Here is a 48,028-nt window from a genome sequence, read left to right as displayed (position 1 = left end):
TTCAGGACAAGACATTTGAGATCGACAACATAAAATATTGAATTAAAAAAAATGATACCAAAAAAGAAGCTGAATATTTATCCGAAAAACGAAACCAATGTTAAAGCACTAATTGACCATTATTTTGCCGAATTGGAATTGGATACTCAAAGTGCAATGGAATTCATAATGGTTGAAAAAAGTTCTCTTGAGCTGAATCAGATTGAATTTCTATGTCGCAAAATTAATGAAGCATTTATTATTGTTTTTCGACCGAATTTGAATGGAAAAATCGAATTAAAAAATCTCTTATCATATTCTGTGGACGCTTTAACTAAAAATAAAGCTGAATGGAATGGTAGTATGAATAGAGTAAGAATAACTCAGGAATTTTTGGATTTCGTAAAACAGACAGAAATTGACATTGATTATCTTGAAAGAAATAATTAAAAATAAAACGTTGCACAACAATGGCTATAAGTAATTGCTTGTTCTCGCCTACTTTGGAAATTCCTGCGGAATTTCCAACTTGGTGTGTACTTGCAAAGATATGTGCTAAACCACGCAACTACTCATAGCCGAGACCGTTAGGTCACATTCAGCTGAAGCTGACTTGTGTTGCTACGTGCTGCGCACTCTCTCCACACAAGTGAAATGTGACCTAACGACCTGCTAAACCAAATTGCTAAAGCACTTATTTATTTGAAACAGCTCCTGCTGACAGGCTCAAGCCTTTAACGTGTCATAACAGTAGCTAAAAGCAATTTGATCCGACTTCTCAAACTCCCGATGCAATAAAGTGGCTCACTTATAAAATTTTTCAAAAAAAAACCCATAAGCGAGATAGATAATGGCTATTGAGCTACCGCCCAACTTAACGCTTCATTATCATCCACTTTTTGTATCTTCGTTTTCAAAGCCGAACTGCGTTTAGCAGGTCGTTGCCAGTAATAAGAAAATGACACATAAATTCACACCTGCAGATTATTATTCAGCATCCTTATCTCGACAAAAAGATTTAAATCATTTGTTGAAAAATCCTAATTCTATAATATTTGCAAGTTATTGTGCTGGTGTTTCAATAGAATGTATGTTTAGAGCTTATATCGTAAAATACACATACGAATTTGACTCGAAACATAACCTCGAAAAGCTTTATCTAAAATCATTGATTTCACAAAAACTTAATGTTAATGAGAAACAAAAAATGACAATTATCGTAAAAAAAGCTAATCAAATTTGGAATAATAATTTAAGATATACATCCGAAAAAAGGATGAAAAGAATAATTGCTCATAAAAATGTAAAGAGTAAATTTACTGATGTAAATAAATATCTTTCAAATTATCAATCGGAAATATTCAAAGCAGTAGATTTTATAATAAAAACAGGAGAATCAAAATGGACTTAATAGATAGAATTACAAAAGTTTTTAATGATTATGAAGTATTACAATCACCTATAATTGAACTGTATTTTGATAATCAAAAAAATATTGTTGGACATGTAACTGACAATATTTTTAAAAACAAAAGCGATGAAGAATCACAAGCTTTAATTTGGGATGAATTAAAGAAAAATTTTGATGGTCAAGAATTATCAAAAATAATATCAATTTTTCACGAAACTCTTGAAGAAAGAGTTCAAAGAATTAATGGATATTTCTCGAAAAATGTAAAACATTCAAATTTTTGGGGACATTTAACACCTGACCAAACACGTTATTGGTTATTTATTGATGTTGCTAAATTTGAAAACACTTACAAATCTTTTTATCTAATTATTAATGAAAAAGAAGGTGTTAGTTCTGGACTAACCTTTGAATATCCTAAAGAAGTTATTGAATTTATGGAACTTGAGTTCAGTGAAATACACGACGAGCTATATCAAAATGTATTTGAAAATGCTGAAAATGATATTAAGCTTTTATTGATGAATAAATATGAGAAATTGACAGATCAAAAGCTTTATGGTAAGGCAAATAGATATTGGTATGTATTCGAAGATTTTAAATTAAATCCAGTTTCTAAAAGTCATTTAATTTTTAATTCCAAAGAAGTTAAAATTATAAGAAAAGGGCTTGAAAAAATTGATGATTTTGGAATTAAGAACACACTGAATAAAGCATTACAAACTTCGGAAATTTTCAATGAACTTAAAAAACCAATATAACTACTGGCAACACCGTATATAATTTATTGCTGGCTTATCGCCTACTTACGAAAGTCCTCACGGACTTTCTTGGTCAGTAATTATTTACTAAATTAGTTGCTTAAACCACGTAACAAACCATACAACAACGTAGTACTTAAGTTTGAAAAACAATTATGAATTATAATGAGCAATTAAGTACTCCAGAATGGAAAGTTAAGCGAGAGGAAATTATTTCAAGAGATAATTCTTGTTGCACTGAATGTGGAATTGAGAGAAATGAATTGTTAGGATTGTCAAGTAAATTTGGTGTAAATGATTATAACCAATTAAAAGCTAAAAAATTTTCTGTTGGTAAAACTGACAAGCCATCAAAAGGAATATTTATTATCAAAAACAACTTCATGAATATTTGCCATTTTATTGGCAAAGTAAAACAGGTTCCAGACATTACTGAATTAAATTATGCTTCACAATGGATAGAACCAAAAAATTCTTTTGAACCTTTAAAATCAAGATACATTTGTTTTGATAAGAGTACTCATATTAAAGAGATGTATGACTTGAATGTTCATCATAAATATTATAACTCAGGAAAAATGGCTTGGGAATATGACAATGAAGCTTTAACAACACTATGTGCAAGCTGTCATAAAGAAGAACATTTAAAAAACAAAATCCCTGTGTATAATGAAAAAGGTGAATTCCAGTATCATGCTGAAAATTGCGCTAAATGCTCAGGTTCAGGAGTGCTTTCAGAATATAACTACTATATGAACGGAATTTGTTTCCAATGTATAGGAACAGGTAGTATTAACTTATGGTAAAACCAATACACATCAAAATACTGTAGTAAAAAACACCTAACTTTTATTGATACTTAAAGCTTACGAACTTTCAAGAACGTCCTTAAATCAAATGCTTTCACACCAAATTCTTCTTTAGCTATTTCAAATTGTTCTTCTGTTATTTTATATTTTTCAAACAACTCCCAATAATGTTTAGGGTGGACTTCTGAAAATATTAGTGACTCTGAATAACCAAAACAATCAATAACCACAGAATTATCTAGAGCATGAAGAATTAAATTGTTTTGTTCCCAATTATCTACTTTTACATAATCCCCGTAATCCAGTTCATTCTCTTCATATTTTAAAATCCAATCTATTAGCTCTCCTTCATTTAATACATTTATTTCATCAAACTCTTTCATTGCTTGTGTTGCAAAGGGGTGTAATTTCACTAATTTTTGGATACAAGAGTTTTTACACGATAAATTAAAAAGAGGTTCCACAAACCTACTTCGCATTCTGTCGAGAATGTCTACATTATCATAAAGCTCCTTAACTTCGCTAGTCCATTTACAAAAAGTATCAATATCTGTAACATCATTTTTAAACTGTTTAAATTCTTTAAGCACATTATCAATTTCACCTTGCAAAGACAACTGTTTTTTGGTAGGCTGGTAATTTAATTTTTCATCCTCATAAAAATGTATTGAGATCTTACTCTTATCCTCAATCATTTCATCATTGTTGAAAATTGAACAGGCATATAAATCTCTTATTTCATTAACTTCTTCTTCAAAAATTAAATCGAGAGCCCGCTTATCCTCTGTAAGAAAGGTATAGCCTTCACAACCATTGTTGCAATCTCCCCCACAATGACCGTTAACAACCTTAGAAAATTTAGAATATCCAAAACCTTTAAGGTTGTTAAAAACTTCACCAAGCTTATTTACAAAAACCTCTTTAGACACATCCATATATGATTTATTGTCATCTAATATTAGAGATAACATATCGGTATTCATTTCGGTGATGTACTTTATGATGGCTTCTTTTTTTGTCATTTAAAAATTCTTTTACAATTGATTTAATTGATAAGACGAAAATAGGAATGACCTGTGCAGTAGAGTTGCATAATTTAAACATTAAGATATTCCATCATTTTTATCCACTGCATGAATAATAGAAATTACCTTTGCTTTTTTTTCCTCATCTTTAGATGCTCCAAAAACAACTTTATCAAAATTCATATTGAACTCAATTTCTGAAAAATGGAAGTAACTAATATGGAATGATTAAAATTACTTAATACCAAAGGTTGGAAAAATATTTAAATGATATTTTTTTATTGCATTTATTCTTCCATAATCATAAGTCTCTTTATCAGATAGGTCAACTTCATTGTCGCAGTTAGTACAAGTAAACAAATTAACTTCCCGTCTTTCAATATCAACAAATGGTTCTGCTACTAATTGGCTTGTTTTACTTTCATCTTTAATATCCGGAATGTTAAACCCGTTTTTTCTTAGGCTAATCAACGAATTTCTATACTTTTCAAAAGAAAAATTTCCTTGACACCAAATAAACCACCATTTATTCCCATTGGGTCTTTGACCACTATTTAAAATATTTGGATGAGTCGCTTTATGCTCAATAAACCAATTTAATTGTTGTTTATATAATGATGTGTTGATTTTATTACTTTTCATTTCGTCTCCACAAGAAGTACAACAAATTACGCCTCTATCTTTATGGCCTTCAGTGTGACAGCTGTAATCTAAACCATTCATTTCACGTCCTCTTTTGCGTGCTTTTAATTTTTCTGAACTACAACAAGAATGACAATTTTTACAAATATACCATCCACAGTCATCATCAAAACCTTCAGTTTTACATTTAACAGTATCTCTGCTATCAATTATATCATAGCATTGTCCATTCAAACAGTGTGATAAATAAATGTCTTTATGCTCATCTTGGCATTCAGAATTATTACAGTGAAACATTGAAACACCATAAAAAGCATAGCTTGACTTTCCTTTAGGTCTAAGAATAGTGTTACAAGACCTGCAAGTAAGGTGTTCAAGAAATCGATTAACTCTATTGATTACATTTAATAAAATCTCATACTGATGATTATCAAATGGTATTTCTAAAACCCTTAGAATATCTCCCAAGCTATAATCTTTCCAATCTTTTGAATTATGAGGTTTTCTGCAAACATCATAACATTGACTGTTTTCACACCACCAAAATTCTAAACCGGACTTCTTACATGCAATTGAGTTACTTGTTCCTTTAATAACAGATTTTCTACCATCGCAAAAAGTTGAAAATCTTGCTTTGTAATCTGTAGGTTTTGTTTTGTAAGTAATTAACTCTTCGCCATTTTCTATTTTAGAATCTTGCTCAATTGTTGTTCTACCATCACATTTATCAAAAAAGCCACTTATTACTAATAAGTCCTTAGGATTTTTAATTTGGTTTGCAACTAATTCAAATATTGTATTTCTTTGAGTTATTTCACCATTTTTTAAATCGGTAATCACTTTTAAAATAATACTTAACGTAAAATCTAAACCTACTCCATCAATTTCTTTTGCAAGTTCACTCGTTTCATAATCAATTGTTAAAATCCTATTTAAATCTTGTAGGTTTAAATCAATCTTATTTTCATCAATTAATTTGATGATTTTTTTTAAAAATATTTTCTGCAGTTCACTTGATAGTAATCCTGTATATAAGACAACGTCATCATAAATTATAGAATCTGTATAATCTTCAACAAATAGCAATAGCTTACAATAATCGCTTGATTTACTAAAAACTGTATTGATTAATTCAGATTTGAGTTCTTCAGACTCAACAAAATCAATAATAAAGGTTAATGAATCAATTGTTTTGTAATCATTAATTACGTTTTTATCAAAATAATAGGCTGCAATTAAATTTTTTAAGTCGCTATCTGATATTTTTTTAACGATATTTTTAGCTTCTACTTTAGATGACTGATAATTATCGTGATTTGAATTAAAACCAAGTTTCTCTAATTCTTGTAATTTTTTTAATACAATTTTAATTGAAAATTCATTAATTACTCCATTATACCATAAGATGAATTTTTGATCTTCACTTAGAAGGTCCTTATTTAAATCAATTTTGAACTCTTTACCTAATTTTAAAAAAATCTCTAACATATCAATATTGTCTTTATTCCCTTCCATAAGGAAATCATTGTACAATAATTCTAATACTAGTTTTTTATCTGGATCGGATAGTTTATGTAATAATTCCAATATCTTGGTCTTGGAATTTTGAGTAAGTTCAAATACATTTTTTAAAATAAAAGGTAAAGGGCACTCTTTTATTAAACCCTCATTCCAAAGGAAGTATTTTTGATTGTCACTTAACTGACTTGTATCTAGTTTTATTTCTAATTCATTACTTAGGTTAAATGAATAAGAAAGTTTGTCTAAATTGTCTTTTTCTATGAGAGAATTAAAATGTGATTGAAGAATGCTTAGTTGCTCAATAGGCGAAATTTTTCTTAACAATTCGTCTACGTTAGAATTTTGATTCTCAATAAGTTTTAGTAGATTAGTTTGTATTATTTCCTTTGGGTATTCTTGTAATATATTAGTTGCCCATAATCCAAACACTAAATTACTATTACAATTATTAATAATAAATTTTTCAAATTTTTGAGTTTCAATAATTGAATTTTTTTGGATAAACCTGTATAAGAAGGTGCTACTTTGAATTGATGCTTTAGTGTTTGTTACTAGATTTTCAATTATATCAATAAATTGATTTTTTTCTTGCTCTGTTACTTCTGTAAGGAAATTGATAGCTTTTGATAGGATATGCTCTAAAAATCTATCATTTTGTAATTCATATAAATTCAATAGTAAAAATTTAAGGTCATTTTCCATTAAAATTGGATATGCCTTATTTGCTCTTATCTTACTATCATATTCAACGGATTTTTTGTCAATTAATATAATTACTTTGTCACCCTCCTTAAGCAACATAGGGTCAGAACCTTTAAAATCATCCTTTCTAAAAAATATGTCCCCTAAATCATTATTTTCAACAAAACCATATTCGCCATTTTTAGCTTTGTTATAGTACCATTTTACGGTTGCAATTAACTTATAAGAATTATTTACAACATAACCATTTTTATAATCACGTATAACGGGTAAAAGAGGTCGTTCTTTTCGATTTCTCTTGATTACTACCTGAATTTCTGGAGTATGATAAACCGTTACTATTTTCTCCGCAAGTTCATCACTAATATCTTGACCTTTAGAAACAAATCTAGAGCCAACGTAGGGCTCATACATTATTATATCTCTAAAAGTCAACCCTAATTCGGTTAATATTTTTGACAATTTCATAATTCTTGTTCTTACAAATTTATTTTATAATTCTGTCAAAATGGTAAATCTGTATCCTCGTCACTCCCGAACGGAGGCATTGGAGGTATACTTGTTGTTGTTTTAGTAGTTGTTTTATTGATTTTCCAACCTTGAAATGTATTGAAATATTTAACTTTACCCTCTGGATTTAGCCATTCCTTACCTCTTATGTTTATGGAAACAGTAACCTCATCACCAATGTTGTAATTATTTAATAAGCTACATTTATCCTGCACAAATTCAACTAATAATATTTGTGGGTATTGATCTTTAGTGGTTATTACCAATTCCCGTTTTTGAAACTCGTTACTTCCAAAAGTTTGTGTTTCATTTATCTTTTTTATTTCACCTGTTATTTCCATAGTCATTTTTTATGGTACAAACTTAGAATGGATGTGTGCAACCAATTTGCATTCTAATAATTATTCAAGTCTGCCAGTTTAAAGCCCCTTATTTAGCTGTGTTGAGCATCGAATGTGTATTGTTATCTACTTCTAATTTCTCCAAGAATACTTAGAATTTTCATCAAATCTTCTTTTGTTGCAGAATTTTTTGTACCTCCATGGGCTATATCGTTTCTTAGCTTGTTCAATTTTCCGATTTTTTTTAGAAAAGCCTCATCTTTTTTGTATTTGATTTTAAATAAGCACGAAACTTTGTATATAGTTGTTGGTTTTCTTTGACTTTCCTGATTAAGTTTACCTGGGGAGAAGTAATCTCCATTTTGTTTATCCTTTACAAAAGTCATTAACCATTCGTGTTTTGCACTGTCTGTTTTATCAATTGTAGTCTCTCCTTCTAAACTGTCATTATAATCATCTATTATGTAAAGTTTGTTTGCAATATTTTCAATAGATTGAAACAAGGTTAAAAATCCAAAATCCAAATAGTTCTCCTTTATTTGTTCCCATGCTATATCTAAAGCAGTGTCCGATTCAGCAATAAAACGTCTATCTGTATTAGTGTTTTTACTTTGAGTGTTTTTCCATTCAGTAAATATTTCTCTTAAATAACTTCTTTCAAAGCATTTATCTACATTCTCTTTGAAATCTTTATAGTTTTGTTTAGAGATTGCATTTGAAAAATTATATTCTGGAGATTCTTTCATATAGTAGTCGTCTGCTCCGGCATCCAATAAAGCTTTTAAATTCCATACTTTATTTGAAGCAGTGAAAACAATAACCTGATTCCCTTTGTTAAGTGATTTAATTTTTTTCAAAACTTTCATTCCAGAGAAATCTTCTGTTTTTAAATTTTCATCTTCATCTAAGCCGTTTAATCTTAAATCCACAAGGTATAAATCAAACTTTTCTGATTCAATAATGCGTTTACTTGCTTCGGAAAATGATTCAAAATCTTTTACCTTTTCATTTATAACTACAAAGTCTTCGGCCGGAGAAGTTTTAAACACTTTTCTTAAAACAGTTCCCCAACCCTTTGAGGCTTCATCATCTATTAGTAAAATCCTTTTAGGCTTATTAATATTCCCTGAAATTTTAAAATTAAACTTTATAGGTTTTTTATTATCCTCTATAACATTTTGTAGAGAAGGCTTTAACTTATCAATATTATTAAATGCTGCTACATATTTAAAATAGAGTTTTTTCTTAAACTCAAGCTCGTCTGATAAGGCATTCGCATTAGACGCTTTATCCATTGCATAAGCTCCCCAAATATTTGCTAAAGAATGGCGACCAACAGTCTCATCAGGTTGAATGTGAATGACTTTCAAAAACTTAATTAAGTATTCTCTTTCATTTAAACCATTCAAATTTTCAATTTCCATTTTATTTGATTGCAAATCATATTCGGAAAAGAAAACTCCTTTTGTGACAAGTATTTGACTGTATATTTCCGTTTGAAGCATTATAGAGTTTAATGACAGTTTACTGATATACAAAATCGGAACAAGAGTTCCATTTCTAATATTTTCAATACTTAAACGAATATGATAGCCAATTTGAAGAGAAAGCAATGGGTTTTCACCAATTTCAACTACAACTTTATTTATTTCATTAACACGAAATAATTCTATAACCCAATTATGGATTTCAGCTTCATTAATTAAATTAGGGATTTCTATAAAAGTTCCGCCCAATTCTTCCATGAATTTATTATTCCCAAGAATGTATGTTCTTTCCATATTTAATATAACTTTCCGTTGCTTGATTTATTTTCTTTTTGAAATCCTGAATTTTCATCGGATTATCTTCTATCTCATTCAAAATTTCGTCAATATCATTTTTTGGAAAAGACAGTTCAACAAAGGATTTAAAACTATTTATGATTTTTGACAAATCTGATAATTTTAAATAATCTGAATTCTCTTTCAATTCATCAGAATTAAGTATTTCAATAGCAAGTTTTGATATTTCTTTACTTGCAAAATTCTTTCCCAAAGCAATTATCCTCAATTCAACGCTTCCTGTATTTTTATAGTGATCTAAAAAATCAAAAAGGCGTTCATAAAGTAAGTTCTTCTTAATAGAACTGATATAATTGAAGTTGCTTTCAAAATCAAATTCAGCCTCACCCATTGAATTACTAAATAACACTAGAGGAATTTGCTCACCCTCCTTAGATATCAATTCCTTTATTTTTAAAACATTAGTTTTTGAACCGGATAGGAAACCTTTATCCTTGTCATAATCTTCAGTTGTAGTATGTAAAAGAATACAGTCTGCTGTTTTTAAGAAATCCAAATGTGAAGTGTCGGAAAAGCTCTTTCCTATTTCAATTTTTTCTATTGATCTCAGATATCCGTCAAAATCACCATCTTCTACAAAATTGATATTGTAGCAGATAAATCGCTGATTATTTTGATTATCGTCTATTAAGTATATCATTTCTTATTTATAATAAAAGGTTAAGATATGTGTAAACCCTTTCGGCAACTCTTCAGTTTTACATTTGATAATTTCGTACTCTGGAGTTTCCTTTTCTTTTAATATATTAACTTTGGTGGGGTTATCATCAATCATCGTTTCAACAGACCAATGGCAGTACCCTTTAAGCTTTGCTATAATTTTCCCCATATTTCCCTTTCCTTGCCATTCTTTCAGATATAGCTCTAGCTCTTTGTCCGGAAAGGAATTATGATGTGTTATCACAACTTTTCTCAAATAATAACCTTCATCTGAAATAGACCTTTCGTATTTGATTGTAATTTTCTTTTTTTCTGGTGAATCCGAATGCTTTTTTATTTCTTCAAAAATAGTTTCGAAAGCTGTTTTTAAAAACCCTACATGGGAATAAAAGTCTGCTTTTGATAAATCTGTTTTTATTATTTCAAAATTTTCTATCTCATTTTCAAAGATACTTTCGAGAGTAGCATCAATTAATTTTTCTAGATTGGAAGACTCAATTCTTGTAATCCTTTTGAAGTCGTTTATGATTTTTTTGTATTCTTCATTGCGAATAGGATGTAAATGATTCTGCTTTGACCAGTCTCGTAATTCTTTTGTTGCCCAACCGATATTATTGGGCATAGATTTTTTATAATCTTTAGATATTGAAGTCCACTCTGTTTGCTTACTATCGAAAGCAAATTGTTTTACAATACGCCATAAACTTTGAGGGATGTTTAATTTTTTAGTTCCCTTGTTAAAAACCTTATGCGCATTAATAAGAAACGTATCAATATCAAACTCCGAGTTTTCATCATAATCGTGAGTAAGGTATTTAAGCCCATCACGTTGATTAAATAATGACATAAAGTCCGCAACATGTTTGGGGTTAGGCTCGGGTACATTTCCCTGTTTTCCAATGAGCTTGATCGGTGTATTTTGTTTATTTTTTAATTCACTCAAACCACTCTCAATTTCCTCAATACTCTTTATTAAATTGACATTTTCCTTTATCCCTTTTATTTCTTCTGAAATTCTTTTTAATTCTACATCAGAATTCACGAAATCACGGGCCACAAGATCGAACACCTTTTCGCGTTGTTGCGAGTTTATCGACTTGTCTTTCAATAAATTTTTTACAAAGTCAGATTTAGAAATCCCCATACTATTATAAATTAATAATCACTTTATAGTCCGACTGATCGAAATCGGTGTTTATTTGAATTCTTTTTTTACTATTTTTTTTGGAAACGTCAAAAGCAGCTATAGCATTTTCAATACCTTGATCCTCCCAGATTTGAAGTATCATATTAACCTCAGTATTCTCATTTAGCTTTTCAAACCGATTTTTCAGTTTAAGGTAAGTGCTGTCTTTAGCTCCTTTAACCATTTGGAGATAATTAAGCTTACCGTCTATTACATTTCTTAAACTAGGTTGCCCTGTTTTAACATGCCCTTTATCTTTAAAATAATCTTTTTTAAAAATCACCTCAGCTTTATAATAACCATATGTTTCCCAGTAATTTAACCACATTCTTAATTGCTTAATATATCGTTTTTTTACATTCACATTGTCGTTAACAACTAGTCCTGTTACTTCTTTACGCATACCATCTACCTGTAAACGGGTTTTACTTGCTTTAATGGTAAAACCTTGATCTAAAATAACACGTTCCAATTCTGTTAAGAAATCACTCTCTTTCTGAAATACGTTGTGCAAAGAACTAAATGTGATATCATCAGCATAACGGCTATATTTTAAGCCAAAGCGTTTAGCAACAGCTGTAAGTAAATAATCTAGTCGCTGACAAACAACGTTAGTTAATATTGGTGATGTAGGTGCTCCTTGAGGAAGTACATTTCTCGATACTTTGTGCCAAATTCCATTTTCATCTTTGCGCTCTACTATCATTTTTGTGCAGCAGATGTTTGAAATTATATTATTAATTTTTTGTCGCCCACCACCATTTCTAATCATGTTTACGTATTCAGTAACGGCATTTTCTTGATTCAAAAACATATGTTTAACACTATAGTAATTCTTATCAAAAACTTTTTTACCAATAACATATGCATTATTCTCTAATATGAATTCACGTGAAATAAACCTTTCTCCAATTAGATTATAGCCAATAAACAGTCCATTTTTAGATTTTTCAACAGTATGCAAATTACTGATCTTTAAGTCATCAGGTAAAACAAAATTATTTTTATGCAAGTTTAAATCGTTTAAATTAAAAGGTTTCAATTGCATACATTTCCATACTCTTGCTTGATCAACACTTTGAAAGAAGTCTTTTAAATCGATATTATAAACATATCGGTTACCGATATGAATTTTAGCATTATCGACTATAGATTTCTCTTTTACAAATCCCATAGCTGCTTTGTGAGGCACAAAAACACATTGTAAAATCAATGCCAATGTTTTTTGAATTGATTTCAAACCATTTACAGGTGCATGTATAGAACGATTCCCACCAGATTTCTTTTTTATTTTAAATTCTGTGTAACGAGTTTTACCCAGATTTGGATTAGCATAATAGGTAAGTTGTTTTAACTCAAATGGAACTGACTTTTCACCATAAAGTAGTGGTTTTACAGAGTTCATTAAACTAAGTAAATCCTCTTTAGTCTGCATGTTTTGAAAAGCAGTTCTAATTTCGTCTATATGTGTTTGTTCTAATTCCATGTTCTTATTAAAAATTCTAAGAAGCCTGCTTTTATATTCTTTGTTTAAAACTTATCTATATCTAGACTTATATCTCTATATATATCATATGTTATCTTTTAAAATAACCAAAAATACATTCATCCCGAATTACTTCGGGACACCAACCGATCTGAGACCTTTAACTAAAAAGAAATCCAGTTGGCACAAATCAATAATTTAAAGCAGGCTTTCAAAGAACTATGCAAATATGATTTGCTTCTATGCGGTGTATCTGCATAGATTTACTTTATTTCTGTTATTGTTTTAGTAGGTTTACTAACCATTCCCTTTATTTTCTGAGAATTTAATTCTTGAAGGCCACTTTCAAAAAACTTAATTGTAAAATTAACACAAGAAAAAACATAAGTCGCAGTCATTAAAATATCATCTTTATCATTCCCTAAATAGTCTCTTAATTCTGGATAAGAATACGTCTTACCAGTACTTGCTGTCAATTGTATATTAAACTTTAAAGGCCGAACATACCATGTGTCATTTACACTAAATTCTTTAACTTTTCTTGTTATTGAAGGATTTAGTAGAAAATAGAAAGAAGTACGATATACTTCAATTACCATGTTTTTTGAGTCTAGTCTGAATATGTTCTTTTTAGAATTTTGGTTCTTATTTGAATTCTCCTCTACTAGACATTCAGGGTAACAACTAACCATTAAACTTGTAAAAACTTCAAGAAAATATTTCTCACCACTCTCTTCCATTATTTTAGTTTTTATATTATCCATAATTGTTTTTAATTATTGCAAATATTACTTTCTCACATGCATTGTATCTGCATAGTTAATTTACATTATACATTAAGCCGCAAAACCTATACCTTGTTCAGCTAAACCATAAAAGTGTTGAAATACAATTTCTGTTTTTTCTGCAAAAATATTTCTATCGTAAGATTGTGGTAAATCTTTATTCAATATTTTTTTAATTTCTTGTCTAACCATTTCTTGAGTAGCTTTTTCTTTGTGCCATTCTTGAATTAAGATCTTGTTTTTAGCGTCAAACAAAACGACAAGCAAATCTGTAGCTGCAAGCTTCACATTCTTTTCCTCCTTTTTTGTAAGGTTTTCTTTTTTTAATAAATCGAAAAGCTCTTGCTGCTCTTCTGTCATACCGCTTTTAGCGGCTCTCTCTTGTTCTTCAGACATGTTTTCTGCCTGTTTCATCAGATCTTCGTAAGCTTCTTCAATAGACAAACTTCCAGAATTGTAATCTTCTATAATTTTTTCAAATCGCACTAGAAAAGATCCTCTGGTTTTATTTTGAGCCAACATCTGTTTCAATTTTACTTCCATTAACTCTCTTAAATCTGCAAACTGAATATTCTTATGCTTTTTTTCTGGAAACTCAGCTCTTAATCTTGAAAAATCAAGTTTACTAAGATCAATTTGTGTTGATGTATCAATAATATAGTCGTGAGTTTGGTCTTCTAAATCCCTTTTACCCAAAACACTTGTATCTAAAAGTTCGTCAAGTTTTTTCTTTGTTCTTTCTATAGCTTCGTCTTGATCTACATGCCTATCTACTACTTTACGTAAATATTCAAATACATCTCTTGCCTTTTTTATTAATGGGAAACCATAAATTTCTGGTTTAGCAGAATCATAAAGACCAACTATGGTGTTCACAAATAAGTCTAATTGTTTTTTATATTCATCCTTCTCTAAAATCAAATTTGCATATTCTTGAAACAATTCCACTTCTTTAAATCCTTTTTCTCCTAAATTTAAAATAGCATCAATATCTGCACCTAGTTCTTTGCAATAGACTTTAGCCTCTAAAATAGCTTGCTCTAAAAGTGCTAACAACTCTTCTTGTTCTTTTACTGGGAATTCGTCTTCATTATCGTTTTGATCTTTTCCTTTGGTTCCTTCTGCATAATCTGCTAATGCTTTTTTAAGGTTTCTAAAGACACCAAAGTAATCTACAACTAATCCATTCTTTTTGCCTTCAATAACCCTATTAGCTCTTGCAATGGCTTGCATTAATGTGTGATTTTGAAGCGGCTTATCTAAATACAATGTTGAAACTGCTGGTGCATCAAATCCTGTTAACCACATGGCAGTTACAAAAACCAAACGGTAAGGACTATTTGGATCTTTAAAAAAGTCTTCAATGTTGCGACCATCTTCATCAGGATAATCCATTAATTTTCTATGAGGTGAAATATTAAGCCCTTCTTTTTCGAAGATTTCTTTTTCTTCTTTATCAGAACCTTCTTGACTCACAACCGCAGACATTTTGGTTTCCTCCATAAAGGCAATTGCTCTTTTATGGCGTTCCTTTATCTCTACATCTTTTTCTCTTGCTATTTTTTTTCTTAAATCCTTTATTTCTTCTTTTTGCGCCAATTGTACAAACTCGTACATTCTAACTGCAGTAAATTTATCTATGCAAACCACCATGGCTTTCATTGGTTTGCGTTGTTTCTCATCATTTTCTACATCTAATCTGTAAGGATAATGTTGAACAATATGCTTCGCTATTTCTTGTAAACGATCTTCTCGTCTCACTACTTGAAGTAAAGTTGAATACTCTCTATCGAGTTGTTTCTTTTGTTCTTCTGTTAGATTTTCATTCTCTAAAATCGCTGCAGCATCGCCTACTAATTCTTCATTTACCTGCTCTACTCTGGGAACGCTCTTTTTATAGTATAATGGTACTGTTGCACCATCTTCTATACTTTGTGCAAAATTGTATTCAGACACATAAGGTCCAAACCAATCTTTTGTTAATTCACTGCGTAAAAGAGGTGTTCCTGTGAAGGCAATATATTGTGCGTTTGGTAATGCAATACGCATATTTTCACCATACCCTTTGTATTGTGTTCTATGTGCCTCATCCACGATAACAATCCAATTATCGCGATCCGTTAATTGTGGATAGGTTTTTCCTTTTTCTATTCCGAATTTATGAATGAGACTAAACACGAACGATCTATTAGAATGCAAATAATCTCTTAGCATGTTTCTACTACTTGGCCTGTAATAGTTTTCCTTTTGGTCTTTAGTTTCTATTATAACTTCTGTCTCCTGGAAATTTCGATAAATCTGGCTGTCCAAATCTGTTCTATCCGTAACGATTAAAAATGACCAATTACCTGTAACTTTGCGCTCTATCTTTTGAGAGAAGAAAATCATAGAGTATGATTTTCCTGATCCTTGTGTATGCCAAAACACACCTAATTTACCCTTCTTACCTTCTTTATCAATTAATGATTCTATCGCATTATTTACTCCAAGGTATTGATGATTTTTGGCAATAATTTTCACTTTGTTTTTATGGTACAACACAAAGTTTTCAAAATAATCTAGAAAGTTTTTTTTGTTACACAAACCTTCACCAAACAATTTTAAACTCAATCTATTATCTGTTAATTCACTTTCTTTTTCAACTTCTATTCGAGATTTTTGGGTATTAGAAATTGCCGTATCTTCTAATTTTACCCAAGAGAAGAAATGCTCCCAAGGTGCATTAAAGGAACCTACTCGTGTTTGTATGCCGTTAGATATACATACAAACATATTAAACCAGAATAACTGTGGAATATCTCTTTTATAGCGTCTCAAATTAGTATCGTATCCTCCTTTAACTTTTTCGGTAGCATTTTTTAGCTCAATCATTACTAAAGGCAGACCATTAACGTATAACATTAAATCTGGTCTTCTTGTAATATTTTCAATTTGTAAATACTCAATACTTAATTGAGAAACGACTAAGAAGTCGTTATTTTCTTCATCATCAAAATCTAAAACTTTTACATAGCCATTTTCTTCTCTTCCTTCTTGATTTTCGTAAGTTATTGGGACTCCATTTTTAATCAATTCATAAACTTCCTTATTTGCTATAACGGGTGTTAAACTTGCTCTGCTTTTTGATAACTCATCAATTGCAAACTCAATACAATGTTTCGGTAAATCATTGTTTAATCTTATTAATGCTTCTCTTAAATCATCTTTTAAAACAACATCCTTTAAACTATCTCTTCCTATGAGTTTTTTCTCCCATGCATCTTTGTGGTTATAACCAAGGATTAATTCAAAAAATTGAATATCGGCTTCTTCTATATGTGATTCGTTTAAAAATGCCATTTCTTAATTTATTTTAATTCTAGAAATCTTTTACAAAAATCTACCACTACTTCAATTTTATCTTTTTGCTTTGATTCTTTTAATACATGATAATCATCAATAATTTGTAAATCAAATTCTTTTATTAAATCTACCGAATGTTTATGCTTATTTAAATTATAAATATCATACTGACCATAATTAACGTAAATTCTTATGTTTTTGGGTAACCTTAAAAAACTCAATTCCTCTGAGTATCTACCATAATAAATATCAACTTTATTAGATTTAATACCATCTTTAATTAATCTTTGTTTTATCGTTATTAAATAAGGATTTAAGTGATAGGACGCTAAAGGTTGTACACCTGAATTACCAAGACTATTTATATTAAACCCTTCTTTATCTCCCCATGTAAATAAATTAAACCTATCAAGATTAGATGACGTTATCTCATTATAATTTATGAAGTAATATTCCCAGTTTTTTGTTTTCGACTTGCAACCCTCAATCATTTCGTGCAATTTCTCTGCAACAGTTTCTTTTTTTGAATTTACGTAGTCTTCTAAAAATAAATTAAGAACATTATTCACATTCTCTTTTTCATCTACATCTATTGGTGCTAAAATTCGGTTCCAATTATCTTTTTCCCCAAAGTATTTAATTAATCCTAACCTAGAGTAATCATGAGTGGTCACGGAAAAATCTCCAAATGTTAAAAGTGCCCTTACTAACAGAGAATTTTTAATACTTTTAAAACTCCATATTTCATAAAAAGCATCTACATATTTATTAATATTATTAGATTCTAAATTGAAACTATCTGTTATTGCCTGTGTATGTCTGTGTTCTCCTAATTTGATGATATTTGTACACGATCTTGGATTATTATTGATGATTTCTATTTTGCTTTGTTCTGAAATTATAGTTTCCTGTACAAAACCACTAAATTCATTCTCAAAAAAGACGCTAAATACATTTTTGATTTTGTTTGTATTGATTAACCTCACAAATTCAAAAATAAACTTAGAATACTCGAAGAAATTAGGTAAACGAAGATTTGATATAATTTCAATTCTTTTAGAAGTATTAACCTGTCTAACTCTTAATAGTAAGTTTCTTAAAATACGCGTAAAGTCTTTTAATTTTGAATTGGGGAAATCTATTTCTGCTTCTATACAAAAGTGTAACACACCGAATAAAAGAACTCTTTGTTGCACATTAAAAGCACTATTAGTAAAAGCTTTAAAAAACAAATCGGTATTCTTTGCTTCAAATAATTTCACTTTATCTTCCACATACATATCTGCACTAAAAAGTGCATTAAAAAATGCTTCAATATTTTTAATTTTAGATAATAAGTCTAAAGCATTAAATAGAAAATCTACATTTGATTTTACAGAATAAACCTGTTTTAATGACTCAAAATTTCTATTAAAATTATCGCTATCATTATCTTTATAATGAAGCATTTCTCCTATGTAATAAAAGAAATTTAAAAAATTATCATCTAATCCTGATGTAACTTTATCTCTGTAACTCCAGAATAAATCTGTCCATTTACCATCTACATTAAAAGCAAAATACTGTTGATAGGATATGTTACTGTTTTCATAGTCTTTAGTCTCGTTACAATAATCTGTTCCTTTATCATTTAAAAGCTGTGAAAAAATAGCTTTAAAATTTTCGAAAGGAGATAATGGTTTTCCTCTAGAATTCATTTTTATATATAGCTCATCTGTTAGCTTAAACTCATCAGATTTAATGTCTATATAATCAAATGTAATAATATTGTTTTCGGTTAGTTTTTGCCAAACATCCTCACAACTTGATAATTTAGTATGTATTGTATCTAACATATTTAGCATTGCCATAATGGTTGGATCATTTTTCCAAGACGACATAAACCAAGGTGCATTAACAATCTCTTCCTGTACAGTACCTTTTACATCGTTTATGGTAATAGGATTATTAACTAATTTTTCACAAAATCTTTTGGAAGATATTCTTGTTTCGTACGTAAAATTTAAAAGAGCATTGCTAATGTCTTCATTTTTAAATTCTATATTCAATACCTCTACTTGGCATGCAAAATACCAATGCATAAGCCATAACGTAGTTAAGCGTTGTTGACCATCTAATGGAATAAAATCTACTTTATCTTGACCGCTTTTAGTAGTGTAACCATAAATGAAATCTAAATTTAAAACTTCATTATTTTGGTCTATTATTTCTTTAAGTTTATCAATAAAATCGTTTCTAACATCTTCTTCAGTATTTCTACCTTGCGCATAATCTCTTTGTATTAATGGTATTTTAATAATACTTTCTTGCAATAATTTAAATAGTGTATACGACATAGCCTTAATCTTTATTCATTACAAAATAGTTATACGTTTGTTCAATGCTTTTTAAATAACCTTTTCGATCTTGTTCTGTCCAATAAGCATTGTTTTGTGGATAATCTGTAAATGCTTTTAAGAACACATTTCTAGACGAAATAGGTATGTAAAAACCATTTAGTTCTCTCTTTTTAATTTTTTCCCTTTTTACATCAAATACAGAATTGTTTAACTGACTATTTGTATTTACATCTATTAAACATAAATTTTCTAGCAAATGTTTATTTTTATCTGTTGCTCCAGAGATCTTATTTATTATTTGATGTACTTCAGTATATATCTCATCAAACTGCTCTTGCTCTAAATTGTCATTTTTAACCGCTTTTGTTATTTTTTTTAGAATAGACTTAAATTGATCGTCTCCTAAATTACCTAATGATTGCAAATGGTCTTTCAACCACGTCTTTTGATGCTCTGGGTTTGAAATAGTGTCTGAATTTTGTGCATGAATATGCTCTAAACTCCACTTTTCATTCTTCTTTGTTTTTTTGTATAAGTTAAAAGGAAATTTTGCTTTTTCTTTTTCAGAGTGTAATGTTGTAATCACATTATGTAAAAACAATATCTTCGTAATTAAAGGTTTATCGTTACTTTTCTCCTCTTCATTTTCATAACTTAAATCCTTTAATTTTACAGCTTTTTCTTCACCAGTTTTATCTTTTCTTTTTTTAGTTATCTCGATAACTTTTTTTATCTCATTTTCTAGATAAATATCAAATTCGTTTTTAGGTAAGGTTTTAGATTTTGCTATTAAAGCATCTATAATACTTGTTCCTTTAAGCTCTATAAGAAAACCTATATAATGGTATAGTTTTCTGTTAGTGTACCATTCTTTGTAATACTCAAAGTATTCAATAACCATTTCCCATATATGCTTAACAGCATCTATTCTACATATGTTTTCATTAGTAATTAAATCATCTAAATAGGCAGAAAGAATTAAAAAAGTAGCGTGCTTAAAATTTTTAGATTCAAAATAAGACTTCTCTTTTAAAATTTTATTTGCTATGGCATCAAAAATGAACTCGATATGTGTAGGTTTTGTGTTTTCGTTATTATTTAAAAAATACCAAAAACCTTCCTCTTGTAAAGTGTATTCTATAGTATCCCATTCTGTAGCTATTTCAAATAGCTTCATTTTATTCAACTTTAAATCTTCTAAAGGATATTTATCACTTTGTAGTAATAATGCTTTTATTAGTTCGGCATCTGTTAATGGTATTTTACCCACATTTAACCTAATAAAAACATCTATAGGATTGGTTGTTAATGGCACTTGGTACCAAATAAAACGTATATTTTTATTACCAACACCATTGGTATCTAACAAAACAGGAATCATTTTGCTTTTTGCTCCTGGTTGATTGTTAAACCAATCTTTTATGTAACTATAGCTTTTAGAGATGTGTTGAAAATCTATATTAGAATCATCTATACTGGTTGTAAATTCTTTGTCTTCTAAAAACTTTTCACTTTTAGGTCTTGTTTCGTAGTTTAGTGTAAATAGTTTTTGGTTATAACCATCTTCAATTCTTCTCTCTTCCAGAAAAACAAGTATTAAGTATAAAGTAGTTAAACGTTGTTGACCATCTAACACATTGTATTTATTGTCTTCAATTTCTTGCACAACAATAGGTTGTAAACAATAAAACTCTCCATTACTTGCGGTTTTTGTGAAATCCCAAATGTCGTTTAGTAATTCTGTTACTTCTTGTTTTTCCCAACGATACCCTCTTTGGTAATGTGGTATAATAAAATGCTTATTGAATAAATCTATAAAAGGTAAAGTATTACTCATTTGTTTTTAATATTTGGTTTCTGGCTCCGCAGCCATATTCATTTCCTCTATCTCCAAATCTTCTACAGATAGTTTACCACTTATTAAACGTGGTAATAATAAATCTCTGGTGTCTTGAAGGATTTGGTTTTTATTTTTCAATAATTCTATTTCATTAATCATTGGTTTAACTATATCCCCAAACTGCTCATCTATACCTTGTCTTGGAACGACAACTTTCTTTGTGGAAAATTCAGGCCAATGTCCTTTGTAATCATTAAAAACAATTAAATCTTTAGTTGCATAATGCAACCAAAAAATATCTCTGTCATATTCTTCATTTGATTTGAATGGAAGTATATTTTGAATTGCAGAAAAATTAAATTGAATTAAATTTTGATAACAAGTATGATTTGCAAAAACAATAATTGGATCATCCATTGAAGCCAATACACCAGGCTCATCATTGTGATAGCCAATTAAACCACTTTGCCCTTGATCTAGAATTGGAACATTTCCTTTTTCTAAAGCTGTCTTATTATCATATTTTTCACCAGCATTATATCTTTTCACTATATCTCTTACTAATTTCCTCTCCCAGCCCTCAGGAATTGCACCTTTAGTTCCATGCGCTACTGCATTACCATCTTTATCTAAAAATTTGGTGTTTTGATAATTTGGAAAACGAAAACGTACAAACCACTCTTTGTAGATGTCGCCTGCCATGTCTTCTAAAAGCGTAATGCGTTGGTTGTTGTTTTCTATTAAATCATCATAAGCGGAAAGGATTGATGCTATTTTTTTTTGGGTTGGGTGCTCTGGATAATTAATAGGAATACTTCTTAGAATAGTAGTATTCAAATTCATCATTGTTGCTCCAATTGCCTGATTTTCTAACCATTTTACAATTGAAGTTTGTTTTAAGTAATAAAACAGAAACAAAGGATTAATAATTTCTCCACTTCCTCTAAGCCTAATACAACCTGTTCCACAAAAAGAACCAGAAGTTTCTTCATCTATCAGAATACGTTTATTTATTTCACCTCTTCTTGGAAAAATAATATCATTTAAAATAACTAAATGTTGTTTTAGTCTATTTGCATCAATTTCAGAAATTCTAGCAATTGAAGATAAATCTAATTTATCTTCTTTAATATCTTTTGGCATTATGACTGGAATTCCATAATCTTTATAATCAGATTCGTGTAGTTGAGAGCCAAATGGTCCTGTTTGGACCTTACCTCCTTCTTCATCATATATAGCTCCAAGTGTTTTTTTATCCCAATTCATTAATTAAATTATTTAAGTTTAATTCAATTAACTCTTCTAAATCAAAAGATTTCTTATTTAAAGTGTTTAATTCATCATTTTGTTTTGAAATAATATTTTTAAATTCTTCTTCTGAAATATCATCACCTTCAATCTCAACACCTACATAACGTCCAGCATTCAAAGAATAGTCTTGCTCTTCAACATAGTCCGTTTTATCAGCCATTTTACATAAACCTACTACATCTTCATATTTGGCTTCTGGGAAACGAGTTTGTAACCAGTTTATATTAGAGCCCCAATAAGCAGCTTGTTCTGTAACTTCCACGTAGTTTTGTAATGCTTCTTCGAGGTTTTTATCTGCTTTTACCAAGTTTTGGTTGCTCCAAATTTTATCAGAACTTAACTTTAGATTTTTATCTGCTATTTTGTACAGTTCTAAAAGTTTGTTGGCATCTTGTTTTAAAGCAATAGCATCTAGTTTGTTTTGTGTTACACTCCAATTTAAATGAGTTGCAACTTCTAGTTGCGCTTCATTTTCTAAAGGTGTGTTTTCAATTGCGTGTGCCAAATTGTTTAATACAAGCTCATTCGTTTCTGGTTTTGTTTTGGTAAAACCTTCTACCATATTAAAAAAATCGGTTTCTTTTAAAGTCTTTGTTTTAGCAGGTGTACGTTTAACGTCCTTAGTTTCTTTTATATAAGTTCTTAAACTTTTAATGGTAGTTTCTAGTTGTAGTTCTAATGCTTCTTTTGCAGGCGTAACATTCGTTTCAGCTTCGTTGACTTTTTTTATGTAGGTATCAATCAATTCTAAATAACGGTTGGTTTCTCCACGATATAAACGTACAATAGTCGCCAAGTTTTGTTGTTGCTCTGTTGTCCACTCTCTATGCGCTCTGTCTATTTGGTTATAGACATTACGTGCATCTAAAAACAAAATTTTGTCTTTACGATTGGTGTTTACCTTTTGTTTATCAAAAAACCATAAAGTTGCAGGTAAGGTTACGGTTAAAAACATATTGGTTGGCATGCTTACCATACAATCTACAATACCAGAGTCTACAATGTTTTTACGCATGTCGTATTCAGCATGACGTGCGTCAGATGCCGAATTAGCCATAACGAATCCTGCGCGACCATTATTATTTAATGACGTTGCAAACAGTGAAATCCATAAGTAATTGGCATCACTTATTTTATCGTCTTTTTTACCCTTATTTTTTGGTAAACCATACTCATAAAATCGCTTATCACCTTTAACAGTACTCTCTTTAACAGATTTTACATTAAATGGCGGATTTGCCATGACGTAATCGAACTTCCCATAGCCATCATAAGGATCACTATCATAAGAATTGGCTTCGGTAATTTCGCCACGTAAATTATGTACGAGTAAGTTCATTTTTGCCAAACGCACGGTTTCTCCCATGTATTCTTGTCCGTAGACGTAAATATCATTTAGGTCGTGACCTTGATGTGCAATAAAATCTGCCGATTGTACAAACATACCACCAGAACCACAAGCAGGATCGTAAATTTTCCCTTTGTATGGTTCTATCACTTCTACAATAAAACGCACTACAGAGGTTGGCGTAAAGAACTCACCTCCTTTTTGTCCTTCGCTCATGGCGAATTTACCTAAGAAGTATTCATAGATTTTACCAAAGATATCTCCAGAAGCATCCTTAGGAATGTCTGAAAAGCTTTTTAAAAGTTCGGGTAGAATATCATCCTTTTTCTTTTCTATATCAAAATAGGCTTCGGTAGGCAATACATCTTGAAACTTGGCGTCTTGGTATTTCTCAATGCCTTTCATGGCATCACGCAACGCTTCAGCACGTTTATTACCTGCTAATTTTAATAAGTAATCGTATCTCGCATTATCTGGAAGATAGAAACCACATTTTGATAAGGCAACTTGCTGGATGGTTCGTTCCATTCTCGTACCCTTTTCTTTGTTGTAGGTTTCTAAAATTACCGACTCGTGTTGGCTATATTTATTTTCAGCAAACTTTAAGAAGATTAAGCCCAAAACGGGTACTGCATAATCTGATGCTTTTAATCCACCATGTGCACGCATAGCGTTTGCAGATGCCCAGAGTTTATCTTCTAGTTCTTTAAGTTGTTGGTTTGTCATTTATTATTCTATGAGTTTTTTAACTCTTTTTTTTAGTTCGTTTGTTCTATTGTCCGCGTATTCTTCAATTTCACATCTAATAACATCTGTTTCTTTTAGATGACTGTTTGTTACTATATGTGGTGGAATAAATACATTATCCGTTCCATCCTCAGGTTTTAAAAAAGCAAAACCTTTGTATGTATTTAGATTAATGACTTCTCCTTTTTTGATATTACTTATTGTCGTCTGTGCTTTGTTTTCAATTTTGGTCCAGTTTTCTAGTTTTGGATTGCTATCAATATGAATTTTAAACCAAACGACAACATCTAATAATTGATACAAAACACTCTGAATTAAATACGAGGTATTTAACATCTTTACATGTTGATCTATCGTTGATCTGTGTGATCCATTTTGCGTTATATTTAAAATATTCCACAACATTGCAGAAATTTGTTCTGGCAGATGTGTTTGCTCTTGATGTTGATACCCTTTTTCGGTGAACAATTCACCTTTATGGTTTTTACCCGATAAGAACTTACTACTTTCATTAATCGCTACTGACGGTGTAATAAATTCATTTGGTAATAATTGAAACTTGTTGAATGCAATAAAAACATCTTCAACAATTTTTCTTAACGTATTAAATTGATTTTCTGTACTAGAATTATCAATATTCAATAATAGATTTAATAAATCTCTTTTTGCATTTTCGCCAATGTATTTCTCGGTGCATACGTCGAAAACTCTTTGGTACTTGTTTTTTATTAATGTACTATCAATATTATTGGCCTCAAAAATCAAATCGTTGCATAACTTCTCAAAATCAGCAATATTATTTTTGTCATAGACTTTTCCATCCGCAAAATCGCGGTCTTTTAAGACCTCTATTAAAGTCATTTCATCTTTGATAAAGCCTGGTTGACCAGAATAAATAAACCATGGAATTACAATACCTTTTGATTTTAGATCACGTAACACATTAGCTACCTCTCCAAATGCTGTTGCAATTGGATCTCCTTTTTGATTTGGGTCGTTATAAAATAATCCATCTACAATTACTGCATCATAATCAGCATAGTTATTTTTCAATTCTATTAATCCATCTTCTGCGTTAGTATATCCAACTAATTGAATACCTTTTTGAAAAGCCGTATCAATATCTACATCATACTCTTCAAATTTATCGTCAAACCATAATACTGTATACTTATTCATAGTATTCTAATTTAGTTTTAGTAGGTGAAATTTGGAACTCAAATATTATTTCATAAATATCTTCGCCTTCAAAGGTCGTCAGCAATTCCTGGTCATATAAATCTATTGAACCTTCAAATTTCGCCATAACTTCATTGATAAACCAACCACCATAACCATTTCCTCTATTTTCACCAGAAGTACCTCCATTCCTTTTATAGTTTTCGATAGTAAAATTTGATGGTAATAATGATCCCGTATTACCAACTTGAAAGTAAAAGCCTTGAGTATCTCTATCCACACTGGCATTCCAAAGAATATCAATAAAAAATTCATTATTGGGGAATACTGAATTTTTAAATCCATGGTTTTCGGCATTTTCAACCAAATTATCAAACATTTTTCTCAATAAACTTCGATCGCCTTCAACAAGTATCCGCTTAACATTAGCAGCTTCCAATTCTTCTTTTACAATTTCTACACCACGTAATGATACTTTATACCTCCCATCCACTTTTTCCTGTAATTCAATAACATAATTGCGTATGAATTTCAAAATATCAATAGCTTCAGTATTACTATCAATAATATCTGCTTCTTTACCAACTTTGTTTACAGAGTTTGACATACTCTCTAAATCACGTTTGATAATATCAATATATTTCCCAAAAGTTAGTTTTGAATCAGGATTCACTTTTAGCTCCATGAGTCCCTGATTATCTGTTAATAAATTCCCTTCAATAATATTCAACATGGAATTAAAAGATTTACGCACACTGCCAAGAGGTCCAGCAATGTGATGTCTTAGGTATACATTTTCTTCGGCTTTATCGAGTTCCAACTCTTTTATCTTATCCGTAACCTTTGCGTCTTCTTTACTCAAAAGGGCAGATAGTCTTTTTAAAACGATTTCCTTTTGCTTATCGATCGCTGGTAATTTGATTTTTAAATTATTAAGGTCATCCTTGGATATGAACGGAATAGCTGCTCCTTTTATATATTTACTGACTTGATTTATAACATAATCTTGTCTTAATTCTTGCAATAAATACTCTACATATACCCTTTTCTCATCCACCTTAAAAACTGCAATATTACCAGGTACATAAAAAATATTATCTGAGCTTGTTGTATAAAAAGTCGGTTTTAAAGCACTAAACCTAGTAGCTAAGATTAGGCAATTATCTGGTAAAATTGAAGTGTTTCTTGGTAATTCCACTACTTCAGTATCGTCAAAAGATGTTTGAAGCTGTTTTATATCATTTGATAAGTTACCAATCTTAATTAATCTACCTTCAACTGAGTTATTATTTCTTAATCGAGGAACGGATTTAATAATTTGTTTTAGTACTACAACTTCTTCATTATCTAGTAAATCAGTTTCAGTTCCTATTGGTATATATCTATGTGGAATTAAATTAAAATCATTCTCTTTAATTTCCTTTACGTCGCTAAACTGCACTTTATCTGCGTCTTCATTTGCACCAACAAGTTGAAGGGTCTTTTCTAGGTCAATTTTGTTAAGCCTTTTGCTAACTGCCACAAAACATTCAGTCGCATCAACAAATTTAGTTTGTTGACTTAACTCTTTGTTTTTATTTAAGACAATTAAGTACAAAGGGATTGATGTGTTAAATAAAATTTTAGCAGGCAAGGCAACAACCATTTCGACAAGATCTGATTCAATCAGTTTTTCTCTTAACGATTTTTCGGTTTTATTGCCACTAAAAAGAAAACCTCCTGCTACTGCAAAAATTGCCTTTCCGTCTTTAGTTAATAGATCTATTGACTTCTCGATAATATAGGGCTCAGAAAACTTCTGTTTAGTTGGTGAATATTGTGATTGTTCACGACTTAACCTGGCTCTTAATGGTGGGTTTGATATTATAAAATCAAATCTAGAATCTTTTACAACTTCTGAATTGTATTCAATAGGATTAGAGTTTTCTAATTTACAGTTCCCATCTAGACCGTAGGCCAATAATCTTAAATGAGCTAATGCATTCGTTTTAACTTGTGCTTCCTGGCCATAAAAAGAACCATTTTCGGGATTTAATAAAGCAAATGAACCATATCCAGAGAAAGGGTTATAAGTTGTTAACTTATCATTATTAGGACGGAATGAATTCATTAAATGAACAAGTTCTTTGGGGGGAATAAAAGCATTACGTCCCTCCATTTCAATAAACTTCATAAAAAATCCATCGAATATTTCTCCAAACTTATTTTCAGAACTATAAAAATCATAATCAGATAAAAATTGGATTATATTAAATAAAGCATAATTATATTCTCGATTGGATTTAATGTTAAAATCAAATGCAGTGAAAACATTCATGAATTTGGGATTTTCCCTACCCATTTGATAAAATGCCTTATTTAGAACATCACCAGTATTATGTTGGGCATTATTTCTAATAAAGTCCCAATTAGCAGTTTCAGGAATCATCATTTGAAATCCTCCTGAATCGATGCTATTATATCTATCATTCGCATATTTAAAATATAAAAGTAGAAGAAAAAACTGCTTATATTCAGATACATCGATATAGCCTTTAATATTATCTAGTTCATTCCAAAACTTTTTGTTGAAATTGATTAAATCAGACTTCTCTATTTGCATACTACAATAAATTAAAAATTAAAAATTCTTTTCGATTTGTTATAGTACAAAAGTGTTTCATATGTGTGCAGTATACTTGCATATTAATAAATCTCTTTCATTTTTTTTATTTTATCATTGATTTCAGTCCTGACTTCTTGAGGTGAAACCACTTCAACATCATCACCAAAAGACAAAATTAATTGATATAATTCTCGATTTGGTATTACCTCAATACGAATAGTTAAACCAAATTCGCTTTCTTTATCAAGTTTTTGAGTTTGGTGTAATGGTTTCGTTAAAACATAGTTTAGTCGCTGCTCAGAAAATTTAAGTTTCACAACTTGAATCTCAGCATCTTCAGGTTTGGTTACCCCAATGACATCATCAAAATAATCCATCCAATTGATCTCTGAAGGTTTAAAGTCATCAGCTAATTCTGTTATAGATTCTATTCTGTCCAATGGATAATTAGAAATAGATTTGAATTCCTCATTAAAGCAGAACAAAAACCAGCGGTTATTATATTGTTTTAAATAATACGGACAAATAATAACTTCTAATTGAGGTTTCCCGTAAGGCTCGTAAATTAATCTGGTTTTTTTTCTTTTGAGGATAAGATTAAATAAAGTCCCTATATATTCGCGACCTTTAAGATCTATATTTTCTTGATAGCCTATGGCTCCATTATCACCAGAAGCGACCAAATCAAATGCCTGTTCCATGCGCGGAATTAGCTCTTCTAACCAATTAAATTCTTCACGGTGTTTATATCTTGATAGTATAGCTAATGTAGTTTCAAGTTGTTCTGAATCATTAACATTTAATGGGTGATTTGCGATTGAAAAGCTTTTGTCTTTGTATCTAAAAAGACGCTTTTTTCCATCTTTTAAATCTTTATCCAACACAATGCTATAACCTCCATTGGATTTCATATGAGCAATATCGTATTGCAATTGCCTTAATTGTATCCCTTCAGTACCAAAATCATATAAGACATTGTTCACTTCGCTTAACAAATCACTATATACATAATTTCTATTGAAATTGCTAAAGCATTTATCAAGAATTGTATAACGAATTTGGGCATGCTTATTTGTTGCCATGAAATTTAATTGGTTGATTTAAGCGAATAATTCTATCGAGACTTAAAAATAGTAAAATTGAATGATACTAAACATGATTTAAGTCAGGAATCTATTACTTTTTTTGACATGCAGATATAATGCATGTTAGGAATTGATATTTGCTTAAAATATAACAAGATGAAACAAAATTCATTTCTTAGTATTAGGAATCTACAGCAATATGAAGAGTTAGATAAGATTAATTCTATTTGGTATGCAATAATGAAAATGGAACCAGCACTGCTTAATCTTTTACTTGAAGACGATATTGATTATGAGGATATTGGTAAACAAGAATTTATTGAGAAATTAAGGTATAGATTTAATAATTATAAAACTATGGGCGACAGTGAGCTAATTTTAGATCTCGATTATTGTAAAGGGTGTAATTGTAATAGACCTGTAGCAAAATTTATTGGAAACAACTCTGGAAAACATTTTGCACTCTACTTTGATATCGAAAATGAAGAGGTAATCGATATTTATCATTGTAATTGGTATGGTGATTTTGATTTTCTAGACATCTTCTAATAGATCATACCAGTTATCAATTCGAATCTCTAGCCTTTTAATTTCTTTATCCGCTAGCGATGTAGAGTGCGCAATAGAAACCTTAGAGAGGATTTGAACCTATTTGGATACATAAAGTTCCTACCTCCTATTCTTACGTATCTCAAAAGAAATAGTGCAAGTACAGCACAAAAAATATCGAAAGGTAAATTTCGACTAAAAACTGGAAGTTAATTGTTAGACAGAACTAATAACATCACCTTTAATTACATTAAAAAAATATAATTTCAAATCACTTTGTTCAAGCGTCGAACTAAAAACCTAATTGAGTATAACAAAAATTATTTTGCACTCGCTTTATAATCAAAATATCTTTTAGGTTTAACTAAAGAGAAACTTAAAAAAAATTGTTTTCAACTATTAATGGGTCCGTTAATTATTATATTAATCATTGTAGGAATTAGTCTATTAATTAACTTTTTAATTTAAACGAATTTTCACCTATTTATTTATCTGATTTCCTGTCTGACTAATTAGTATAACTAATTATTATAGTTAGTATAACTAGTTAGTATAACTAGTTAGCATCAATTAATTTACCTAATAGAATAACAAGCATTGTAAAATTAAAAAATTCCCTAGAATTAAATATAGTCCAAAATGACAACAGAAAATATGGTTATATGGATAGAGAAGGAAAACTCTTAATACATTATAGATATGATGGGGCTTACGACTTTATAGAAGGACTTGCTATGGTGTTTACATTAGGAACGGGCACTGATTATTATGGTTTTATAGATGAAATTGGCAATGAAATAGTACCAATAAAATATGAATATGCTGAAATTTTTTCAGAAGGATTAGCTGTTGTTAGACTAAATAATAGCTTCGGATTCATTGATAAAACTGGAAATATTATAATTGACATCAAATTTGATAGTGCTGATTCTTTTGTAAATGGACTAGCAAAAGTACGTCTTGGAAATCTAAATTTTCACATTGATACAAATGGGAATGAGCAATAAACTACTACCAACACGCAATATAAAAAATTGGGAAGATAGTGCTAAATATGAACATTTTAACATTAAAAAAACAGTGTCGTAAATTGAAAGTTTGGTGTTTCAAAATACCCAACATTTTCATATTGCCACCGTTGTGGGTAATTGCCTGCGGCACATAGAAACCGCGTTTTGCAAACGCTCCTTTTCTACTAATTACCACAATGCCCTCTGTTGATTGTAACTCGAGTAACTCCCCTTCATTTCTGGTGTGTAGTTGCGGATAAAAAGCATCCTTTAAACCATAATGGTTTTTATAGAGATTATAATGACCTCTTACATTGCAAGTATTTAATAAATGTTAATTTTGAAAGGATGTGTTTTACCATTTAATTATCTTTAAAATTAATCAAAATTTCCTATATTTGTAACAGTATCAGGAACGCAATTTTGCGTACCAACCGAGCACAAAAGCTACGGTGGTTTAGAATACGGACAAACCAGTCAAAATAAATGATTACCACACTGTTTATATTATTATCCTGATGCATAACCTTTAAAACAATGCATTATGAAAACTGTATTTATTAATTTACAAAAGGATGAAATTAAATCCTCTCAGGAAATACCCATTAATTGTATCATCAAGATAGATTCTTCATTTGTGGACATGGGTCAGTATCTTAACAAAAACGAATTGGGTGCTTTAATTCTATTTGAACACCATCAAATAATTACCACACTAAATTTAACTGAGGTAACTCCTTATGTTCTTTTATTCTTTGATGCTAACCTAATTTTTAAAGGGGCATCGTATAGTTTAAAAAGTGGTATTGGACGTTTTACCCTTGAAACGCAGTATAAGACTATTCTTTTTCTAAGACTACCTCATAACTTGAAATTGAACACCATAATTAATTTAAGCCATGACTCATATTGAATTTACTTTTGATACTATTTTATTAAAAGGGGTCATTCTAGAGAGAAAAGCTTTTTTTATTAAAGTTCAGTTACTAAGCCCTTTCGAAGCTTGGGATAACTATTATATGATTTCAGGACGGTGCAGAGGAACTCCTAACCATTTTCTCACTGAATACGGGGATAAATCCGCGAGGGACTTATTGATTATAAGTTACCTAAAATTTAAAGAAATTCAGGAAAGTTTTGATAGGCTTTGTAATTTTTATAGCATCTTACAAATGGAATTAAAAGCACTAAATAAGATTTCTGATATTGAAATAAAGACTAAAATTAAAAGTAAATTTGAGAATTGGTTTTTTGATAAAGTATTCATTTCGGGGGCATCAGGAATTGTAGTAACCTATCACGACAGAAATTATATTTTAGAAATCTTCGAAAATCATTTAAATCAAGAAGCACATAAGAAAAAATGGAACCGTTATCGGAAATAAAAAAAGCAAATCGGATACAGAAAGTGATTGTTTAGTGTTATTAACTCTTTAAAAGAAAAAGGCACAAATATGAGACAAATAATATCAAGATTATTACAAGTAAAACAAAATACCACATTAGATTATAAAAAGAATCTTAATAGACACAAAACAATTTAATATTGATATACAATCAAAAAGTACTAGTCTCATTAATTAGAGTGAACAGAAAAGATGTTGAATCTTTTAATTAAAATTAAAAACAATTTGGATCAATTATCAATTGAATTTTATTATTAAATATATTTATCTAATCGATGACTAGTCTTAAAACTTTTTGATTTTGTTATTGAGTTGTATTCAGGATTGTAAACACCTCAACAAAGAACATATCTATTGCATAACAGTTACAATGCTCTGTTTTTAATAATAAGGAAATAAATAAGTCCCGTCTTTATAAGATGTAAGGGTTCTTACTTTAGGTGTATAAGTTTTTAAAGCATAGTAGTCACAATTATCATCAGAAAAAGCCATTTGATATAGTCTTAAAAAATGACTTTTTAGTTCGGTTGTAATCATAATATTAATGAATTAATTATATTTTAAATCAGCTTAATTATTTTTAGACGCAGCTACCATTGCCATATTCCTAGAATGCATTTCTTCTTTTTCATTCTTTTCGATTTCGGCAATTTGACTGCTAATAATCATATTGTGATTACTAACTTTAGTTGGAATATGGAATAAATCAATGATACACCAAATACCCAGTCCTCCTAGTGTAAACCAATACAGAAATTGCAATCCCCATTTCTCTAAATATGCATAATGACAGCCTAAAAAGAACCAGCACAAATATGCTGTTCCAGAAGATTTCATTTTTGATAGTAAATAATGTTTATTCATAATTTATTAATTTTTACATTCCTTTTTTTTGAAAAAAATTTATAGTTTAACTTTTCAAACATAAAGCCATTAAAACATAAAACCTTACGGTATTCCGTAACGAAATAAGAGGCAGTCATTTCTGAGCACCTCTTATTTTTTAGTTAACTATTTCTTAGTTTTTATTTTTAATACTAGAAATCTAAATCTATTTTTAAGTCACTGCTTATGAGAAACCATAACTCTGAAAAAAGGCACGCATAAATACGTGCCTTTTAGAATAGCCTAAAAATTCAGACTACAAATTGATTAATAGCCTTTAAATATAAAGACAAGAGTCCAATAAATTTTACGGAAAACCTTAAATCCCAATAAAAAGGACCTAGTTAAGAGTTTAAATATGATTTTTTTACCGCTTTCTACAGAGATTTACATTATATCAATTACATCTAGAAAGAAAGGTTAATGAAAACCCATATACCCCTTTTGAATTAAAATCTCTAACGAATCATTTTTGCTGTCTACTTTAAACTATTTGTGTTTGAAAATTGGCTCAATAAATTGGAACATTTTATATATAAGCACGTTAGCAAAAAACACTAATATAAATCAAACCAAATAAGCAAGGAGATAATAGCCATATAAGAGCTAATTCAATAATCTTTAGTGATTTGCTGTGTCCGTTCAAAATAGTTTCTTTATGTTAATTATTGTATTACAACAGTGCTATTCACATTATTTGGAAAAGCCATAATAAACGTTTTTCAGAATTATATTTTTCATTTTGAAATACATTTTATTATTGATTAATTGTTAAACAAATCTAAATCTTCCTAATAGATTTGCCTTGCGGAAAACCGAAGGCCCAAGTAAAAAATAGAGATATTCTACAAAGAATACCTCTATTCAGTGGTAATCATTTTGCCCAACAATAAGTTCCTTATACTTCCCTAAAACGCAATGATTAGTCAAATATACTTTTATCATCTATTGGTAGAGTAAGGTTTTCCGTAAGGTGCTGATTGTTTTTTTAATTAAGAGCCTAGAAGAAAATTTAATTATTATTGTTTATCGTTTTCTACTGCGATCTGTATTACATCTGCGACATCTGGAAAGATAGGTTAAGGAAAACTCATAAACCCCTCTTGTATTTCCTATTTGGGAAGTATTCATGTCATATGATAAACCGAATCTAAATTCGGTGTATTCTAAACCAATAAATGCATTTACAGATGTTAATAAATGACTGTTATCGTCATTTCGAGATGGATTAGTAGCTGCTGTAAGACCAACAAGAAATTGATTAAGTTGAAATAGTGACCCTATATCTAATCGATTATACTGGCCTTGTTGCATATAATTAGCTGTCATCATAATACTATAATCATTCATAAATGGAAAACGATAATTTCCATGTATCGAATAGAATATATTTAACGGTACTTTCTCTCCTTCTACAAAAGAAACATTAGGCCGATTAAGGTGTTTTACAGATGCGCCAAACCAATAGGTTATACCATTAAACTCTTCTTTTTCAAAAACAATACCAGTTGAAAAATCCATGAAGTACCGATTTCTCGTATTATTACTTAAAGGATCTACAGAAACTGCATTAATCACACCAGTATTAATATTTATTTGATCTGCTAAGGTAAGATTACCAAACTGATTACTTTTACTCCCAACACCAACTTCAATACCAGGTCTAAAAAACCAACCACCATCTAAATTAATACGATGGGCATAATTAGCATTTATCTGAATATAATTGTAATTATTGAACGTTTCATGCTGCCAAACTGCATTAAGACCGACGCCAAAGCCAAGACTTGGTCCATAATCAAAAGATTTATTTACAAATGCATATTGAGTTGTTAAATTTAAATCTAAACTTGGCCACTGTAAGCGGCTTAAAACACCAGCATAAATTCTTTCGTTATCCTCAAAGCCAGAAAATCCTGGGTTCAAAGTTTCCTGGACATAATTGGATTGTGAAAAAATAGGATCTTGCGCTTTTGCACTATATACCGTTACAAAGAATATTATAGGGAGTATGATTTTAAATTTCATTCTAGTAAATTATTTAATAAATACAAAAGCGCCTTGTTTTTCAATCACGTCTTCATAAAACGTACTCGCTTTAAAGGTGAAATAATAATTTCCATTCTCAGCTTCCTCATCATTAATCTTACCGTCCCAACCTAGTATATCATCACCAGACTCTGAATAAATAAGACTTCCCCATGTATCGTATATATTAAGTTCTAATCTATGTAGTCCAATGTGTTCAGGACCAAAAAAGTCATTCAGACCATCCTCATTAGGCGTAAATGCATTAGGCATAATGAGCTTATATCCTTTTTCTATAATTAGTGTGATTACTTTGGTATAAACACAGCCAAAAGGATATGTCACTGTTTGAGTGACTACATAGTTTCCTACTTCTAGATACGCGTGTAATGGGCTATCCTCTGCTGAAAAACTCCCATCTCCAAATTCCCATAAAACACTTACGTAATCACCTGTTGCAGTATTTGTAAATTGTATTGGGTCTTGGATAGCAAAAATGCCATAATTGATAGAGCCAAATGATGAAGCATCAAAGTCTGGATCTCCTAGAACAGGAGTCTCTACATTAAAGCTGAAATTGGTTGAGCAACCTAGACTATCTGTAACCTCTAAAATGACTAGTCCGTTTTCATCTGTTGTCATCAATTCATCATTTAATCCACTTACCATTCCGTTTGACCAGTTAAACACAAAAGGAGGTACGCCTCCACTCGCAACAGCAACAAAAGTTTGGTCTACAATGTGTGCCTCACAATCTACTTCAGATTGAGTATCGACTTGTACAGCCAAAGGTTCAAATCTGTTGACATCCCAACTCCCTTCAATTTCACAACCATTGGCATCTGTAACTATAACAATATAGTTGTTAGGAGGAATATTCTCTAAATCTTCAGTTGTGGCACCATTAGACCAAACTACATCAAAAGGAGGCGTACCACCTTCAATCAATAAATTAAGAGCGCCACTATTAGTATCATCACAGTCGAGAGCATTGGTGACATTAGTTGAAACTTCTAGCGGCAAAATATTAAATATGGTGAAACTATCTTGAATAGTACAAGGCTTACCATCTGTTATTGTGACAGAATAAGTACCTGGAGCCAAATTATTACGCTCTACTCCTGCTGAAGCATCATCGTCCCATTGTACTGTAACTGGATCTATTCCTCCCTGAAAATTAAGCACAATACTGGCATCATTCTCTCCAGAACAAGACATTTGAGTTAATACAGGATCTATTAAGAATATAGGAGGCTCGTCAATAATAATAGGAAATGCTTTAGAACAATTTTCGGCATCAGTAATTATTATTGTATAAGTTCCTCCTGATAAATTGATTTGACTGTTTCCTGTTCCGAAATTGCTCCATGCAATATCATAAGGAGATACACCTCCAGAAATTGAATTAATAGTAATTGAAGCATCGTTATCACCATAACATTCAATCTCAGTCGCAGTGACGTCGATAGTGATTTCATCGTTTTGAATGATTACAACTTCAAGAGAATCTGTACAACCAGAACTATCAGTTAATGTCACATTATAGATTCCTGCAAATAAGTTATCAATATTTTGGTTGACACTTGTAAATCCGTCAGGACCTGTCCAAGAATAAGTGTAATTTGGTCTTCCTCCAACAACGTTGATTGCGATAGCACCAGTAGACTCACTAAAACAAAGCACATTTGTTTGAACATCTAAGGACACTACTAAAAGTGGTGGCTCTTCAATTAAAAAACTTTGAGTAATAGGTCCACAATTTTTATCATCAGTTACTGAGATTTCATAAGTTCCAGGACTAAGGTTTGTTAAATCTTCATCATCAGAAAACGGAAATCCGTCTAAAGTCCAACTATAGATATATGGAATTGTACCTCCTGCTATATCTATACTTATTTCACCATCATTTGCACCAAAGCAAGAAATTGTTTCAGGGTTAAATCCTACAAAGCTAAATTCTAAAATATCAGGCTCAGTTATTGTAAAAGTTTCAGAATAAGGACATCCTCCATCATCAGTAATATCTAGAGTATATATGCCAGCTTCAAGATTAAAAACATCTTCATCATTACTTGTAAATCCGTTAGGTCCTGCCCATGATATAATATATGGATTTCCCGTTGAAAAAGGTACACCTCCAACTATAGAGATTTCAATAGATGCGTTATTAGACTCAAAGCAGTCATTACCTGTAGGTACTGATGTTACAGAAATTGATGGATTAATAGTTACAACAACTTCAAAAGCGACTCCTACACAATCACCTGATGTTGGCGTCACAGTATAAGTAACAGTGGCTGGATTTGTAGTTGTATTAATTAAAAGCTGAGAAATATTTGCCGTATTTGTTAATTGTTCCGTCGCACCAGTAATGCTTCCAGCTGGATTTATTACTGGTGTAATCCAAGTATAAGTCGTATTTGCTGGAACAACATCTCCATTAGCCGCATCGGGAATATATTGGAATACATTATCGCTACAAATTAAAATATCAGAATCACTAATACTTGGTGTTACATTAATGATAATTTCAGACACATTTGAAATTATTTCAGAGCAACCACCTGAATTTAGCGTAATAATGCAATAGTAGTACAAAATTCCAACTTCACTAACATCTGGACTGTATGTGAAAGCAGTTGCGCCTGCAATTGGAGTTCCTGAAGTAATATCGTTAGTTATATTTTCGTACCATTGATATGTTGGTGTACCACTACCATTTGTATAAGACACTAATAAATCGGCAGTAGTTTCTCCAAGACATAATTCATCTGATATTGGCTGACTCGTAAATTGCGCTGCTGCTGTCACCTCAACTTCACCAATTGAACTGGTAACTTCACAACCTGAAACATCTTGAGTAATGATGCAATAATAAAAGAATGTTCCTACCACTGTTGTTGGAGGTGTAAACACATTAGATGTTTCACCTACAATGAGTGTTCCGCCAACTGTAGTGTTTGATGTATTTACATACCATTGATAAGATATATTACCTAAACCACCTGAAATAGTTACTTCTAAATTATTAGGTAATGAATTTTGACATAAACTTTGAGATACTTCTGGCTGATTGGTAACTGTTGGATCATCTCCAACTATAACTTCAGCAGTCTCACTTACTAAGTTTGAGCAACCACTTACTCCGTAATTAATTTCTACATAAAAATAATACATTCCAGACACAGTAAAAACAGGAGGTATAAATGTAGGGTTTGTAGCACCTGCAATAAGGGTTCCTCCAGTATTACTATTTGCAGTATTACTATACCATTGATACATTGGAACGCCTGCTCCACCAGAAACTGACACAGATAATTCTTCAGCTAGACCACCAGCACAAATAGATTGTGTATTAATAGGTTGTATATCTATTTGAGATACTTCTTTCACTTCTATTAGTGCAGTATCTGAAATAATTTCATTACAACCACCAGTTGAAAATGTAATGATAATATAGTAATATTTGTCCCCTACCGTGCTGGTTGGAGGTGAGAATGTTTGTGATGTTGCACCTGCAATTGGTGTCCCTGTAGCTGTATTATCATCAGCATTTTCATACCATTGATAATTTGGTGTTCCTGTACCTTGATAAGCAATTGTTAAATCTGGAGTTGTACCATTGAGACATACTTCATCAGGTAAAGGCTGTACAGTTATAATAGGAGCTGGTTCTACTATGATATCAAAATAAAGAGTAGACCCAACACAACTACCAATTTGTGGTGTTACTGTATACGTGAGTGTTATCGGAGCGTTTGTTGTATTTATTAATGTTTGTACTGGTATTTGATCTGTTATACCTGAAGGTACATATCCTGTTAATCCTAATGGGTTATTAGATGTCCAAGTATATGTTGTATTAGCTGTATCTGACACTAAATTAACAGCTATAGTGTCTGCACCTGAACATAGGGTTTGACTAACATCTGTATTAGTGATTGTAGGTGTTTCATTAACAGAAAAACTTTCAGTAGCAGTTTCTGTTCCACAACTATTAGTCACACTAAATGTTATTGTATAATTTCCAATAGCAGAATAACTAACTACACCTGGAATCAATGCATTAGAACTTGCAGGTGTACCTCCGGGAAATGACCAACTGTAAGTAACTATTTCAGAACCAGGCGCACAAGTATCAACTATAGCTCCAGGACTGACATCTACGGCACCACAAGCATCATCAATAACATTAATAGATGCTGTTGGAGGTTGTTTTACTTCAATAATTTCAGAAGTAACAAAATCACCACAAGAATTAGTTGCTGTTAATATCAGCTCGTACGCACCTGCTGTATCAAAACTAAATGATGGACTTAATGAATTTTCATTTGTTCCATTAGTAAAACTCCATGTTGCAGAAGTTCCGCAATTATTAGAAGTATAGTTTACTTCCCATAAATATTCAGGTGATTGGCAAGTATCTGATTCATCTGTTGTATTAGATGTGGTTATGTTTAATGGAGCGCAACCTTCCAAAATATTCGAAGAAAAAACGGGTGTCAAATCATCTTCTATGCAAATGGTTTTAACTATAGTATCGTTTCCACATCTATTTCCTGAATTTAGTGTAACTGTATATGTACCTATTTGAGTAAAATTCAAACATAAATTATCTGTGCCTGTAATCCATAAATTGGGATCACTAGACCCAAAATCATTGCCCATATTGCCCGAAGTTATTGTGTAATCTGTGGCAGGAGAAATCTCCCAAATAATATTTGGACTTGTATCACAAGAACTTCCCAAGCCATTATTTTCTTCTCCAATTGATGTATTTGAAAAACAAACCTGAGTATTAACACAATTAATATCTGGTGTATCAAAATCTGCTTCTGGTGCAATAGAAACATATATTGGAACAACTCCTACTGAAGAAACACTACAAGGGTTTGAAGCAACTATTATTGCTGAGAAAGAATTCTGATATGTGTTAGCTCCATCTGAACTAGTGGTATTACACGACGACGTTGTAAATGTGTGTGTTATACTTGCAGGAGGTGGATGGCTGAAGGTTTGTGGTGCTGATCCATCATTAAACGTAACCGTATAACTGGTTCCTGGAGGATTATTATCTGTTCCAGTAATTGGAAATGTTAATGGACTTGAGTTACAAATATCTGTATTACCTGGATTCCCTAATGAAACAGCTGGATTCGACCCTACAAAAACAGTATAATTTGTCGTTCTAGCACAACCATTACTTGCTTCTATAGTGTACACAAGATTATAAATTCCGACATCATAAGTATGTGTTGTGCTTGCCCAAGTGGTTTGGTTAAAGTCTGTTGAACCATCACCCCAATTTATATTATAATTTGTATTTAATGAACCTGTTGTTGACGTATTTGTAAATGTAAATGTAGATATTGTATTACTGCAATCCCTAAATACAGGAATTCCCTGAAAAGTGGTTCCTGCACCCGTTCCTCCCATTGCTGTATCTGGCGATGGCAATATTTGAATTAGCACACTTCCGTTAACATTGTCAATTGTACCTGTATCATCTTCTACTGAAATAAGATCATATGTAAAAGTTCCACTGGTATTAGTACTTACAGTTACAGCCACAGAACTATTATTGCCATTAGTTGTTACAGTTTGAACTGCTCCATTTATCTCATACGTAAATGCATATGGTGTTGTTCCTCCAGAACCAGTGAATGTTACTACTGGAGAAGGTGTCTCAAATTGACAAATTTCTGTTTCTGATATAGAAATAGTAGCCGTTGACAAAAACGACATGGATTCAGCTACTCTAAAATCTACAATAGCTAAATCTCGTATATTATTATTACAATCATTAACAGCATTTATTAAACTGAAAACAAAACAAACAACTAATAATGATAAAATGTACTTTTTAATCATAACTCAATTACAGTTAATTCTTTAAATAGTTTAATTTATCCAAATCCATTCTAATAAAATCTTTAGGAATACATTTTTCGATAAACGAATCCAATTATCGATAAAATCCATTTTTATTCTTAAAAAAGAATCAACCTCAAAATTAACAATTATAAAACAAGCAGGAAATACTTAATACTGGGTATTTTACTAATAACTAATTTCTATATTAATCCTAAATCTTTTGCAGTTGCCACTAAGTGAATGACATTATGCGCTTTGAATTGTATGCGCAATTTATTTAATCGTTTTTCAATAGTACTCAAACTATTTGGAGAAATGTCTTTTGATTTAAGTTTGCTACTAATCTCATCTTGAGATAAACCTTTAGATAATAGTTTCAAGAGCTGAACATCATAATCTTCAATCTCCAAATCTACTCTCGGGCTAAGAGCTCCCGAAACCTGTGGTGACAAATAGCGTTTTCCCTCAGACACAGCTTTTATAGCTTCTTCCAATTCTCTTGAACCTTTACGGTCTTTACAGACATAGCCATTGATGTTATGGCTTTTGACGAGCTGCCGCACTTTTTGAAGTTGATCTTTCATGGAATAGACGATAATCGGCATGTCAGGTGCTTTAAGTCTTAATTTTTCGATTAGGTCTTCACCTGAATCCAAATCTATATTACGATGGTCTCTTTTAAAAGATAAATCGGTGATAAGTAAATCAAATGTCATCTCATCTAATTCAGCTCTTTTAATTTTTAAATAGGCCTCATCACAATACTGAGACCGTTCAATATATCCTACATTTAACTTTGATAAAATCTGAGTAATACTACTTAAAATAGCATCGTGATCGTCATTAATTAAAACTTTCTGGAACATTTCTAAATACTGATTTTTGCTTTAAACCCTTTCTTTGGATTTGTTTCAAAAGTAATGGTTCCATTAATCGTTTGAATACGGTTTTCCGTATTTTGAAGTCCGCTACCTCGCTTTAAGTCACTACCAATTCCGTTATCACTGTAACTAATATCTAGTTTTCTCTTTTCCTTTTGAAAAACAAGAACTACAATTGAAGCTTGGCTATGTTTTTTCATATTGATCAACAATTCTTGTAATACTTTATAAATTGTTGTTCTTTGAATCTCAGGAATTGTATTCCAAGTAATATCAGATAGCCCTTTAATAATTATGTTCGATTGTGTGTCATGGAAGCTTTCTATTAACCCGGTTAAATGGTCAATAAAAGGATAATCACTATTTAGTGTGCCATGTTCTTTCGAAATATCTCTGGTTCTAGCATATAAGCTATTCAATTCATTAATAACTTCCGTATCAATTTGATCTTCATGTTCTAATTTGGTCATTAATTGAAATACATCATTAGCCACTTCATCATGAATCTTCTTTGAAATTCTAGATTCTGTATTATAGACTTCTTGAAGCTTTTCTTTTTTGTATTGGGACTTTAGAATGAAGTATAGAAATATTGAACCCAAGACAACAATTATTCCAAATAAAAGATAAACAAGATTTTTATTTCTCTGTTCGACATTTTCTAACTTACTAGCATGAAGTTGCTTTTCTTTCTTATCATATTGGTAAACATAATAATTAAAATTACTCCTATCTGTTTCTTTTATATCATCAATACTATCTCTGATATTAATATATTCACTTATTACAAAATCATTACCTAAATCAATTTTCAAACGTAACGCGCTTTTTATTTGTTCTAAACTTTTCGTTTGATTCGCCAAGTAGATTGCTTTATCTGAATAGAATAATGCTCTCTCAGAATCATTTACAGAATGAAAATGCCTTGATAAATTCTCATAACTGTGAGCAATGCCGTTAATATAATTTTCTTTTTTTCTAATATTCAAAGCTTCAATTAAATCTTCTTCTGCGTCATCTATTTTTATTTTAGACTTAGTGAAACCTAAATTATCTAACGATCTTGCAATATTTAAAGTGTCATTATTCTCAAGAGCTTTTTTGTATGCTAAATCAAAGTATTCCAGCGCCTGTTGTAATTCATTTTGTTGAAGAAAAACAAATCCAATATTATTAAGTATAATATTTATTTCACTTTTCTTCTTAGCCAACTTTAATCCAATATTATAGATTTTTAAAGCTTCTTTGTAATCCTTTTTAAATCTATATATTTTACCTAGATCATTTATAGTTTTTACTTTAGAATTTATAGACCATTCGTCAACTTCTAGTAAATCAAGCAATTCTAAACATTCTATATTGAGTCTTTCGCTTTCACCTATATATCCTAAATGCTTTTGAATATCAGCAATATTTTGTGTTGCGAAAATTTCATTTTTAATTAATCCCTTTTTTGAATATTCATCCTTTTTTTTTAGAAAGAACCTATAAGAAGTTGCTAAATCATTACTGCTTTTCGGATTTTGAATTAGTTGAGAGTAATGACTAATACTATCATAAATTTGACAATAACTTTTGGTAGTTAAAAAAGTCAGGAATATAAAAAAGAGGAATAAAATTTTGGTTGATTTCATTCCTCTAAAGTACTAACAAATTATTAGTTAGTCATTATCCCCCTACAACCCCACCTCCAGGTGGCGGAGGTGGTGGAGGAATAGTTCCTTCTCCATCACAACACGCTTGTTCTTGAATTTCATCAACGATGTTATCTGGAGTACACGATAAAAAAACTGAATTTAACAATAAGGTTATTAATATAAGTTTTACATTTTTCATTTTACTAGATTTAAAAATTTGACAATAGTATTGCTGTCCGAAATATTCTCAGATGCTTTATTGCATAGCAACACGACTAAATTTTGAAGAAAAACTCTTCATTAGGAAGTATGGAGTGCAGAAGTAATAAGTGTATTACCTTCCCAAATAATAACACCATATTACAACGTAACTCCATTGTTGAATTGAATTTCGTAAGCCTTATTACGAGTAAGACGGTATTCAATTCTAAAGCAAATGAACAGAGATCTGTTTGGAAGTAGTGGAAATGATATGGAAATGTTTTGGAAAAGAAATTCCATTAATATTCCATCCTGAATGCCTAATTTTATGCAGATTTAAATTTAGAAGTATGCATAGTACCTTAATAAAAAACGCATTTCAAAAAGCAAAAAAAGAAATTGGATCTGATAAAATAACACACATATCAAAGTACTTATCAGACTATATTGTCAACCATAGTAAAGAACCTTACGGTGAAAAATCATTACGAGTTAATTACAACAAACTCTTAGAAAATTCTGATGATAAAATCTACTTAAAAGAACATGCTGCTGAGGCACTGAGTCACTATTTAGGGTTTTCTAATTATGCAGACTTTATTAAAAACAATTCGGATGAGGAAACTACTAATCCTCCTAAATCTCAAAACTTTAGTAAAAAGAATAAATTGGTAGTTATCCTTTTTTTGGTTGTTATTTCTGGAGTATTTGTATACAATTCAGTCACCAAACAAAGATGGATGGTCTGGCAAGAGGATCATTATATAAAAGTGAATTTTGATACAGAAAAGTATAGAGTAAATCAGCTTAAGCTATTTAAAGAAGAACGCATTGAATTGTTTAAGAAAGTATCACCTAAATGTGCTACTGAATTCTTTAATGAGGATAAAAGTGTTAACGTATGGTATGGAAAGAATAAATATAAAAAATTAGAATACTTTACAGCGCTTGGATTACATCCAGAAACGGGCAAGACACTTAAACCAATTACTCAATACATGATTGATAAATATGTTTGCATTAAATAGTCTATTAAATTACTTTCAATACAATCTGTTTTAATGAACATTAATTTAAATTAATATGCTTTAAAAATGTTTTAGTTTAGTTTAATACGGATACAGAAAGTGATTGTTTACTATTAATAGTGGCTCTATCGGAGTCGGCACAAATACGGCACAAAAAAGATCAAATAAAACTCAATTAATTTTGTCCTTATTCAAAAAAGTTGATCATTTGTTAAATGATAACTTGAAATTTAGAGTTCTCAACTGTTCTCAAGCCTAATAACATGGGCTACAGTTCTAATAAGTCTATTATGATTCTTTACGAAAGGATTGGTTTTATCCCAAACATAACCCGCAAGTACAGAACAAATCTGTTTTTTAATTTCAGGATTATCATTGCCTTCAAAAAAGACGGTTTGCAAGTTTCCTGAATACCATTCCTTTACATAACTACCAAAAACAGTGGTACCTTCTAATATATAATCAGCATACTCTTTCTGCCAATCCACAGCTTCATCATTCAGTTGTTTTGCTATTAGCTTTGCAGCAAGTAATCCAGATTCTGTTGCAAATGTGACTCCAGAGGAAAACACAGGATCTAAAAACTCTGCGCTATTTCCCGTAAGCGCATAACCTTTACCAAACAGCTGCTTTACAGATTTAGAATAATTTTTAATCGTAACGGGTTCAAACAAAAAATTGATGTCTTTAAATCTTTCATAATAATACTTAGAAAGCTTCAACATGCTTTGTAGCTTTTCTGTAGTATTACCTTCAAAACTATCTAAAAATTCATTTTTGCAGACATAGCCAATACTCGTATTTTCATTTGAAAATGGAATCACCCATAACCAACAATCCTTAGCAATGACATCGAACGTAATGAGTGTACCTTCCCTTCCCTCTGGTCTATTGATATCCTTGACATGGGAAAATATTGAAGAGTGTTCCGGTATTTCCGAAGGCTTATCTAAGTCTAATAATCTTGGTAACACACGGCCAAAACCACTAGAATCAATAATATATTTCGCTTTAATCGAGTACTGCTCGTCTGTTATAGTTTTTATGGTCGTTTTAGATGTTCCATCCTTTTCAAACGCGACATCAACCACTTCATGACCAAATGTAATATCTACACCTCTTCCTTTAAGTGTATTGGTTAATAACAAATCAAAATCTGCTCTAGTTACTTGCCAAGTCCAATTATAACCTTCGGTATGTTTTTTACTGAAATCAAACTCACAAATAGTATCTTCTCTTATAAACCGAGCACCTTTTTTTATTTCAAATCCAAAATCTTTAATCACATCTAACAAGCCAACTTCTTCAAAATGATCCATACATCTAGGTAATAGACTTTCTCCAATTACAAAGCGTGGAAACTCATTCTTTTCTATAACCTTCACATTGATACCTTTATTCTGTAAATGAGCAGCAGCAACACATCCCGAAGGTCCAGCACCTATAACTAAAACATCAGTTTCTATATCTTGCATATGCTAAAGTAAATAACCAATTAATTATTATATTTTTGTTAATTATAATATGTACAATACTCTTTTTTAGAAAGTAAACATAATACTATTATAATAAAAACTACTGAGATTTAATTTTATATGATCACAATTAAGGGAGCCTTAGACCTCGATACATTCTATAATATAATTTTTGAAGATGAATCTATGGAAATAGATGACCAAATAAAAACTAAGGTTAAAGATAGTTTTGAATTCTTAAAAACATTTTCAGCAAAAAAAATAATATATGGTGTCAATACTGGTTTTGGACCAATGGCACAATATAAAATAAAGGACGAACAGCGTATAAACTTACAATACAATCTTATTAGAAGTCATGCTTCAGGAACTGGTAATGTTATTCCGCCAAAATACGTGAGAGCAGCAATGTTAGCGCGTCTTAACACACTTTCGTTGGGAAGATCTGGTGTTCATAGTTCTGTAATTGATTTAATGACAACACTAATCAACAAAAATATTACACCAATTATATATGAACATGGTGGAGTTGGTGCAAGTGGAGATTTGGTACAATTGGCTCATTTGGCTTTGACGCTTATAGGCGAAGGAGAGGTTGTTTATAAAGGAGAGCGTCAACCAACTAAAGCTGTATTTGAAAAAGAAAATTTAGAACCTATTTCGATAGAAATTAGAGAAGGTTTGGCCTTGATGAATGGTACATCAGTTATGACAGGGATTGGTGTCGTTAACACCATTTACACAAGACGACTGCTCATCTGGATGATTGCCATTTCAGCATCTATAAATGAAATTGTAAAGGCTTATGACGATCATTTATCCTTAGAACTTAATCAGTCGAAGAAGCATATAGGTCAGCGTAAAATTGCTAAAATGATGCGTGAACATTTGGAAGATAGTTCGCTAGTTAGAAAACGAGAGCATCATCTCTATACAGACACAAAAGATGTTGATGTTTTTGAAGATAAAGTACAAGAGTATTATTCGCTTCGTTGTGTTCCTCAAATTTTGGGTCCAGTTTTAGATACATTAAATACAACTGAAAGAATTCTATTCGAAGAAATAAATTCTGCTAATGACAATCCTATTGTAGATGTAGAAAACAAGCATGTCTATCATGGAGGTAATTTTCATGGAGATTATGTATCATTAGAAATGGACAAGCTAAAATTAGTAGTCACAAAAATGAGTATGCTTGCTGAGCGACAACTCAATTATTTGGTAAATCCTAAGTTGAATGATATCCTTCCTGCTTTTGTAAATTTGGGCACATTAGGTCTTAATTTTGGTATGCAAGGTGCACAATTTACTGCGACTTCTACAACGGCAGAAAATCAGATGTTATCAAACTCGATGTATGTGCATAGTATCCCTAACAATAACGATAATCAAGATATTGTAAGCATGGGAACCAATGCAGCGCTTATTACCAAGAAAGTTATTGAAAATGCATTTGAAGTTGTTGCCATAGAACTCATCGCTATTGTGCAAGCTATTGAATACTTAGAGGCTCAGAACGAAGTTTCTTCAAAAACTAGAAAAATGTATGATGATATTCGACAAATTGTCCCTAAATTTAAAGAAGACATAATTATG

Annotated in this window: 34 protein-coding genes and 1 riboswitch (1 of these 35 running past the window's edge); of the genes, 10 read left to right on the top strand and 24 right to left on the bottom strand. The window is 30.7% G+C overall.

Annotated elements, in window-relative coordinates:
• Positions 1–51 precede the first annotated feature (51 nt).
• From RH81_RS17030 to RH81_RS11195, 4 genes are all read left to right on the top strand, one after another.
• The gene (locus RH81_RS17030) at positions 52–429 is read left to right on the top strand and encodes a hypothetical protein (protein ID WP_033960418.1); all 378 of its coding nucleotides are present in this window, start codon (positions 52–54) and stop codon (positions 427–429) included.
• A 508-nt stretch (positions 430–937) separates the two neighbouring features.
• Positions 938–1,390 (top strand): hypothetical protein, encoded by a 453-nt coding sequence (locus RH81_RS11205; RefSeq protein WP_033960417.1) that lies wholly within the window; start codon positions 938–940, stop codon positions 1,388–1,390.
• Complete coding sequence (locus RH81_RS11200; RefSeq protein WP_033960416.1) at positions 1,381–2,151, top strand: hypothetical protein; 771 nt, start codon at positions 1,381–1,383, stop codon at positions 2,149–2,151. The genes RH81_RS11205 and RH81_RS11200 overlap by 10 nt, the downstream gene beginning before the upstream one ends.
• A 155-nt stretch (positions 2,152–2,306) precedes the next feature.
• Positions 2,307–2,957: a hypothetical protein gene (locus RH81_RS11195; RefSeq protein ID WP_033960415.1), complete on the top strand. Its 651-nt coding sequence runs from the start codon at positions 2,307–2,309 to the stop codon at positions 2,955–2,957.
• A gap of 53 nt (positions 2,958–3,010) precedes the next feature.
• Here RH81_RS11195 and RH81_RS11190 read toward each other — a convergent pair whose 3' ends face one another.
• The 16 genes from RH81_RS11190 to RH81_RS11110 all read right to left on the bottom strand — a co-directional run bounded on the left by RH81_RS11190 (position 3,011) and on the right by RH81_RS11110 (position 29,455).
• A complete protein-coding gene (locus RH81_RS11190; RefSeq protein WP_033960414.1) occupies positions 3,011–3,982 on the bottom strand; it encodes a hypothetical protein in 972 nt (323 codons plus the stop codon).
• 237 nt (positions 3,983–4,219) lie between these two features.
• A complete protein-coding gene (locus RH81_RS11185; RefSeq protein WP_033960413.1) occupies positions 4,220–7,318 on the bottom strand; it encodes a cold-shock protein in 3,099 nt (1,032 codons plus the stop codon).
• Between the two features lie 35 nt (positions 7,319–7,353).
• Positions 7,354–7,701 carry a DUF3127 domain-containing protein gene (locus RH81_RS11180; RefSeq protein WP_033960412.1) on the bottom strand — a complete coding sequence of 116 codons (348 nt, stop codon included), beginning with the start codon at positions 7,699–7,701 and terminating at the stop codon, positions 7,354–7,356.
• Between the two features lie 122 nt (positions 7,702–7,823).
• Positions 7,824–9,482 (bottom strand): response regulator, encoded by a 1,659-nt coding sequence (locus RH81_RS11175; RefSeq protein ID WP_033960411.1) that lies wholly within the window; start codon positions 9,480–9,482, stop codon positions 7,824–7,826.
• The gene (locus RH81_RS11170) at positions 9,454–10,185 is read right to left on the bottom strand and encodes a hypothetical protein (protein WP_033960409.1); all 732 of its coding nucleotides are present in this window, start codon (positions 10,183–10,185) and stop codon (positions 9,454–9,456) included. Before RH81_RS11170 ends, RH81_RS11175 begins: the two co-directional genes overlap by 29 nt.
• 3 nt (positions 10,186–10,188) lie before the next feature.
• Positions 10,189–11,349: a hypothetical protein gene (locus RH81_RS11165; protein ID WP_033960408.1), complete on the bottom strand. Its 1,161-nt coding sequence runs from the start codon at positions 11,347–11,349 to the stop codon at positions 10,189–10,191.
• Between the two features lie 4 nt (positions 11,350–11,353).
• On the bottom strand, positions 11,354–12,877 hold the full coding sequence (locus RH81_RS16550; protein ID WP_052172535.1) for a reverse transcriptase domain-containing protein: 1,524 nt from the start codon (positions 12,875–12,877) through the stop codon (positions 11,354–11,356).
• A 263-nt stretch (positions 12,878–13,140) separates the two neighbouring features.
• Positions 13,141–13,641, bottom strand: a complete 501-nt coding sequence (locus tag RH81_RS11150; protein ID WP_033960407.1) for a hypothetical protein — start codon at positions 13,639–13,641, stop codon at positions 13,141–13,143.
• A 72-nt stretch (positions 13,642–13,713) separates the two neighbouring features.
• Positions 13,714–17,001 (bottom strand): type I restriction endonuclease subunit R, encoded by a 3,288-nt coding sequence (locus RH81_RS11145; RefSeq protein ID WP_033960406.1) that lies wholly within the window; start codon positions 16,999–17,001, stop codon positions 13,714–13,716.
• Positions 17,002–17,009: 8 nt separating this feature from the next.
• Complete coding sequence (locus RH81_RS16545; protein ID WP_052172534.1) at positions 17,010–19,340, bottom strand: DUF262 domain-containing protein; 2,331 nt, start codon at positions 19,338–19,340, stop codon at positions 17,010–17,012.
• A 4-nt stretch (positions 19,341–19,344) separates the two neighbouring features.
• Entirely contained in the window at positions 19,345–21,180 is a 1,836-nt protein-coding gene (locus RH81_RS11135; RefSeq protein WP_033960405.1) for a DUF262 domain-containing protein, read from the bottom strand.
• A gap of 6 nt (positions 21,181–21,186) precedes the next feature.
• Entirely contained in the window at positions 21,187–22,449 is a 1,263-nt protein-coding gene (locus RH81_RS11130; protein ID WP_052172533.1) for a restriction endonuclease subunit S, read from the bottom strand.
• On the bottom strand, positions 22,436–24,568 hold the full coding sequence (locus RH81_RS11125; protein WP_033960404.1) for a type I restriction-modification system subunit M: 2,133 nt from the start codon (positions 24,566–24,568) through the stop codon (positions 22,436–22,438). The genes RH81_RS11130 and RH81_RS11125 overlap by 14 nt, the downstream gene beginning before the upstream one ends.
• 3 nt (positions 24,569–24,571) lie before the next feature.
• Positions 24,572–25,768 (bottom strand): S1 domain-containing protein, encoded by a 1,197-nt coding sequence (locus tag RH81_RS11120; RefSeq protein WP_033960403.1) that lies wholly within the window; start codon positions 25,766–25,768, stop codon positions 24,572–24,574.
• On the bottom strand, positions 25,761–28,370 hold the full coding sequence (locus RH81_RS11115) for an N-6 DNA methylase (RefSeq protein WP_033960402.1): 2,610 nt from the start codon (positions 28,368–28,370) through the stop codon (positions 25,761–25,763). The genes RH81_RS11120 and RH81_RS11115 overlap by 8 nt, the downstream gene beginning before the upstream one ends.
• 83 nt (positions 28,371–28,453) lie before the next feature.
• Complete coding sequence (locus RH81_RS11110) at positions 28,454–29,455, bottom strand: helix-turn-helix transcriptional regulator (protein ID WP_033960401.1); 1,002 nt, start codon at positions 29,453–29,455, stop codon at positions 28,454–28,456.
• Between the two features lie 159 nt (positions 29,456–29,614).
• Between RH81_RS11110 and RH81_RS11105 the strand changes: the two genes are divergently transcribed.
• The 4 genes from RH81_RS11105 to RH81_RS11090 all read left to right on the top strand — a co-directional run bounded on the left by RH81_RS11105 (position 29,615) and on the right by RH81_RS11090 (position 32,402).
• Positions 29,615–30,007, top strand: a complete 393-nt coding sequence (locus RH81_RS11105; RefSeq protein WP_152604825.1) for a hypothetical protein — start codon at positions 29,615–29,617, stop codon at positions 30,005–30,007.
• 662 nt (positions 30,008–30,669) lie between these two features.
• Positions 30,670–31,014 carry a WG repeat-containing protein gene (locus RH81_RS11100; RefSeq protein ID WP_033960399.1) on the top strand — a complete coding sequence of 115 codons (345 nt, stop codon included), beginning with the start codon at positions 30,670–30,672 and terminating at the stop codon, positions 31,012–31,014.
• A gap of 404 nt (positions 31,015–31,418) precedes the next feature.
• Positions 31,419–31,512, top strand: a riboswitch (SAM-I-IV-variant riboswitch).
• Positions 31,513–31,561: 49 nt separating this feature from the next.
• A complete protein-coding gene (locus RH81_RS17025; RefSeq protein ID WP_033960398.1) occupies positions 31,562–31,930 on the top strand; it encodes a hypothetical protein in 369 nt (122 codons plus the stop codon).
• Positions 31,917–32,402 carry a hypothetical protein gene (locus tag RH81_RS11090; RefSeq protein WP_033960397.1) on the top strand — a complete coding sequence of 162 codons (486 nt, stop codon included), beginning with the start codon at positions 31,917–31,919 and terminating at the stop codon, positions 32,400–32,402. The genes RH81_RS17025 and RH81_RS11090 overlap by 14 nt, the downstream gene beginning before the upstream one ends.
• A gap of 402 nt (positions 32,403–32,804) precedes the next feature.
• Here RH81_RS11090 and RH81_RS17020 read toward each other — a convergent pair whose 3' ends face one another.
• The 7 genes from RH81_RS17020 to RH81_RS17310 form a co-directional block, all read right to left on the bottom strand.
• Positions 32,805–32,960 carry a hypothetical protein gene (locus RH81_RS17020; protein ID WP_161791986.1) on the bottom strand — a complete coding sequence of 52 codons (156 nt, stop codon included), beginning with the start codon at positions 32,958–32,960 and terminating at the stop codon, positions 32,805–32,807.
• Between the two features lie 33 nt (positions 32,961–32,993).
• On the bottom strand, positions 32,994–33,287 hold the full coding sequence (locus RH81_RS11085; RefSeq protein ID WP_033960396.1) for a TM2 domain-containing protein: 294 nt from the start codon (positions 33,285–33,287) through the stop codon (positions 32,994–32,996).
• Between the two features lie 1,047 nt (positions 33,288–34,334).
• Positions 34,335–35,336 (bottom strand): PorP/SprF family type IX secretion system membrane protein, encoded by a 1,002-nt coding sequence (locus RH81_RS11080; RefSeq protein WP_052172532.1) that lies wholly within the window; start codon positions 35,334–35,336, stop codon positions 34,335–34,337.
• 9 nt (positions 35,337–35,345) lie between these two features.
• On the bottom strand, positions 35,346–41,207 hold the full coding sequence (locus RH81_RS11075) for a T9SS C-terminal target domain-containing protein (protein ID WP_033960395.1): 5,862 nt from the start codon (positions 41,205–41,207) through the stop codon (positions 35,346–35,348).
• Between the two features lie 203 nt (positions 41,208–41,410).
• Entirely contained in the window at positions 41,411–42,076 is a 666-nt protein-coding gene (locus RH81_RS11070) for a response regulator (RefSeq protein ID WP_033960394.1), read from the bottom strand.
• A 2-nt stretch (positions 42,077–42,078) separates the two neighbouring features.
• The gene (locus RH81_RS11065; protein ID WP_033960393.1) at positions 42,079–43,725 is read right to left on the bottom strand and encodes a tetratricopeptide repeat-containing sensor histidine kinase; all 1,647 of its coding nucleotides are present in this window, start codon (positions 43,723–43,725) and stop codon (positions 42,079–42,081) included.
• A gap of 34 nt (positions 43,726–43,759) precedes the next feature.
• A complete protein-coding gene (locus tag RH81_RS17310; protein WP_277619916.1) occupies positions 43,760–43,894 on the bottom strand; it encodes a hypothetical protein in 135 nt (44 codons plus the stop codon).
• Positions 43,895–44,279: 385 nt separating this feature from the next.
• On the opposite strand from RH81_RS17310, the gene RH81_RS11060 reads away from it, so the two are divergent.
• Complete coding sequence (locus tag RH81_RS11060) at positions 44,280–44,957, top strand: hypothetical protein (protein ID WP_033960392.1); 678 nt, start codon at positions 44,280–44,282, stop codon at positions 44,955–44,957.
• 239 nt (positions 44,958–45,196) lie between these two features.
• On the opposite strand, the gene RH81_RS11055 is transcribed toward RH81_RS11060, so the two are convergent.
• Positions 45,197–46,432 carry an NAD(P)/FAD-dependent oxidoreductase gene (locus RH81_RS11055; protein WP_033960391.1) on the bottom strand — a complete coding sequence of 412 codons (1,236 nt, stop codon included), beginning with the start codon at positions 46,430–46,432 and terminating at the stop codon, positions 45,197–45,199.
• Positions 46,433–46,552: 120 nt separating this feature from the next.
• On the opposite strand from RH81_RS11055, the gene flxA reads away from it, so the two are divergent.
• On the top strand, positions 46,553–48,028 hold the 5' portion of the coding sequence (gene flxA / locus RH81_RS11050) for a flexirubin biosynthesis tyrosine ammonia-lyase FlxA (protein ID WP_033960390.1). 51 nt of this gene lie beyond the right edge of the window; 1,476 of the gene's 1,527 nt are visible here — the first part of the coding sequence; its start codon is at positions 46,553–46,555; the stop codon falls past the right edge of the window.

This window comes from Psychroserpens jangbogonensis (genome assembly GCF_000797465.1).
Lineage (GTDB): Bacteria > Bacteroidota > Bacteroidia > Flavobacteriales > Flavobacteriaceae > Psychroserpens > Psychroserpens jangbogonensis.
The sequence above is the reverse complement of the archived record's forward strand: the minus strand, read 5'-3'. Positions and strand labels throughout refer to the sequence as shown.

What these genes read in the sequence shown, in the direction of transcription:
- RH81_RS11120 (WP_033960403.1), bottom strand. Translation starts at nt 25,768, where the DNA reads ATGAATAAGTATACAGTATTATGGTTTGACGATAAATTTGAAGAGTAT.
- RH81_RS11195 (WP_033960415.1), top strand. Translation starts at nt 2,307, where the DNA reads ATGAATTATAATGAGCAATTAAGTACTCCAGAATGGAAAGTTAAGCGA.
- RH81_RS11085 (WP_033960396.1), bottom strand. Translation starts at nt 33,287, where the DNA reads ATGAATAAACATTATTTACTATCAAAAATGAAATCTTCTGGAACAGCA.
- RH81_RS16545 (WP_052172534.1), bottom strand. Translation starts at nt 19,340, where the DNA reads ATGTCGTATACACTATTTAAATTATTGCAAGAAAGTATTATTAAAATA.
- RH81_RS16550 (WP_052172535.1), bottom strand. Translation starts at nt 12,877, where the DNA reads ATGGAATTAGAACAAACACATATAGACGAAATTAGAACTGCTTTTCAA.
- RH81_RS11060 (WP_033960392.1), top strand. Translation starts at nt 44,280, where the DNA reads ATGCATAGTACCTTAATAAAAAACGCATTTCAAAAAGCAAAAAAAGAA.
- RH81_RS11185 (WP_033960413.1), bottom strand. Translation starts at nt 7,318, where the DNA reads ATGAAATTGTCAAAAATATTAACCGAATTAGGGTTGACTTTTAGAGAT.
- RH81_RS11190 (WP_033960414.1), bottom strand. Translation starts at nt 3,982, where the DNA reads ATGACAAAAAAAGAAGCCATCATAAAGTACATCACCGAAATGAATACC.
- RH81_RS11150 (WP_033960407.1), bottom strand. Translation starts at nt 13,641, where the DNA reads ATGGATAATATAAAAACTAAAATAATGGAAGAGAGTGGTGAGAAATAT.
- RH81_RS11130 (WP_052172533.1), bottom strand. Translation starts at nt 22,449, where the DNA reads ATGAATTGGGATAAAAAAACACTTGGAGCTATATATGATGAAGAAGGA.
- RH81_RS11205 (WP_033960417.1), top strand. Translation starts at nt 938, where the DNA reads ATGACACATAAATTCACACCTGCAGATTATTATTCAGCATCCTTATCT.
- RH81_RS11145 (WP_033960406.1), bottom strand. Translation starts at nt 17,001, where the DNA reads ATGGCATTTTTAAACGAATCACATATAGAAGAAGCCGATATTCAATTT.
- RH81_RS11175 (WP_033960411.1), bottom strand. Translation starts at nt 9,482, where the DNA reads ATGGAAAGAACATACATTCTTGGGAATAATAAATTCATGGAAGAATTG.
- RH81_RS11065 (WP_033960393.1), bottom strand. Translation starts at nt 43,725, where the DNA reads ATGAAATCAACCAAAATTTTATTCCTCTTTTTTATATTCCTGACTTTT.
- RH81_RS11170 (WP_033960409.1), bottom strand. Translation starts at nt 10,185, where the DNA reads ATGATATACTTAATAGACGATAATCAAAATAATCAGCGATTTATCTGC.
- RH81_RS11110 (WP_033960401.1), bottom strand. Translation starts at nt 29,455, where the DNA reads ATGGCAACAAATAAGCATGCCCAAATTCGTTATACAATTCTTGATAAA.
- RH81_RS11090 (WP_033960397.1), top strand. Translation starts at nt 31,917, where the DNA reads ATGACTCATATTGAATTTACTTTTGATACTATTTTATTAAAAGGGGTC.
- RH81_RS11075 (WP_033960395.1), bottom strand. Translation starts at nt 41,207, where the DNA reads ATGATTAAAAAGTACATTTTATCATTATTAGTTGTTTGTTTTGTTTTC.
- RH81_RS11135 (WP_033960405.1), bottom strand. Translation starts at nt 21,180, where the DNA reads ATGAGTAATACTTTACCTTTTATAGATTTATTCAATAAGCATTTTATT.
- RH81_RS17030 (WP_033960418.1), top strand. Translation starts at nt 52, where the DNA reads ATGATACCAAAAAAGAAGCTGAATATTTATCCGAAAAACGAAACCAAT.
- RH81_RS17025 (WP_033960398.1), top strand. Translation starts at nt 31,562, where the DNA reads ATGAAAACTGTATTTATTAATTTACAAAAGGATGAAATTAAATCCTCT.
- RH81_RS11100 (WP_033960399.1), top strand. Translation starts at nt 30,670, where the DNA reads ATGGATAGAGAAGGAAAACTCTTAATACATTATAGATATGATGGGGCT.
- RH81_RS11125 (WP_033960404.1), bottom strand. Translation starts at nt 24,568, where the DNA reads ATGACAAACCAACAACTTAAAGAACTAGAAGATAAACTCTGGGCATCT.
- RH81_RS11070 (WP_033960394.1), bottom strand. Translation starts at nt 42,076, where the DNA reads ATGTTCCAGAAAGTTTTAATTAATGACGATCACGATGCTATTTTAAGT.
- RH81_RS11165 (WP_033960408.1), bottom strand. Translation starts at nt 11,349, where the DNA reads ATGGGGATTTCTAAATCTGACTTTGTAAAAAATTTATTGAAAGACAAG.
- RH81_RS11115 (WP_033960402.1), bottom strand. Translation starts at nt 28,370, where the DNA reads ATGCAAATAGAGAAGTCTGATTTAATCAATTTCAACAAAAAGTTTTGG.
- RH81_RS11080 (WP_052172532.1), bottom strand. Translation starts at nt 35,336, where the DNA reads ATGAAATTTAAAATCATACTCCCTATAATATTCTTTGTAACGGTATAT.
- RH81_RS11180 (WP_033960412.1), bottom strand. Translation starts at nt 7,701, where the DNA reads ATGGAAATAACAGGTGAAATAAAAAAGATAAATGAAACACAAACTTTT.
- RH81_RS11200 (WP_033960416.1), top strand. Translation starts at nt 1,381, where the DNA reads ATGGACTTAATAGATAGAATTACAAAAGTTTTTAATGATTATGAAGTA.
- RH81_RS11105 (WP_152604825.1), top strand. Translation starts at nt 29,615, where the DNA reads ATGAAACAAAATTCATTTCTTAGTATTAGGAATCTACAGCAATATGAA.
- RH81_RS17020 (WP_161791986.1), bottom strand. Translation starts at nt 32,960, where the DNA reads ATGATTACAACCGAACTAAAAAGTCATTTTTTAAGACTATATCAAATG.
- RH81_RS11055 (WP_033960391.1), bottom strand. Translation starts at nt 46,432, where the DNA reads ATGCAAGATATAGAAACTGATGTTTTAGTTATAGGTGCTGGACCTTCG.